Origin of the sequence: Saccharospirillum sp. (assembly GCF_040881935.1) — a bacterium.
Taxonomy (GTDB): domain Bacteria; phylum Pseudomonadota; class Gammaproteobacteria; order Pseudomonadales; family Natronospirillaceae; genus Saccharospirillum.
Map to the genome: position 1 here is coordinate 2288 of NZ_JBBECH010000030.1, position 57151 is coordinate 59438.

Annotated in this window: 56 protein-coding genes and 1 other RNA gene (1 of these 57 only partly in view); 41 read left to right on the top strand and 16 right to left on the bottom strand. The window is 54.0% G+C overall.

Annotated features, from left to right (window positions below; all coding sequences use genetic code 11):
- The 21 genes from rfbA to WEB54_RS04515 form a co-directional block, all read left to right on the top strand.
- Positions 1–792 (top strand): glucose-1-phosphate thymidylyltransferase RfbA (rfbA, locus tag WEB54_RS04415; protein ID WP_368053627.1); only part of this gene is annotated, 792 nt, incomplete at its 5' end.
- 9 nt (positions 793–801) lie between these two features.
- The gene (gene rfbC, locus WEB54_RS04420; protein ID WP_368053629.1) at positions 802–1362 is read left to right on the top strand and encodes a dTDP-4-dehydrorhamnose 3,5-epimerase; all 561 of its coding nucleotides are present in this window, start codon (positions 802–804) and stop codon (positions 1360–1362) included.
- Entirely contained in the window at positions 1363–1590 is a 228-nt protein-coding gene (locus tag WEB54_RS04425; protein WP_368053631.1) for a DegT/DnrJ/EryC1/StrS family aminotransferase, read from the top strand.
- An 11-nt stretch (positions 1591–1601) separates the two neighbouring features.
- Entirely contained in the window at positions 1602–2651 is a 1050-nt protein-coding gene (locus WEB54_RS04430; protein ID WP_368053633.1) for a TDP-N-acetylfucosamine:lipid II N-acetylfucosaminyltransferase, read from the top strand.
- Positions 2652–3215 carry an acyltransferase gene (locus WEB54_RS04435; protein WP_368053635.1) on the top strand — a complete coding sequence of 188 codons (564 nt, stop codon included), beginning with the start codon at positions 2652–2654 and terminating at the stop codon, positions 3213–3215.
- Complete coding sequence (rffA, locus tag WEB54_RS04440; protein ID WP_368053637.1) at positions 3212–4342, top strand: dTDP-4-amino-4,6-dideoxygalactose transaminase; 1131 nt, start codon at positions 3212–3214, stop codon at positions 4340–4342. Before WEB54_RS04435 ends, rffA begins: the two co-directional genes overlap by 4 nt.
- A gap of 54 nt (positions 4343–4396) precedes the next feature.
- Positions 4397–4660, top strand: a complete 264-nt coding sequence (locus WEB54_RS04445) for a hypothetical protein (protein WP_368053639.1) — start codon at positions 4397–4399, stop codon at positions 4658–4660.
- Between the two features lie 520 nt (positions 4661–5180).
- Complete coding sequence (locus WEB54_RS04450) at positions 5181–5639, top strand: hypothetical protein (protein WP_368053641.1); 459 nt, start codon at positions 5181–5183, stop codon at positions 5637–5639.
- A 46-nt stretch (positions 5640–5685) separates the two neighbouring features.
- Positions 5686–6525 (top strand): sulfotransferase, encoded by an 840-nt coding sequence (locus WEB54_RS04455; protein ID WP_368053643.1) that lies wholly within the window; start codon positions 5686–5688, stop codon positions 6523–6525.
- Positions 6526–8007: an MOP flippase family protein gene (locus WEB54_RS04460; protein WP_368053645.1), complete on the top strand. Its 1482-nt coding sequence runs from the start codon at positions 6526–6528 to the stop codon at positions 8005–8007.
- Between the two features lie 81 nt (positions 8008–8088).
- Positions 8089–9024 carry a glycosyltransferase family 2 protein gene (locus WEB54_RS04465; RefSeq protein ID WP_368053647.1) on the top strand — a complete coding sequence of 312 codons (936 nt, stop codon included), beginning with the start codon at positions 8089–8091 and terminating at the stop codon, positions 9022–9024.
- A 31-nt stretch (positions 9025–9055) separates the two neighbouring features.
- Positions 9056–9949, top strand: a complete 894-nt coding sequence (locus tag WEB54_RS04470) for a hypothetical protein (protein ID WP_368053649.1) — start codon at positions 9056–9058, stop codon at positions 9947–9949.
- A complete protein-coding gene (locus WEB54_RS04475; protein ID WP_368053651.1) occupies positions 9897–10346 on the top strand; it encodes a hypothetical protein in 450 nt (149 codons plus the stop codon). Before WEB54_RS04470 ends, WEB54_RS04475 begins: the two co-directional genes overlap by 53 nt.
- Positions 10339–11262, top strand: coding sequence for a glycosyltransferase family 2 protein (locus tag WEB54_RS04480; RefSeq protein WP_368053653.1), 924 nt, complete (start codon positions 10339–10341; stop codon positions 11260–11262). The genes WEB54_RS04475 and WEB54_RS04480 overlap by 8 nt, the downstream gene beginning before the upstream one ends.
- A gap of 15 nt (positions 11263–11277) precedes the next feature.
- On the top strand, positions 11278–12363 hold the full coding sequence (locus WEB54_RS04485; protein WP_368053654.1) for a glycosyltransferase family 4 protein: 1086 nt from the start codon (positions 11278–11280) through the stop codon (positions 12361–12363).
- 183 nt (positions 12364–12546) lie between these two features.
- Positions 12547–13563: an NAD-dependent epimerase/dehydratase family protein gene (locus WEB54_RS04490; protein WP_368053656.1), complete on the top strand. Its 1017-nt coding sequence runs from the start codon at positions 12547–12549 to the stop codon at positions 13561–13563.
- A gap of 69 nt (positions 13564–13632) precedes the next feature.
- Positions 13633–14895: a Vi polysaccharide biosynthesis UDP-N-acetylglucosamine C-6 dehydrogenase TviB gene (tviB, locus tag WEB54_RS04495; RefSeq protein ID WP_368053658.1), complete on the top strand. Its 1263-nt coding sequence runs from the start codon at positions 13633–13635 to the stop codon at positions 14893–14895.
- Between the two features lie 6 nt (positions 14896–14901).
- Positions 14902–16041: a glycosyltransferase family 4 protein gene (locus tag WEB54_RS04500; protein WP_368053660.1), complete on the top strand. Its 1140-nt coding sequence runs from the start codon at positions 14902–14904 to the stop codon at positions 16039–16041.
- 2 nt (positions 16042–16043) lie between these two features.
- Positions 16044–16979 carry a UDP-glucose 4-epimerase family protein gene (locus tag WEB54_RS04505; RefSeq protein ID WP_368053662.1) on the top strand — a complete coding sequence of 312 codons (936 nt, stop codon included), beginning with the start codon at positions 16044–16046 and terminating at the stop codon, positions 16977–16979.
- A 9-nt stretch (positions 16980–16988) separates the two neighbouring features.
- Positions 16989–17546 (top strand): sugar transferase, encoded by a 558-nt coding sequence (locus WEB54_RS04510; RefSeq protein ID WP_368053664.1) that lies wholly within the window; start codon positions 16989–16991, stop codon positions 17544–17546.
- Positions 17547–17873: 327 nt separating this feature from the next.
- Entirely contained in the window at positions 17874–19814 is a 1941-nt protein-coding gene (locus WEB54_RS04515; RefSeq protein ID WP_368053666.1) for a polysaccharide biosynthesis protein, read from the top strand.
- Between the two features lie 150 nt (positions 19815–19964).
- Here WEB54_RS04515 and WEB54_RS04520 read toward each other — a convergent pair whose 3' ends face one another.
- The gene (locus WEB54_RS04520; RefSeq protein WP_368053668.1) at positions 19965–21314 is read right to left on the bottom strand and encodes an O-antigen ligase family protein; all 1350 of its coding nucleotides are present in this window, start codon (positions 21312–21314) and stop codon (positions 19965–19967) included.
- 190 nt (positions 21315–21504) lie between these two features.
- Complete coding sequence (locus WEB54_RS04525; RefSeq protein ID WP_368053670.1) at positions 21505–22371, bottom strand: glycosyltransferase; 867 nt, start codon at positions 22369–22371, stop codon at positions 21505–21507.
- A gap of 263 nt (positions 22372–22634) precedes the next feature.
- Between WEB54_RS04525 and WEB54_RS04530 the strand changes: the two genes are divergently transcribed.
- Together WEB54_RS04530 and WEB54_RS04535 are read left to right on the top strand one after the other, a co-directional pair.
- On the top strand, positions 22635–23126 hold the full coding sequence (locus WEB54_RS04530) for a DUF4351 domain-containing protein (RefSeq protein ID WP_368053672.1): 492 nt from the start codon (positions 22635–22637) through the stop codon (positions 23124–23126).
- Positions 23127–23257: 131 nt separating this feature from the next.
- Complete coding sequence (locus WEB54_RS04535; protein WP_368053674.1) at positions 23258–24079, top strand: glycosyltransferase family 2 protein; 822 nt, start codon at positions 23258–23260, stop codon at positions 24077–24079.
- A 145-nt stretch (positions 24080–24224) separates the two neighbouring features.
- Here the strand turns inward: WEB54_RS04535 and WEB54_RS04540 are convergent, their stop codons facing one another.
- Positions 24225–26411: a lipopolysaccharide kinase InaA family protein gene (locus WEB54_RS04540; RefSeq protein WP_368053676.1), complete on the bottom strand. Its 2187-nt coding sequence runs from the start codon at positions 26409–26411 to the stop codon at positions 24225–24227.
- 142 nt (positions 26412–26553) lie between these two features.
- Between WEB54_RS04540 and WEB54_RS04545 the strand changes: the two genes are divergently transcribed.
- From WEB54_RS04545 to WEB54_RS04570, 6 genes are read left to right on the top strand one after another with little or no spacing between them, the layout of a single operon-like run.
- Positions 26554–27264: a sulfur transferase domain-containing protein gene (locus WEB54_RS04545; RefSeq protein ID WP_368053678.1), complete on the top strand. Its 711-nt coding sequence runs from the start codon at positions 26554–26556 to the stop codon at positions 27262–27264.
- A 20-nt stretch (positions 27265–27284) separates the two neighbouring features.
- Positions 27285–28178 carry an ATP-grasp fold amidoligase family protein gene (locus tag WEB54_RS04550; protein ID WP_368053680.1) on the top strand — a complete coding sequence of 298 codons (894 nt, stop codon included), beginning with the start codon at positions 27285–27287 and terminating at the stop codon, positions 28176–28178.
- Positions 28168–29193 carry a stealth family protein gene (locus WEB54_RS04555; protein WP_368053682.1) on the top strand — a complete coding sequence of 342 codons (1026 nt, stop codon included), beginning with the start codon at positions 28168–28170 and terminating at the stop codon, positions 29191–29193. Before WEB54_RS04550 ends, WEB54_RS04555 begins: the two co-directional genes overlap by 11 nt.
- Positions 29190–29843: a YrbL family protein gene (locus tag WEB54_RS04560; protein ID WP_368053684.1), complete on the top strand. Its 654-nt coding sequence runs from the start codon at positions 29190–29192 to the stop codon at positions 29841–29843. The genes WEB54_RS04555 and WEB54_RS04560 overlap by 4 nt, the downstream gene beginning before the upstream one ends.
- Positions 29836–30543: a tyrosine-protein phosphatase gene (locus tag WEB54_RS04565; RefSeq protein WP_368053686.1), complete on the top strand. Its 708-nt coding sequence runs from the start codon at positions 29836–29838 to the stop codon at positions 30541–30543. The genes WEB54_RS04560 and WEB54_RS04565 overlap by 8 nt, the downstream gene beginning before the upstream one ends.
- A complete protein-coding gene (locus tag WEB54_RS04570; RefSeq protein ID WP_368053688.1) occupies positions 30536–32302 on the top strand; it encodes an ABC transporter ATP-binding protein in 1767 nt (588 codons plus the stop codon). Before WEB54_RS04565 ends, WEB54_RS04570 begins: the two co-directional genes overlap by 8 nt.
- A gap of 162 nt (positions 32303–32464) precedes the next feature.
- Here the strand turns inward: WEB54_RS04570 and lptG are convergent, their stop codons facing one another.
- Positions 32465–33532, bottom strand: coding sequence for an LPS export ABC transporter permease LptG (gene lptG / locus WEB54_RS04575; protein ID WP_368053690.1), 1068 nt, complete (start codon positions 33530–33532; stop codon positions 32465–32467).
- Positions 33532–34578 carry an LPS export ABC transporter permease LptF gene (gene lptF, locus WEB54_RS04580; protein WP_368053692.1) on the bottom strand — a complete coding sequence of 349 codons (1047 nt, stop codon included), beginning with the start codon at positions 34576–34578 and terminating at the stop codon, positions 33532–33534. The genes lptG and lptF overlap by 1 nt, the downstream gene beginning before the upstream one ends.
- A gap of 341 nt (positions 34579–34919) precedes the next feature.
- Here lptF and WEB54_RS04585 point away from each other — a divergent pair, with 341 nt between their 5' ends.
- The 3 genes from WEB54_RS04585 (at position 34920) to WEB54_RS04595 (ending at position 38269) form a co-directional block, all read left to right on the top strand.
- Complete coding sequence (locus WEB54_RS04585) at positions 34920–36287, top strand: phosphomannomutase CpsG (protein ID WP_368053694.1); 1368 nt, start codon at positions 34920–34922, stop codon at positions 36285–36287.
- Between the two features lie 201 nt (positions 36288–36488).
- Positions 36489–37502, top strand: coding sequence for a UDP-glucose 4-epimerase GalE (galE, locus tag WEB54_RS04590; protein ID WP_368053696.1), 1014 nt, complete (start codon positions 36489–36491; stop codon positions 37500–37502).
- Positions 37502–38269 (top strand): methyltransferase domain-containing protein, encoded by a 768-nt coding sequence (locus WEB54_RS04595; RefSeq protein ID WP_368053698.1) that lies wholly within the window; start codon positions 37502–37504, stop codon positions 38267–38269. The genes galE and WEB54_RS04595 overlap by 1 nt, the downstream gene beginning before the upstream one ends.
- 50 nt (positions 38270–38319) lie before the next feature.
- Here the strand turns inward: WEB54_RS04595 and queE are convergent, their stop codons facing one another.
- The 11 genes from queE to WEB54_RS04650 all read right to left on the bottom strand — a co-directional run bounded on the left by queE (position 38320) and on the right by WEB54_RS04650 (position 49440).
- Positions 38320–38991, bottom strand: a complete 672-nt coding sequence (queE, locus tag WEB54_RS04600) for a 7-carboxy-7-deazaguanine synthase (protein WP_368053700.1) — start codon at positions 38989–38991, stop codon at positions 38320–38322.
- 51 nt (positions 38992–39042) lie between these two features.
- Entirely contained in the window at positions 39043–41514 is a 2472-nt protein-coding gene (locus WEB54_RS04605) for a putative bifunctional diguanylate cyclase/phosphodiesterase (RefSeq protein ID WP_368053570.1), read from the bottom strand.
- Between the two features lie 59 nt (positions 41515–41573).
- The gene (locus WEB54_RS04610) at positions 41574–41921 is read right to left on the bottom strand and encodes a hypothetical protein (protein ID WP_368053568.1); all 348 of its coding nucleotides are present in this window, start codon (positions 41919–41921) and stop codon (positions 41574–41576) included.
- 2 nt (positions 41922–41923) lie between these two features.
- The gene (locus WEB54_RS04615) at positions 41924–42661 is read right to left on the bottom strand and encodes a hypothetical protein (RefSeq protein WP_368053703.1); all 738 of its coding nucleotides are present in this window, start codon (positions 42659–42661) and stop codon (positions 41924–41926) included.
- Positions 42658–43176: a DUF2878 domain-containing protein gene (locus WEB54_RS04620; protein ID WP_368053705.1), complete on the bottom strand. Its 519-nt coding sequence runs from the start codon at positions 43174–43176 to the stop codon at positions 42658–42660. The genes WEB54_RS04615 and WEB54_RS04620 overlap by 4 nt, the downstream gene beginning before the upstream one ends.
- Complete coding sequence (locus WEB54_RS04625; protein ID WP_368053562.1) at positions 43173–44423, bottom strand: class I SAM-dependent methyltransferase; 1251 nt, start codon at positions 44421–44423, stop codon at positions 43173–43175. Before WEB54_RS04625 ends, WEB54_RS04620 begins: the two co-directional genes overlap by 4 nt.
- Positions 44420–45241: a DUF1365 domain-containing protein gene (locus tag WEB54_RS04630; RefSeq protein ID WP_368053707.1), complete on the bottom strand. Its 822-nt coding sequence runs from the start codon at positions 45239–45241 to the stop codon at positions 44420–44422. Before WEB54_RS04630 ends, WEB54_RS04625 begins: the two co-directional genes overlap by 4 nt.
- Positions 45232–46497 (bottom strand): NAD(P)/FAD-dependent oxidoreductase, encoded by a 1266-nt coding sequence (locus WEB54_RS04635; protein WP_368053709.1) that lies wholly within the window; start codon positions 46495–46497, stop codon positions 45232–45234. Before WEB54_RS04635 ends, WEB54_RS04630 begins: the two co-directional genes overlap by 10 nt.
- Before the next feature lie 49 nt (positions 46498–46546).
- On the bottom strand, positions 46547–46963 hold the full coding sequence (locus WEB54_RS04640; RefSeq protein WP_368053557.1) for a nuclear transport factor 2 family protein: 417 nt from the start codon (positions 46961–46963) through the stop codon (positions 46547–46549).
- A 70-nt stretch (positions 46964–47033) separates the two neighbouring features.
- On the bottom strand, positions 47034–48416 hold the full coding sequence (locus WEB54_RS04645; protein WP_368053711.1) for a deoxyribodipyrimidine photo-lyase: 1383 nt from the start codon (positions 48414–48416) through the stop codon (positions 47034–47036).
- A gap of 73 nt (positions 48417–48489) precedes the next feature.
- The gene (locus tag WEB54_RS04650; RefSeq protein ID WP_368053553.1) at positions 48490–49440 is read right to left on the bottom strand and encodes a YbgA family protein; all 951 of its coding nucleotides are present in this window, start codon (positions 49438–49440) and stop codon (positions 48490–48492) included.
- Between the two features lie 234 nt (positions 49441–49674).
- Between WEB54_RS04650 and ffs the strand changes: the two genes are divergently transcribed.
- The 9 genes from ffs to WEB54_RS04695 all read left to right on the top strand — a co-directional run.
- Positions 49675–49771, top strand: an RNA gene (gene ffs, locus WEB54_RS04655) — signal recognition particle sRNA small type.
- Between the two features lie 181 nt (positions 49772–49952).
- Positions 49953–52073, top strand: a complete 2121-nt coding sequence (gene dnaX, locus WEB54_RS04660) for a DNA polymerase III subunit gamma/tau (RefSeq protein WP_368053713.1) — start codon at positions 49953–49955, stop codon at positions 52071–52073.
- A 137-nt stretch (positions 52074–52210) separates the two neighbouring features.
- Entirely contained in the window at positions 52211–52537 is a 327-nt protein-coding gene (locus WEB54_RS04665) for a YbaB/EbfC family nucleoid-associated protein (protein WP_368053547.1), read from the top strand.
- Between the two features lie 16 nt (positions 52538–52553).
- Complete coding sequence (recR, locus tag WEB54_RS04670; RefSeq protein WP_368053545.1) at positions 52554–53165, top strand: recombination mediator RecR; 612 nt, start codon at positions 52554–52556, stop codon at positions 53163–53165.
- Entirely contained in the window at positions 53158–54297 is a 1140-nt protein-coding gene (gene rnd / locus WEB54_RS04675; RefSeq protein WP_368053543.1) for a ribonuclease D, read from the top strand. Before recR ends, rnd begins: the two co-directional genes overlap by 8 nt.
- A complete protein-coding gene (locus WEB54_RS04680; protein ID WP_368053541.1) occupies positions 54281–54589 on the top strand; it encodes a YcgL domain-containing protein in 309 nt (102 codons plus the stop codon). Before rnd ends, WEB54_RS04680 begins: the two co-directional genes overlap by 17 nt.
- Positions 54589–55029, top strand: a complete 441-nt coding sequence (locus tag WEB54_RS04685) for a YcgN family cysteine cluster protein (RefSeq protein WP_368053539.1) — start codon at positions 54589–54591, stop codon at positions 55027–55029. The genes WEB54_RS04680 and WEB54_RS04685 overlap by 1 nt, the downstream gene beginning before the upstream one ends.
- 54 nt (positions 55030–55083) lie before the next feature.
- Positions 55084–55452, top strand: a complete 369-nt coding sequence (locus WEB54_RS04690; RefSeq protein ID WP_368053716.1) for a hypothetical protein — start codon at positions 55084–55086, stop codon at positions 55450–55452.
- Positions 55453–55803: 351 nt separating this feature from the next.
- A protein-coding gene (locus WEB54_RS04695; protein WP_368053718.1) for an AMP-binding protein crosses the window boundary here: on the top strand, positions 55804–57151 show its 5' portion. It continues 314 nt past the right edge of the window; only the first 1348 of its 1662 coding nucleotides appear in the window; the start codon lies at positions 55804–55806; its stop codon lies off the right edge, out of view.

Sequence of the window (57151 nt, forward strand, 5' to 3'; positions counted from 1 at the left end):
GTGTACGACAAACCCATGATCTACTACCCGCTCTCCGTCCTCATGCTGGCCGGAATACGGGACGTGCTGGTCATCACCACCCCGGAAGACCAGGACAGCTTCAAACGCCTCCTGAACGACGGCAGCCAATGGGGCATCAACCTCACCTACGCCGTACAGCCAAGCCCGGACGGCCTCGCCCAGGCCTTCATCATCGGCGAAGACTTCATCGGGCAAGACAGCGTATGCCTGGTACTGGGCGACAACATCTATTACGGTCAGGGCTTCAGCAACAGGTTGCAAAGCGCCGCCGAGCGCACCAAAGGAGCCACCGTGTTCGGCTACCAGGTATCCGACCCGGAACGCTTCGGGGTAGTAGAGTTTGACGACAACTACCGCGCTATTTCCATAGAAGAAAAACCGGCTGACCCAAAATCCGATTACGCAGTCACTGGCCTCTACTTCTACGATAACGACGTGGTAGACATTGCCAAACAGGTAAAACCCAGCCACCGGGGCGAACTGGAGATCACCAGCGTCAACCAGGCCTATCTGGAGCGGGGCGACCTGAGCGTAGAACTGCTGGGCCGGGGCTTCGCCTGGCTCGATACCGGCACCTTCGATTCCCTGCACGAAGCCAGCGGCTTCATCGAAACCCTGGAGAAACGCCAGGGCCTGAAAATAGCTTGCCTGGAAGAAATCGCCTACCGCATGGGCTTTATCGGTGAAGAACAGCTACTGGCCGAAGCTGAAAACCTGAAAAAGAACAGCTACGGCGACTACCTGAAGAAACTGGCCAAAGCAGGCAAATAAGTGAGCTTTATGAAAATCACAGAAACCAGAATCCCGGACGTAAAACTCATCGAGCCCAAAGTGTTCGGCGACGAACGCGGCTTCTTCATGGAAACCTGGAACGAAAATGCCTTCCGTGAAGCAGGAATCGACGCTACCTTCGTGCAAGACAACCACAGCCGCTCCGTCAAAAACACCCTGCGCGGGTTGCATTACCAAATCAAACAACCCCAAGGCAAACTGGTGCGCGTTACCCGGGGCGAAGTGTTCGATGTGGCGGTAGACCTGCGTACCAGTTCACCCACCTTTGGCCAATGGGTAGGGGAAATCCTCTCGGAAGACAACAATCGCATGTTGTGGGTACCGCCAGGGTTTGCACATGGGTTTCTGGTGACCAGTGAGACGGCGGACTTTCAGTACAAATGCACGGATATCTACGCTCCAGAACACGAGCGATCCATCCTTTGGGAAGATGCCTCACTCAATATAAACTGGGGCGTAGTAAGCCCGGAAGAGCTACTAATGTCTGAAAAAGATCGCGAGGCCCAAAGCCTCGAACAAGCCATGGCTGAACTCAAAGAGCACTATTAGATGATACCCGTCACTAAACCCTACCTGCCCAGCAGGGAAAAGTTAGACAAATACATTGACGGCATCTACGAACGCCAGTGGCTTACCAACAACGGCCAGCTGGTGCAAGAGCTCACCCAACGTCTGGAAAATTACCTGGGTGTAGAAAACCTGCTGCTCGTCTCCAACGGCACCCTGGCTCTGCAAATCGCCTATCGCGACCTGGGCATGGCCCGTGGCGAACTATAAAAGGTAGTTTCGTGATTTTACATGTAGGAACGCTCGATAAATTTATCCCTCCGTTCGTCAAGCTTGTTAACGAACAGTTCAAGGAAGAAGAGCACCGGTTCTGGTTTACCGGTTCAATCAAACAATACACGGTGGAGCAAAGCAACACGGTTTATGTGTGCACAAACGGCGTATGGAGCAAGCTTCTAGGCCACGCAAGGCTTGTAAGGCAGTTTCACGCCGCCGATAAAATCATACTCCATGGTTTGTTCAATATAGACGTTGTGCTACTGCTTGCGCTCTGCCCATGGGTACTCCCAAAATGCCACTGGCTCATCTGGGGTGGTGATCTCTATCAATACACAAAAACATCAGGCACGGTCCGCTCTCGCATTAAAGAAGTCCTACGCCGATTTGTTATTCACCGGATAGGTCATCTGGTTACCTATATAGAGGGCGACGTTGAACTGGCTCGGCAGTGGTATGGAGCCAAGGGCTCTCACCACGAATGCATCATGTACCTGAGCAACGTGGTAAACCCAGGAATGGTGCCTGAAGCTAGCCCGCAACCTGATAAAGCCGGGTTAAACATACTTCTCGGCAACTCCGCAGACCCAAGTAACAATCACGTTGAGACACTCGAACGCCTGCGGCCCTACAAAGACCAAGACATCTTGATATACGCACCGTTGTCGTATGGTGATCAGGACTACGCGAAGCAAGTAATCGATCAGGGGAAAGAGTGGTTCGGTGACAAGTTTGTGCCGATGACGGATTTCATGCCGTTTGACCAATACCTGGAGTTCCTGAAAAGCCTGGACATCGCCGTTTTTAATCATCAGCGTCAGCAAGCAATGGGCAATACCATCTTACTACTGGGAATGGGTAAGACGGTCTTCATGCGTAGTGATGTAACCCACTGGCGATTCTTGAGTGGTCTTGGCGTTAAACTTTTTGATGTTTCCCAGGTGACACTTCAGTTACTGAGCAGTGACGAGATGCAAAAGAACGCTCACATTGTTCATTCGTACTTTTCAAGAGCCACGCTCATTAAACAACTTTCAGATATTTTCGAGGCATAGATGACTTACCTCACCAAAGAAGCACTACAAGCCATGGGGTTCAAGGCTATAGGTGAAAATGTAAAAATCAGCGATAAAGCGAGTATCTACAACCCTGAAATCATTGAGATTGGTGATCACTCTCGAATTGACGACTTTTGTGTCGTCTCAGGAAGGGTTTCGATCGGGAAGTATTGTCATATCACTCCTATGTGTTTGGTCGCCGGTGGCTCCCCTGGTATTGTGTTTGCTGACTTTTGCACTTTGGCATACGGAGTGAAGGTCTTTGCGCAATCTGATGATTACAGTGGCAGTACCATGGTGAACTCACTGGTGCCCAAGAAGTTCAAAAATGAGTATTTGGCTGAAGTGTCATTAGAACGGCAGGTCATTATTGGTGCGGGCTCAATCATTTTTCCCGGTGTAACTATTCGAGAAGGTTGTTCTGTGGGCGCCATGACGCTATTAAACAAAAGCACCCAACCCTGGGGCATTTATGCTGGCAACCCCGCTCGAAGAATCAAAGACCGAAAACTGGATTTGCTGGAACTCGAAGCGCAATTTCTCAAAGAGCATCAAGAATGATCCCGTTTAATATGCCACCTTCCACGGGTGCCGAAGAGCAGTACATCAAGCAGGCACTGAAAAACAACAAGCTGTCCGGCGACGGCCCCTTTGGCAAAAAGTGTCAGGCCTGGTTCGAAGCCAGCCTGCCAGCGTATAAAACGCTGCTAACCCCTTCCTGCACTGCGGCTCTTGAGCTGGCTGCAGTGTTGATCGATATTCAGCCAGGCGATGAAGTGATTATGCCAAGCTACACCTTTGTGAGCACAGCAAATGCGTTTGTGCTCCGAGGTGCCAAGATTGTTTTCGTGGATATCCGCCCGGATACAATGAATATCGACGAGGCTCTTATCGAAGCTGCGATCACTCCAAAAACCCGAGCCATCGTGCCCGTGCACTATGCCGGAGTGGCATGCGAAATGGACACCATCATGGCCATTGCCGAGCATCACAACCTCTACGTGGTTGAAGATGCAGCACAAGGCATGATGAGCAGCTACAAAGGGCGCGCTCTGGGAACAATTGGCCACCTCGGGACATTCAGCTTCCACGAGACTAAGAACTACACCAGTGGCGGCGAAGGCGGCCTGCTGATCATCAATGATGATCGCTTTGCAGAGCGTGCCGAGGTCATTCGAGAGAAAGGAACCAACCGGAGCCAGTTTTTCCGTGGCATGGTAGACAAATACCAATGGGTGGATATCGGCAGCAGCTACCTGCCAAGTGAATTGCAAGCGGCATATCTGTGGGCTCAACTGGAGCAGACGATCCAGATCAACGAAGCACGACTGAGCGCCTGGCAGTACTACTGGCAACAGCTTCAGCCATTGGCCAAGGAAGGGTACATTGCCCTGGCAGCGATTCCTGAAGGCTGTGAGCATAATGCCCATATGTTTTACCTGAAAACATCCGGGCTTGACGAGCGTACGGCGTTTCTGTCGCACCTCAAGAGTTGGGACATTCTGGCGGTATTTCACTATGTGCCGCTGCACACGGCCAAAGCAGGGGCGTTTTTTGGACGTTTTCATGGAAAGGATGCCTTCACCACCAGTGAAAGCGAGCGGCTGATCAGGTTGCCTATGTGGTATGGGATTGATCAGGCGACTCAGCAACAGGTTGTAGAAGCTGTCATTCGATTTTATCAATAACACTGCATAGTAAGCTTGGTATTGCTCGAACCGCCTGTTAAAGAGGAGTGTTAAATGTTCAAAGGATTCAGGCTAAACTCAGATTTCCGTATCAGAACCTATATTCACTTCCATAGTGAACGGAAAAATCAGGTCGACCTCCAGCCAATCGAAGAAATGATCATGTCTGGTGGTCCGATTGATGCGCAGGAGGTGGCCGATAAACTCTTTCCAGTCGGTAACCCGAACATCTTCCTTTCGCACTCGTTCAAAGATAAAGACCAAGCGCTGAAATTAGCCGGGATATTGGAAGACAAAAAACCTGAGTGTCTTTATTGATTCCGAGGTCTGGGGCTCAGTTTATGACCTGCTGCGTGAGATAGGTGATGAATATTGCTGGCAGGCTCAAACCAACACTTACGCTTATGAAAAGCGTAACCAATCAACAGCCCATGTTTATATGATCCTGAATACAGCGCTGCACAATATGATCGACCGGGCAGAGACCTTTCTTTTCATTGGGTCTGAAAATTCACTGGTTGCCAGTGCCCGGGATATGATGGACTTGAAAGATGATCAAAAAACTATTCCCCGTGGATACATTCTGAGTTGATGATCAGTTCGATGATCAGAACAAAGATACCCGCGCGCTATCGAGGCCGTACCTTCACGCCTAAAGCAGAGGATTCACTTGAACATTTTGGCGAGGCGCGCACCTTGACAGTGGTGCATCCGGCACCCGTTAAACACCTCAAGCTGATTTAGCAGGAAACGCTGCATGAATGGTTGAAAGCTGTTTACACCGGCCACAGGGCTTTGGATCGGCTCTATAATCTGACCGGCGAAGGAGTGTTGGCGGATGCCTGATTCCAGTGAATATGACCTAAATAGTACCGCTGTACAGACGCATTTACAGATCTACCAGAACATCCTAGCCCGTATGGCAAACAACAGCAGTTCAGTGAAAACCTGGTGCGTGACGGTGGTTTCCGCCATTCTTGTATTGCTTATCGAGAGAGAAGAACCAAGCGCATTACCGCTTGCAGCCGTACCTGTGGTGCTTTTCTTTGTGCTGGATGTTTATTATCTGAGTTTGGAAAAGCGCTTTCGGTGTTCGTATAATCAGTTTGTTAAAGAACTTCACGGGGGAAATGAAGGTGCCGGCGTTAGAATGTTCGAGGTTTTGCCGGACTCTAGAGTGGTAAGTTCTATTTTTGGAAGTGTTTTTTCTATTTCAGTTCTGCCTTTTTATGCATTGATTTTTATTATATTTTGTTTAGTTGGAGGTTGGTTTGAATTTGAGAATCCAACTGTATGAATAATTCAGATTGATCCCTGTTTTGATCTTTCGATTAAGGTAGTAAATGAATTCAAAAATTTTACGGAAAATTAGTAGCAAAAAAAGATCTTGGTCAGATAAATGGCACATTCAGAAGATTGACAGCTTTTCTGGTGCTTTAGCCAAGGCTGAGCCTATAGTGATCCTGGGTAATCAAAAAACAGGGTCAACTGCGATAGCTGCACTTTTGGCTGAAGCAACCGAGCAGTCCGTGACGCTAGATCTTCAAAGAGCTATAGCGGATGTTGGTTGGCAACTATGTGTGAAGTACGGTGTTGCGAAGTTTGAGGAGGTTGCATATAAATATAAGGAAGACTTTTGTCGAAAAATAATAAAGGAACCAAGTCTAACCTATTTTTATGATGAGATGGTTGAGTTAACTCCCAATGCCAAATTTGTATTTATTCAACGTAACCCCTTTCAGAATATTCGAAGCATCCTGAATCGCTTAAAAATCCCGGGTTATCTTAGTGAAATTCAATTCGATGATTGGCAAGAGCTACGAAAGACGCCTGTGTGGAGGTTGGCTTTGGACAGTTCTTGGTTGGGGCGGCCTAAAGGAAGCTATATAGAGGGATTGGCCCACAGGTGGGATGTTGCAGCACGTACCTATTTAGACTCAAAAGATAATTTTATCTCAATAAGATATGAAGATTTTTTGATTAATAAACAAGTGTCTATTGAAAGCTTGGCACACCAGTTGGGTCTAAAGGCTCATAAAAATATTGGGGAGATTGTTGATGTTCAGCGCCAGCCAAAGGGAAATCGTAGCATATCCGTCGAAGAATTTTTTGGTGAATCAAATCAAGAAATTATTAGAAATATATGTTGCGATAGCGCTAGAAAGCTAGGGTACGATCTGTAGATGAGTAATCTCGTCTCTGGAACTAAGTGGGTTGCACTCGAGACTGTGATTACTCGTATATTACAGCTTATATCCGCACTATACGTAGCCAGAGTGCTCGGCCCAGAAACAATGGGCACAGTTGCGTTGATTCTGGTTGCACTCGAAATCTTCACGCTGTTTTCGCAGATGGGCATAACTCAAGCCCTTATTCATCATAACAATCCAACAAACGATCAGTTGGCTACGCTCTACACCGTCAACTGGGTGCTGGCCGGGCTTGCATACATTGCCATTTTTCTGAGTGCGCCGGCCATAGCGATTTTTTTTGATAATGAGCCCCTATCTGAATTGTTACGGGTAGCGGGACTCTCTGTGTTGATCGCAGCGTTGGGGCAGCAAACGCTGGCACTTCTTCAAAAAGAGCTGCTGTTCAAAGCCATGGCCATTATTTCAATCATTGCAGGCACGGTGAATGTGGTGACGGCAATCTCGATGGTGTCGCTGGGTTGGGGCATTTGGTCGATTGTTGCTGGGCAGTTGGCAGGCCTTCTAACCCGCAGTGGCCTAGCATTTGTCTATGGTATTCGTAAAGCCCTGTTTAGTGGGTTTGGTGCGTCGTTTAGGGCTATAAAGCCGATGTTGTCGTTTGGTTTTTACCAAACCGGTGCCATGACGATGAACATGATCAATTCCCGGGCTGACCAGTTGATCATAGGTAAGACAATCGGTGTATCGGCGCTTGGCATCTACAGTATTGGCAGCCAGATTACGTTGCAGGCCATGCAGCAGATCAACAGCATTGCCACCAAAGTCGCTTTCCCCGCAGTTTCTAAGCAACAGGACGATTTGGAGCAGGTTAAGCGGATATATCTGGCGATGATCGCTAACGTATTGCTGGTGTCGGCACCGCTGTTTATCGGGCTGGCAGTCCTCTCACCTTTGTTTGTGGATGTGGTTTTAGGCGAGAAATGGACAGGGCTTAGCCCTGTATTGAGTATTCTGTGCGGATACGTATTGGTTCGGTCTCTGGGAAACATGAACGGCCCGCTAGTGATGGGCTTAGGAAAGGCCAACTGGGCATTTTACTGGAACGTCGGGTTATTGTTCGTAATACCTGGTGTTATCTACCTGAGTAGTCTTGACGGCCGTATTGAAATGGTGGCGCTGGCACTGTTGATAACACAGTTGGTTTTGGTGACGATCGCTTATTTTTACTGGATACGGCGGTTAATTGGCCCCTGTGCACGAGAGTATGTCTTCACACTTGGCCGCCCAGTATTATCCGCTTTGGGCATGGGGGGCATTGTTTGGCTGCTGTATCGTGGCGTTACCTGGGAGAACGACCTGATCACGCTGGGTGTTATGGTTCTGGTTGGAGTGGCGGGCTATCTGTTGTTCTCTATAGCGATTAATCGTCGAAACCTGGTCGGGTTTCTTAATGGTGTTTTTAGTAAATCCGGTGTAGCTATTCCGGGAGTGGTGTCTGACCGGCACCATTAATCGTTCATGACTCGAGAACCGGGACAGATTTATTTATGCAAAAAAACAGAAAAATAGTGCGGATGGCGAGAATATAATTTCATGATTGAACAAAATGACAACAAAGTTATCGGGGTTAGCCAGCAACCCAAAGTCAGCGTAGTAATGCCTACCCATAACAGGGCAAAAGAACTTCCACGAAGCATTCGGTCAGTCTTGTCTCAGTCATTTTCTGATTTTGAGTTAATTATTATTGACGACGCTTCAACTGATAATACTGAGGAGGTTGTCGTTAGTTTCAAAGATTCTCGAATTATTTTTAAAAAATTAGAAGCTAATGTCGGTGGTGCCGAGGCACGAAATGTTGGCATCAGATTGGCGAAGGCAGATATTGTCGCGTTTCAGGATAGTGATGATGAGTGGACATGCTCAAAGCTGGAAAATTCATTGGCACAGCTCGAAAGTAACCAAAATCTTGGAGCTGTTTTTAGTAAATTCATCCAGATTTGGGATAACGGCTGCAGGTTAATGCCGGTTGGAAAGTACAGCTTTAACAGAAATGATGTGTATAAATCTCTACTCTGGCAAAACCATGTTGGTACACCAACATTGGTAGTAAAGAAGAAGTATCTGGACGAGGTAGGTGGATTTAAACCAACCATGCCTCGATATCAAGACTGGGATCTTGCATTAAAGCTCGCGAAGGTAACAGAATTGAAATTTTTAGACGATTATATGCTGCTTTCTTACGTGACAAAAGGGAGTATAACTCAAAATAAAGAAGCGCATCTAATTGCGCTTGAATTGCTCTATAAATCCCATAAAAGTTTTATAAACAAAGATAGAGCTTTGAAAGCCGCGTGGCTCCATCGAATCGGTGATGCAATGATGAATATAGGAGAAAAAAATGGAAGGAGATTGTTAATGGAAGCTTTGAAATGCGAGCCAGTTAATATTCGGTATCTCACCAAATTTTTGTTTTCTATTCCAGGTAGCGGAAAAATGTATCAAAATCTAAATAAGCCATTCAAGTCTTAGTCTATTAGTCTAGATAATCAGGGATTTAGAATTGGATTATAAACTAAGCGATATCAAGAGACGTAGCTACTGGTTGAAACCATGGGTTTTTCTCCTGCAAATCTTTTTTATCCTGATGCTGGTTCTACCAACCACGTTTCAAACGCCGCGTGGCGGATTTCTGGTGTTACTCACAGGTATCGCGGGAGTTGTGGCGCTGAAAACATGGCGCGTTCATCGGGATATACTCTTGCTATGGCTTGCAATAATCGCGGTGGGATTGTTCGGTGTTGTTTGGGGCGTCATTAATTCAGCCCCTGGTGCTCTAAGAATAGCATCGGTTTTTCTGATATGGCCTGCGCTATATCTATTATTTATAGGCTTGGCTCATGATCCGAAAGTGATTAGAGCGATAGAGTCCGCGTTGCTGGCGGGCATTACTTTGGCTACGGCTATGTCGCTCACCGTGATGATGGTAGGTCTGCTTGGCTACGGCGGACTTATTTACCCGTTTCTCGAATTCCAAGGAGCCGGTTTCGGCAACTACGGCGGCTTCATCGAGTTTCGAACTTACAGTCTCACCACTGTAATGTATGGTTTTCCGTTTGTGCTGTCGTTTATTCTGGTCCGTAGAGGTGAGCTTCGTGGCCTGAAAAAAATCGGTGTTTACTTGCTATTACTTGCTATTACTTGCTATTGTTCTGGCGGCGTTGGGCTCTGGACGGCGAGCATTCTGGTTGGTGATGTTGCTAACTCCTTTTATTTTATTGTCTTTTTTGCAGCTGTCGTCATGTCGATTAAGAGCAATTCCTCTCTTCTCTCTGATATTCAAGGCTTCGGTGTTAGCCTCTCTTGTCATTGGTGGTGTAATCGTGGTGATTGGGCTAGATCCGGTGGCTTTGATAGAAAGCTTCATTGCGGCGTTTCAAGGGCAAGAGGCGTCTAGCGGTGCTCGTTTTTTGCAAGCGGCATCTCTGTGGGAAAAGTTCACTGAATCACCGTTAATTGGCCACGGTTTGGGAAGCACCGTAAATGTGGTGCGTTCTCATGACACGCCCTGGGCATATGAGCTATCTTATCTGGCATTGCTCATGAACGTAGGCTTGGTTGGCTTCCTCATTTATTCGGTTGCTGTGATCTGGATAGCATTAAAAGGCATTGAACTCTCTCGTAAAAATGCGGAGTTTGCGAAGCTATTCGTTCCTCTGATTGTCTCACTTTGCGCGTTCCTGATCATGAACGCCACCAACCCTTACCTAGCCAAGTTCGACTACCTCTGGGTAATATTTCTCCCCGTAGCTCTTCTAAACGCCTATTTAACCCAAAGGCCTAAACATGATTGATATCGTCACAGTCAACTGGAATGCAGGTCCACAACTTAAAAACTGTGTCGATTCGATCACCAAGTATGGCGGTGGCCTGGTAGATAAAATAATAGTAGTCGATAACGGTTCTACAGATGGCTCCGAAGTTTTAGTTGAAACAACGCCAAACGTCACTCTGATACGAACAGGCGAAAACCTCGGCTTCGGTAAAGCCTGCAACCTCGGAGCGAAGCACGCGGATAGTAACTATCTCCTGTTCCTCAATCCCGATGCGGCGCTCTTCGAGGGGACTCTTGGCAAGGCCGTCAATTTCATGCAGGAATCGACTAATCAAACGGTGGGTATCTGCGGTGTGCAGTTAATTGAAGAGAGTGGTAAGGTTTCTCGGAGTTGTGTGCGGTTTCCTACTGTTACCGGGTTTCTGGCGCATGCAGTTGGCCTGGATCGCGTTGTTCCAAGTTTGGGGCATTTTATGGCCGAATGGGACCATTTGGCTGATCGTGAGGTCGACCACGTTATTGGGGCTTTCTACTTAGTTCGGCGGGGATTTTTTGAGGAACTGCAGGGATTTGATGAACGGTTTTTTGTGTATTTAGAGGATTTGGATTTTTCCTACCGTGCGCATCAGGCAGGCTGGCGCAGTTTCTATCTGGCCGATGCTCAGGCTTTCCATGCCGGTGGAGGTACCTCTAATCAGGTGAAGGCGCGGCGGCTGTTTTATTCGCTGCGCAGCCGGTTGCTGTACGCCTTTAAGCATTTTTCTGCCCCCGCTGCGTTAACGGTATTGGCCACGACACTATTGCTCGAACCTTTGGCTCGCTCAGTGTTGGCTCTAGCCCGGTGCTCTTTATCAGCGTTTAAAGAAACTTGGTCGGGCTATCGGATGCTGTGGGCATGGTTGCCAAAATGGCTTCTTAAAAACGAGACGCGATAATTGCTGTAATAATTTATGAAAATCCTCCTCCTTTCAAAATATTCAAGAAAAGGCGCCAGTACCCGCCTGCGCTCACTGCAGTATCTGCCTTTTTTGGAATCCGAAGGGTTTCAGGTCACCGTCAGTAGCCTTTTTGACAATCAATACCTTGATCAGCTTTATCAGCACGGTAAACGGGCGCCATTGCGCATGATGATGCTCTATTTTCGCCGGCTGGTCGTGTTGATCAGTGTATTCAGGTACGACCTGATTTGGATCGAAAAAGAGATATTTCCTTATATGCCCGCGTTTGCTGAACGGATGTTGCTTTTTTTGGGTAAGCGCTATGTGGTTGACTTCGATGACGCTGTCTTTCATAACTACGACCTGTCAGGAAACCCAGTGCTGCGCCGGATTTTGGGGCGGAAAATTGACGTGGTAATGCACTGTGCAAGTTGCGTCGTGGCCGGTAATGAGTATCTGGCAAGTCACGCGAGGGCCGCGGGTGCTACTCGCGTCGAATTGGTGCCTACGGTGGTCGACCCGAGGCGCTACAGCCCGGTTGGCTCCTCAATGGCATCCCGCCCTGTGATTGGTTGGATTGGTTCACCCTCTACGCAGGGTTATGTTGTGGACATTGCGCGGGCATTGACATCGCAGTGTCAGAAACATAACGCACGACTGCGGCTGGTGGGAGCTTCAGCTAATATTGCTAATGAATTCCCGGGCGTTGATGTCGAAGTTGTGCCCTGGAGCGAAGCGTCCGAAGCCGAGCTTATCGCTGGGATGGATATTGGCATCATGCCATTACCCGATGGCCCCTGGGAAAAAGGTAAGTGCGGCTATAAATTAATTCAGTACATGGCGTGTGCCATTCCTGTTATCGCCTCGCCGGTGGGGGTGAATGTCGATATTGTTGGCGCGAACCAGTGTGGGCTGTTAGCGGCGAATGCAGCGGAATGGGAAGTTGCACTAGACAAATTGCTTGAATCAACGGTGCAGAGGCAGGAACTGGGGAGGGCAGGTCGACAAGCGGTTGAGAGTTGGTATTCATTGTCGGTTCAGGCACCGATTCTTGCCAATATCTTTATGCAATCTGTGATCGAACCGGAGTCTGCTTAATGTGCAGCATTGACTATTTATAAACGATTATTCGGTGGCTTTTTAGTCAATTATCAGTCGTAAGTGGGACCGGCTTGATTACACTGTTTATTACGTATTTCATGCAGAGCAGTACCATCTCTGGAATGTTCTGATGTTTCAGGCATGGCTTGAGCAAACAACAATGGGTTAATTTGGTACTTTATGACTGTTTATAGCGCTCTTTGTAATTCGCTTTTTGATAGACCTAAAACTTGGCTCGTTACCGGCACCGCCGGCTTTATCGGCTCCAACCTCCTCGAACACCTCCTAAAACTAAATCAGCGGGTAGTGGGCCTGGACAACTTCGCCACCGGCCACCAACGCAATCTGGATAAAGTTCAGTCTTTGGTCACGCCCGGGCAATGGGCGCAGTTTACCTTTATCGAAGGCGATATCCGCAACCTGGAAGATTGTCAGAAAGCCTGCGCTGGTGTGGACTATGTGTTGCACCAGGCAGCGCTGGGTTCGGTGCCTCGCTCACTGAATGACCCCATCACCACCAATGCGGTCAATATTTCAGGCTTTCTGAATATGCTGGTTGCCGCTCGGGATGCGGGGGTTAAAAGCTTTACGTATGCGGCGTCTAGCTCTACTTATGGTGATCACCCGGCTTTGCCGAAGGTGGAGGAAAGCATCGGCAAGCCGTTGTCGCCTTATGCGGTCACCAAGTATGTGAATGAGCTGTACGCGGAGGTGTTCGCTCGCAGTTATGGCTTCAAAGCGATTGGTTTGCGCTATTTCAACGTATTCGGCAAGCGGCAAGACCCGGAAGGCGCCTATGCGGCGGTAGTCCCGAAGTGGACGGCTGCGATGGTGCGCGGGGACGATGTGTTCATCAATGGCGATGGCGACACCAGCCGGGATTTTTGTTTTATCGAGAATGCTGTGCAGGCGAATTTACTGGCGGCTACGGCGGACGATTCTGCTCAAAACGAGGTTTATAACGTCGCAGTGGGTGACCGCACTACGTTGAATGATCTCTTTTCGGCGCTTAAGAATGCGTTGGCCGAAAATGGTGTGGTGTATGAAAAGGCGCCGGTATACCGGGATTTCAGGGCGGGTGATGTGCGGCATTCCCAGGCGGATATTGGTAAGGCGGCGGGTAAGTTGGGGTATGCGCCGGAGTTTCGGATTCCAGAAGGGATTGCTAAGGCCATGCCTTGGTATTTAGAGAATTAGGCTGCAAGCCCTATATTTTCGGCCATGGGTTATCAAAGAATCTTTTTTAATACTTAATGAGCTAATTTCATGAAAAAAATTGCGGTTATCGGCCTCGGTTATGTAGGCCTGCCCCTTGCTGTGGCCTTTGGGGAGAAGCGCCCGGTGGTGGGTTTTGATATCAGCGCCAAGCGCATTGCGGATCTCAAACAAGGCGAGGATTTCACTCGGGAGGTGTCTGCGGAAGAACTGGCGGCGGCGCCAGGGTTGTCGTTTACCGGTTGCCTGGATGACCTGGCCGAGTGCTCGGTATTTATCGTGACTGTGCCTACGCCTATCGATGCCTTCAAAACCCCGGACCTCACCCCCCTGGTGAAGGCCAGTGAGAGTGTCGGCAAGGTGCTCAAGGCGGGGGATATTGTGATCTACGAGTCCACCGTTTACCCGGGCGCCACCGAGGAAGTGTGTGTGCCAGTGCTGGAGCGGGTTTCCGGGTTGGTCTTCAATAAGGATTTTTACGCCGGCTACAGCCCGGAACGTATTAACCCGGGGGATAAGGAGCATCGGGTAGCCACCATCATGAAGGTGACTTCCGGTTCTACGTCTGCTATCGCCGAAGAGGTCGATGCGTTGTACGCGGAGATCATCACAGCAGGTACTCACAAGGCCAGTTCCATCAAGGTGGCTGAAGCGGCCAAGGTCATCGAGAACACCCAACGGGATCTGAATATTGCTTTGGTTAATGAACTGGCAATGATTTTTGCCCGGCTGGGTATCGATACCCACGAGGTGCTGGCGGCGGCTGGCACCAAATGGAATTTTCTGCCGTTCAAGCCGGGCCTGGTAGGTGGCCACTGCATTGGGGTAGACCCTTACTACCTGACTCACAAGGCCCAGGCGATTGGCTATCACCCGGAAGTCATTCTTGCCGGCCGGCGGGTAAATGATGGCATGGGGTCTTATGTGGCGTCTGAAATGGTTAAGGGCATGATCAAGGCAGGCCACACCATTGCCAATGCCCGGCTGCTGGTGATGGGCTTAACGTTCAAGGAAAACTGCCCGGATTTGCGCAATACGCGGGTGATTGATGTTGTGAAAGAACTGCAAGATTTTGGTTGCCAGGTGGATGTGACGGACTGCTGGGCCGACAACGCCGAGGCAGAGCATGAATACGGTATTAGCTTGGTGAAGGAGCCGGCGCGGGGCGATTACGCTGGCGTTATCGTGGCGGTGCCTCATAAAGAGTATGCTGCGATGAGTGCTATGGATCTGCGGAGTTTCCTGAAAGAGAACGGGGTGCTTTATGATCTTAAAGGGGTATTGCCTCTGGGTGATGCAGATTTACGGCTGTAGGCACCGATGAAAACACTTCTGTTTGTGGTTAACTCCCCGGAATTCTTTGTTTCCCACCGCATGGTGATCGCCAGAGAGGCGGTGAAGCAGGGGTACAGCGTCCATGTTGCCTCCGCCAATGGTAATGCGGTGGCAGACATCAAGGCACTGGGTTGTGAGCACCATCCCGTTGATTTTGCGCGCAGTGGGCAGAACCCGTTGACGGAGCTGAAAGCGTTACGGCAGTTGATCAGGCTGTTTCGTACATTGACACCGGATCTGGTCCACCTGATTACCATCAAGCCGGTACTGTATGGCGGCTTTGCTGCACGCATGTCACGGGTGCCTGCTGTGGTTGCGGCGGTGTCAGGTTTGGGCACGGTGTTTCTTGCAGAATCAGGTATTGCCAGACTACGTAGGGTGTTGGTTCAGGGCCTGTACCGGCTGGCGTTTTCACACAGCCGATTAGCGGTTATTTTTCAGAATCCGGACGATCGTGACATGTTGCTTCACGCCGGAGCTTTGTCCAGAGGCCAGGTCAGGATGATTCGTGGGTCAGGCGTTGAACTGGAGGCGTACCCCGTGAGACCGGAACCCAAAAAGGGTAAAGCCGTGGTAGTGATGGCCTCGAGGCTGCTTAGGGATAAGGGCGTTCTGGAATTCGTGGAAGCCGCTCGAATTCTCAATGCGAGAGGGGTTCCTGTTGTGATGCGTCTTGTCGGCGATCCGGACCCGGGGAACCCATCGAGTGTGACAAGCGAGCAACTGGAAAGTTGGCGCGAGGAAGGGATTATCCAGTTACCGGGGTTCAGTAGCGATATTGCGGAGGAATACGGTAAGTCGAATATCGTGTGTCTGCCTTCCTACCGGGAAGGGTTGCCCAAGGCGTTGGTAGAGGCTGCGGCCTGTGGCAGGGCTGTGGTAACAACCGATGTGCCGGGGTGCCGTGATGCCATAGAGGCCAACAAAACGGGGTTGCTGGTACCCGCGAAGGATGCGGTTGCCCTTGCAGACGCGATTCAGCAACTGGTTGAAAACCCGGAAATGAGAGCGGGTTTTGGCCTGGAAGCGCGAAAACTGGCAGAGCGGGTGTTTGCGTCTGATATTATTGTTGCCCGCCATATGGAAATTTATCGAGAATTGTTAACTGACAGCAGGTTAGGTTGATTGTGAATGTTTTGTTGACGGGCGCAACCGGTTTTTTGGGGTCTCGTATTATTGGCCAGATTGCGAAGCATGATGGCTTGGTGCTGACGAGTGTATCGCGGAGACCGGTTAATAATCATGATAATTACGTGGTTGTAGCGGAGCTTGGCCCCGGCACGGATTGGAAGGGAGCACTGGCAGATCAACAGGTTGTTATTCACACCGCCGCCCGCGCCCATATTATGAAAGACGAAGTGGCTGACCCGTTGGCGAAATACCGTAAAGTGAATGTAGAGGGTACTCTCAATCTTGCCCGCCAAGCCGCCGCAGCCGGCACCAGTAGATTTATTTTTATCAGTTCAATCAAGGTCAATGGTGAACGAACTATTCAAGGCCGCCCATTCACCGCCGAGGATTCTCCAGCACCTGAAGATGCTTATGGTATTTCCAAGCTGGAAGCGGAACAGGGCCTGAGGGAATTGGCTTCAGAAACCGGTATGGAAGTGGTCATCATCCGCCCGCCACTGGTTTACGGGCCGGGGGTAAAAGGCAACTTTGCCAGCATGATCCGGCTGGTTGAAAAGGGCCTCCCGCTTCCACTTGGCGCTATCCACAACAAACGCTCTCTGGTCGCGCTGGACAACCTCGTTGATCTGATTATCACTTGCCTTGACCACCCGGCCGCCGCCAATCAGGTATTTCTCGCTGGCGATGATGAAGATCTCTCCACTACCGAACTGCTGCGTGCCGTTGCCGGAGCGATGGGCAAGCCCGCGCGTCTGGTTCCGGTACATGCAGGGCTGCTGATGTCGGGGGCAACCCTGTTGGGTAAAAAGGCAGTGGCCCAGCGTTTGCTGGGGTCGTTGCAGGTGGATATTTCCAAAGCCCGGAATCTGCTTGGCTGGACGCCGCCGCTGAGTGTTGCAGAAGGGCTGAAACGGTGTTTTCCCGACCATTGAGGGTTATGTGTGATTCGTTTGTTTGATGTTGTGTTTGCATTGCTGGGCCTGGTAGTCGGTTTGCCGGTGCTGTTACTGCTGGTTGTGATCGGCCTGTTCGACACGGGGTCCCCCGTTTTCCGGCAGGAGCGGGTGGGGCGGTATAAGAAACCCTTCACGCTGGTGAAATTCCGCACCATGAAAAAAAACACCGCCTCGGTTGCCAGCCACCTGGCCAGTACAGCGTCTATCACAGGGTTTGGTCACTTTCTTCGCCGTACCAAGCTGGATGAGCTTCCCCAGTTGTGGAACGTACTGAAAGGCGAGATGAGCCTGGTGGGCCCGCGCCCGTGTCTGTTTAATCAGGAAAAACTGATCGAGGAGCGGGAGTCTCGGGGCGTGTTGTCTGCAAGGCCGGGCATTACAGGTTTGGCGCAGGTTAACGATATTGATATGTCGACGCCGAAGCTGTTGGCGGAGACGGATCAGAAGATGCTGCAGAACCTGACCGTTGGGGCTTATTTTAAGTATATTTTCATGACGGTTGCCGGGGCGGGGGCTGGGGATCGGGTGCCCGGGAAGGACTAAAGGTATATTGGCCACGGAAACCACAGAAGAACACGGAAAAAAGATAAAGAAAAGGACGCTTTATAACCAAAAATCTTTCCGTTTTTCCTTCCGTGTTTTTCCGAGCTGGATGTACCGTTGATAGTGGAGTGGCCCAACGGACAGCGTGAAGCACTGCTGTTCGTGTTGGAAGAAGAAACCGACCCTCATCGGGTATCTGGACTTCATCGACATCTATTCCGCCCTAGACGATAATGAACAGGCGCAGGCTAAATTAATCAATGCTGTACTCCGGGGCTATTCAGGGCACAGAAAGATAGGGTGCGGATCGGGTAAAGGGATACATGGATGAGACGAAAACTTCAAAGGCGCATGGTAAGCCTGCGCCGCTCGCACAAGAAGTGGATCATGGTTGCTGCAGATGTAGTGATGATCCCGGTTGCCCTTTGGGCAGCCTGGGCACTGCGGCTTGGCCAGTGGTGGCCTCAGTTCTACATTGAACGGTTCTGGTGGTTGTTCCCTCTAATAGTACTCATCGGTATCTTTGTGTTCGCTCGCCTGGGTCTCTATAGAGCCATTGTCCGCTTTATGGGTGGGCAAGCCTTCTTGGCTATTGTGAAAGGTTCGGTGGTTCTGGCACTTATTTTGTGGTCACTGGCTTTTGTTGCCCGGTATACGGGCTTTCCACGCTCCATCCCTATTATTTTTGGCCTGGTATTGTTTACGCTGGTCGGCGGCAGCCGCATTCTGGTTCGGTCGTTTTACCAGTGGCTGTCCCGGCATTACACCAACAAAGAACCCGTCGTTATTTTTGGGGCAGGCAGTGCCGGGGCCCAACTGGGGTCGGCTTTGCAAAATGGGAGAGAGTTCATTCCCGTTGCCTTTCTGGATAGTAACCCGGCCCTGTGGAGGCTCAGTGTTCAGGGCATGGTCGTCTATAATCCGAACGAGCTTGAAACCCTGATCAGTCAGTTTGGCATCAAGCGGGTTCTGCTGGCTGTGCCCAACGCCACCAAAAAGCAGCGCAAGGCCATTCTGGACCAGTTGGAGCCCTTCTCGATTCACGTGCAAACAACGCCCTCCATGCCGGATATCGTATCGGGCAAGGCAAGCGTGGACCAGCTGCAGGAAGTCGAGCTGGAGGATCTGCTGGGGCGGGACCCGGTGCCTGCGAATGCCGCGCTGTTTAATGCCTGTATTCACGAAAAAGTTGTGTTGGTAACTGGTGCCGGTGGCTCTATTGGCTCGGAGTTGTGTCGGCAGGTGGTAAAAGCCGGGCCTACTACTCTTGTGCTGTTTGAACAAAGCGAGTTTGGTTTGTACCAAATCGAGAGTGAGCTGAAACGCAATGAACACGTGCTCTTCCATGGCGTTCAGCTAGTGCCCCTGCTTGGCTCGGTCTGCAATGCGCACCGCATTAAAGAGGTGTTTGAGCGTTATAAGGTAAACACTGTCTACCATGCGGCGGCCTATAAGCATGTGCCCCTGGTGGAGCACAATGTGTTTGAAGGAATTCGTAATAACGTTATAGGCACCAAGGTAGTGGCCGAGGCCGCTAAAGAGGCCGGTGCCGGGCACTTTGTGCTTATTTCTACCGATAAAGCCGTTCGGCCCACCAATGTGATGGGCGCTACCAAGCGCTTGGCAGAGATGGTGGTGCAACACCTGGCGGTAGAGTCCGATACCCTGTTTTCGATGGTTCGGTTTGGTAATGTGCTTGGCTCGTCTGGTTCTGTGGTGCCGTTGTTTCGGGAACAGATACGCCGTGGCGGCCCAGTCACAGTCACCCACCCGGATATCACCCGCTTCTTTATGACCATTCCCGAAGCTGCCTCTCTGGTGGTGCAGGCCGGTGCCATGGGGCAGGGCGGGGATGTGTTTGTGTTGGATATGGGCAAACCGGTCAAAATTGTCGACCTGGCCAGAAGAATGATCGAGCTCAGCGGCTTTGAAGTTAAGACGGAAGAACAGCCAGAAGGGGACATCGAAATAGAATTCTCAGGCCTGCGTCCCGGCGAAAAGCTTTACGAAGAATTACTGATCGGCGAAGCCGTATCGGGCACCGACCACCCGAAAATCATGCGGGCCAATGAAGAGCTGTTGCCCAAAGCCGAGTTGCACGCCTTCCTGGAGGCGTTATCAGCCGCAGAAGGCCAGCAAGATGCCCTGAGCGCCCGGGACATACTGGAAAAAGCCGTTAAGGGGTTTAAACCCAACTCACCACTGGTGGATTTGTTGAGTGGGGTGGGGGAGAAAGCGCCGGTTGAAGGGAAAACCTCTTTTCATTGAATGACGTAGAACGTGAACGGACGTGGGACATGGAAAGACGTGAAACATGAACTGACGCGAGACATTAAGTGACGTAAAACATTGACTGCCGGTTTGGGCGTCTTTTCGTGTTTTGCGTCTTTTTTGTGTCGCGTCTGTTAGTGTTCTACGTCACTTCTTGTGTTGCGTCAGTCGCTTTGCCAGCATTATCGAATAGATGGGTGCGAAGGCGACTGAGTTGGCAAATACGCCGCTGTAGAAGAATAGAAAGGACTCGAACTGGTTGATTATGGCCATGAACACCAGTGTATATAGGGTGAACAGCCCTATAGGTGCGGTAGCCGTGTTGGTTCTGGTCATCTCATAAGCGTTTTTGGCCAGGGTAATATAGAGTGCTAACAGCAGGGCTAGTCCCAGTAAACCGTATGCCAGGGTGAACTCAATGGCTGTGTTATGAAAATGGCCAAAGTTGTTCTTTATTGAATCAGTTAACCGGTCTGACGTTTCTATGACAGGGCCGTTTACGTCCCCCCCCCAGCCTATTAAGGGCCGTTCCACTATCCAGTCAAATGCCGCAAGGGCGGTATTGACTCTCACCCCCAGGTTAGAGGCCGGAATATTCGCCCAGTCGCCTTCCATAATGGCGTTGATGGTGGGTTGTTCCGCCTGCAACCGCTTAGTTATTACGGTAGAGAAGGGCAGTGCTATTACCAGTGCCAGCACTATCATAGCTGCGAAACCGGCTTTGTAGTGCCAATGTCTGCGTTCCCGAACTAGCCGAACACCAACCGTTATGGCTGCAATGGCAGTGCACACAAGCAACGCTAAAACTGCCGCGCGTGTTTGTGTGGTTAACACAATGAACGCCGCCAATAGCGCCCCTATGGCCGTTAGGCTGAACAGAATAACTTTCCGGTTCTTTTTCTCTATGTGCCAGCTATAGGCACCCAGGGCCAGAAAACCAATCAGGGCAATACCGAAAAACTGAGCGACATGCTGCGCGTTCATTATGCCGTAGTCGACTCTGATGCTTCGTTGTATACGGCTCCATTGCTCCTGAAGGTCGCTGTTAACGGGAAGGGCTACCAGCAGGCCCATAAAGGCTATGGCCAGGAATATAAGCAGTGTTCTGCGGTTCCCGCCCAGCCACCAGGCAATGGGAACGAAGAAGAACAGTTTTACCAGCTTATCGAGGCTCTCGTATTCGGCGGCCAGAATAGGGTCGCGCAGGTAGTTGATGCCGTAAAAAACGATAGGTAACACTATCGCCAGCCCAAATAGCTGGATGATGCGGTCTCGCTTCAACCAGGCAAAGTTAACGGCCAGGGCGTAAAAGAAAGGCAGGGTGTATAGCGCCTCGGGAATACGGTTAATGCTGGTCGGAGTCCAGAGTTTGATGAATACCGCCGTGAAGCTGGCCAGCAGCCCTATCCAGATCAGCCAGTTGGGGCCCCGGTTGAATTCGGATGGAAACCAGCGGTTAATGTCGAACGGGGATAATTGTTGGTTGGCCGCGGGCATAGGTAATCACTAAGTAGTTGATTTAATTGGTGGATACTAGCACGGGATTGTGACTTTTTTCACCTTGACCTGCCATGCCTGAGCGCTCGCTTGGGAAGACGCAATACACGGTCTAACACAGGACATGAAGGGGCGCGAAACATGAACAGACGTTTTGGCGGGTTGTGCGTCTTTTGGTGTTTTGCGTCCTTTATTGTTCCACGTCACTTCCTGTTCCACGTCCCTCCTTGTTCCGCGTCTCTTCAAACAACCCGTAATGGTTTCGAATGGCGTTCCACTGAGTCCGGTTCTGATCTCGCTTGATGTTAGTGTGCCCCAGGGCTTCTGCCTGGGAGCGGATGATCGGGATCGGCCGTTTGGGGGCGTTGACTGTTCGCCGAACCTGAGTGCCATTTAAGAAGCTCATGGCTTTGAACCATAGGTCATCGGCGCGGGGGGCCAGGTACAGGTAGAGCTCTGTCTGGGTGGTATTGCGATGCAGTACCCCCGGTGGGTATAGGGTGCCGCCAAAGCCTATGGCCAGAGTATCCGGGTGGCTGGTACCCGGTTGCTCTGCCCGCCATTGGGAATAGGGTAGGGTGTTGCCTGCTTCGTCGTACTGAATGCGCCGGCATTCGTGGGCGATGATATCGCCTGGGTGGTTCTGGTGTTCTTGGTACAGGTTACTTAGCCAGTCGGGCTGGTAGAGCAGGTCATCGTCGCAGGTGATGATGGTTTTACCGGGGAAGGCCGCCAGGGCGTGCACCAGCTTGCGGTGCGCGCAGGTCTGGTCGGCGTAACGTATTTCGAACAGGTCGCTTTGCAGGCTGCTTAGGCGTTTTGGCACCTTGGGCTTCAGGTCGTGGTGTAGCCAGAGCACGATTTTTTCCGGGCGAACCGTTTGCCGCAGCAGGCTGCGTACTGTCAGGTGCAATATGGGCAGGCGTGAAGGGATTGAGGTAAAAGAGACAATGACAGGAACTTCTCTCCCTTCGCTTTTCGCTTCCAGGCTGGCGGGTGGGGTTAGCCAGAGCTTTAGGGAGTGCCAGGCAGAAACAGGGTATTCTTTGAGCTTCATGGTTACGTCGGGTTCATTCGGTGAGTGCTTCTCAGTGTATCCAAGTGTGGCGTTGGGGTGAAGGGCATCCGAAAGACGCGGAGCACTAACTGGCGCAATACATTGACTGACGCAGTACATAGAAAGACGTGAAACATAGAAAGACGTGAAACATAGAAAGACGTAGAGCCGGTTAGGGCGCGGAGCCCAATGGGCGGGGGAGAAGACCATATATGGCCTCCTACGGGTGAGGTGGTTGTTTGACTCGGTTCTGCGGGCTCGCTATGGTGCTGTATGAATATACAGTAAAAGGCGAATGTGCCCGGTTATGTCTCAGTTTGATGCACTGGTCAGCAGGCCAAAAGCTGAAAATGTATGCCAAAGCGGTGCAGGGTCTGGTTACACTGGAACCTGATCCTGAAAAACAACTGAAGTATCTGGACTTCATCGACATCTATTCTGCCCTGGACGATAATGAACAGGCGCAATACAAAGCGGAGTATCCGCAGGAGGACCAAACCATGGCAAGCCTGACAGAACGGCTAAAGGCCGAAGGTATGGAGCAGGGCAGGGCTCAAGGCATGGAGCAGGGTATGGCTCAAGGCATGGCTCAGGGTGAAAGAGCTGTCCTTCACCGTCAATTACAACGTAGATTTGGTCCATTGAGCTCACAGGTTCTAAATCGGCTTGAAGCCGCCAATCAGCAGCAATTGGAGCTCTGGGCTGAACGTATTCTGGACGCAGACTCGTTGGCTGATGTCTTTCAAGAGCATTGATTTAAAAAACGCGGGACATGGAAGGACCTATGTTCCGTCAGTCAGTGTTCCACGTCATTTTGCATCACATATGCTTTTATAGAGCATGCCGTTAAGATACCGCCTGTTTACACGAATTTTGGAGTTTCAGTATGAAAATGGGCGTTGTGGTAACGACCTATAACTCGCCCCGCTGGCTTGAAAAGGTGATGTGGGGCTATGAGGCGCAGTCAGACCCGGATTTCGAGCTGATTATCGCGGACGATGGCTCTGGCCAGGAAACCGCCGGTGTGATCGAGCGTTTTAAAGACCGGGGGCGGCTGAACATTCGCCATGTGTGGCATGAAGACGACGGTTTTCGTAAAACCGTGATTCTGAATAAGGCCATCGTTGAAACCCCGTGCGACTACCTAGCCTTTACCGATGGGGATTGCATCCCCCGCGGTGATTACATTGCCAACCACAAAGCCGCTGCAAGACCAGGCCACTTTGTGTCGGGTGGGCTATACCGGTTAACGATGCCGGTAAGTGATGCCATCACCGAGGTTATGGTGGCCAATGGTACCGCCTTCCAGTTTGAAACCCTGGCTCGGCTTGGCCAAACTCGCGATCACAAACGCATGAAACTGACCGCAGGGCCCAGGCTTGCCAACTGGCTTAACCGGCTGACACCCACTGGTGCCACCTGGAACGGCGGCAACAGCTCGGGATGGAAAGCCGACATGGTGGCGGTAAACGGGTTCGACGAGCGCATGCAATACGGTGGGTTGGACCGTGAAATGGGCGAGCGGATGATGAACTGCGGCATAAAGGGCATTCAGGCCCGTTATTCGGTGATTACGCTGCACCTGGACCACAAACGCGGTTACGAAAACCCGGAAACCTGGGCGAAAAACAATGCCATTCGCAAGAACGTGCGGGATAACAAGCTGGTTTGGACGGAGTTTGGGATTTTGAAAGACGTAGGACAGTGAAAGACGTGAGACATTAACTGACGTAGGACAGGAACTGACGTTTTGGGCGTCTTTTCGTGTTTTGCGTCACTGACTGTTTTGCGTTAGTCAGTGTTCCGCGTCTTTTGCTGTGTTGCGTCCGTTGATGTTCCGCGTCTCTTCTAATTCAGGCTGAAGGTTTATGCAGATAAACCGGGCTACCGGTCAGGGTTATTCTGTCGCCGGTATTTACGGCCAGGGGTTGGCCGGTCAGGTCGGTGGCTCGTTCGGTGTTTGAATCCAGTGTTAACTGGCTACCACTGAGTGAATACGCCAGGCTCACCTCATCGAAATGCCAATAGGTAATGCCGTCTTTCTCTTCCCTGCCGCGGAAGGTCTCGCCCGCCATTAAGCTGTGAAAATGCACCAGGGCAGGCCAGCCCGGGCGTTCGCGCCAGCCGTTCAGGTCATCAATTAAGCCAAAGCCAGGGTGGGCCAGACGCCACCACCAAATGCGTTCTGTGGCGCCGGAACACAGGGCAATGAGCGCGTAGCGAATCATGTAAGCGGCGCTGTCTTGCTCGCTGATGTGCAGTTTGCTTTCTGGTTGGCCTTTGGGCTGGTAGGCACCGGCCAGTGGGGAATATTCGCCGGTATTTTGCAGTGGCCAGTTGATTTCGGTGATGTAGAAGCCCTGTTTTCCGTATTGGTCGGCCATGGCTTTGGCCAGCAGACACTTTTCGAGGGTTGCAAAGCCGGACTGGGCGTTCTCTGGCGCTCCGCGACGGTCTACGTAGAGGTGGTTGGATAGCGCATCGACCGATTTACCCACGGCATCGAGCAGGGGCGGGTAGTACTGGAATTCGAAGTCGTTGACCGCCGGGCCCAGGAAAGTCAGGTCTGGGTATTGAGCTTTCAAGTCGGCAACACCCTGCCAGATCGAATTCATTTCCTCCAGGTTCCAGAACCCCCATTTCACGCGGTTTACGGCATGGCCAACTTCCACACAATAAATGTGTGGGTGCACAGCGGCCAGTGCATCGCTCATGAAGGCCTGCCACCGCTCGGGTTGAAGGACAGCCTGGCGGGACTGGACAAGCCCGATCGAGACTTCATGGCCGGCTTCGGCCAGCCGGCGAATCGCATCGCTGCAGCGGGCCAGGTGGTCTGCCCCCAGATGAAAATACATCCTTACAAACACCGGTAAAGCGGGTGTTTGTTCCAATTGTGTCAGTTGTTGTTCGAAGCTGTCGTCTACCTCTAGGCATACGCCCAGTCGGTTGGCCATGGCAACCGGAGACTGAAACGCACTGGCTTTAAGCACTTTGTACCGACGGTAAACGGGTAGCGCCAGGCGCAGGTTGCTGGCCAGGGTGCGCCACAGGTCGGCTTTATTGCGCTGCTGTTTGCGGTCTTTTACCTGCAACATAACGGAAGGTTGGGCCGATTTGCCATCCCATAGCCAGGCGTCGCGTGGTGAGGGCTGTCCGGTAGACACCGCCTTGCGTTGTTCCGCCGGGGTGGTGCTTAGCCAGCGTTTCACTGTGCGCACCGGGTGGCGCCATTTGCGGCTGCGTTGGTGCAGCAGAAAACGGTTGTGGTAGCGCTCGGCCCAGCGTTGGAACTCGGCCGGTATACCGTTATCTTCAAAGTAAAGATGAAAAAAGATGCGCCGGAAGTGGGAGGGAATCTTCATGCGCTCCATGTCCCGGGCGCGTTGGCGCAGTGTGGGGTTGGGCTGCATCTTCCCCCGGTTCAGGTCAATAAAGGCGGGCTGGGCCCAGTCGGCCGGGCCGGTACGGCGCATCAGGATGTTTTGCGGGCCCAGGTCGCCGTGTATAAAGCCGCTGTCGTGCATGGTGCGAATCGCTTCGGCACTGAAGCGCAGCAGGCGGATGAAGTCTTCCGCATTGGGGCGCTCGCGCAGCAGGTAGGTCATCTCGGAATAAAGATCGGTCGAGTCGGCAATGTAACGGGTGATCAGATAGCTTTCGACCAATTGCTTGTCTTGCCACTTTTCAATATAGCCAATCGGCTCGGCCACGTCGGCGCCCTGCGCATAGAGGTGGCGGCTGTAGGCATGGGCCCGGGCTGCCTTGGTACCGATTCGCCGGTAAATGGCACCGCGCAGCGCATCAGGCTGTTTGAAGGCTTTGATGCACAGGGCCTCGGTAGCCGGGTTTAACGGGTCGTCGAGCCGGTAAACGCGGTTGCGCTGAAGGTAAAGCAGGTCGGCCTCGCTGCTTTGTAGCTGGTGTTGCAGCCTAGCTAGCCAGCGTTGCCCGGCATCGGTCGAATACTGTTCCAGCACCTCGCCTTCGTAACCGGGCAGGGCAAGGGTGGCAACATCGGTGTAGTGAGGTGTCTGAATCATTCGGAATGGACTGGGCAGCGGGTCTGAAAAGGCCGCGTAGCATAACCGAGAAGGCCGGTTCAGGCAAAAATCAAAGGTGGGAATGGCGAGCCGGTTTGAGTACCATACGCCCGTTTGAATTTAACCGGATACCCAGAACTTAATGCCAGCCAAGAAAACCGGCAAGACTTCCCTGATAGCGCGCTGGCGCGGGCTATGGCCGGGCCGGATGCACCTGCGCACGGCGCGCCTAGCCGCCTGGCTCGATTTGCTGGTTTTAGACCTTGGCATGCTGCGGGCGCCGGTCAACCGCCCCTATGAAGTGGCCCCGGGCTTTTGGCGATCGAACCAGCCTACGCCCTGGCGTTTGAAGGCGCTGGCGCGGCGCGGCTTTGGTTCTGTGATCAATCTGCGTGGTGAAGGTCGCAGCGGTGGTTTTCACCTGGCGCAATATCATACCGGTATATTCGGCCTGCAGTTCTTCAGCCTGAAACTCAGTTCGCGACGGCCACCTACGGTGGAACAGGTGGAAACTTTACTGCGTTTGTTCGAAGAAGTGCCGAAATCCGTGTTGATTCATTGTAAATCAGGTGCAGATCGAGCGGGCCTGGTCTCGGCGCTCTATCTCCTTCACCTGGGGTACCCGGTTGCTGAGGCTAAAGCTCAGCTGTCGCTGCGCTTTCTTCATATTAAAAGCGCTTCCACCGGTATGATGGATTATTTTATTGAAGCCTATGAAGCCGCTTTTCAGGCAACAGGTGTGTCGTTTCTGGACTGGCTGCATACGGATTATGATCGGGCCGCAATGATTAAACAGTTCAAATCCAGGCCGGGCAGTAACTGGCTGGTCGATCGAATACTGCGGCGTGAATAGCCCGGGCGAGGAATGAAACTATGAAGTGGACGTTACGAACCTGGGAAGAACAGCTTGTCGCCGGCCTTGACCGGCTGTTGGGGTTTCCGCGTGAGCGAAAGCGTTTTTATAAGGCACATGGCTACCCCTTGAACCTGAAAGAACCGACTTCGTTCAATGAAAAAATTTGTTGGAAGAAGATTTACGATCGCGATCCTCTGGTACCCGTTATTGCAGACAAGTATCGGGTTCGTGATTATGTCCGTGAGGTATTGGGCGAGGCCGAAGCCAACTCCATACTCATTCCCCTTCTAGCGGTCGCTGATAAACCGGAAGATCTGGACATTTCTGTTTTACCAGATCAGTTCGTAGTGAAATCAAATCATGGATCCGGGAATAATTTGCTTGTTTTTGATAAGAGCAAGTTTGATTTTCAGGCATTCATCAAAGAAGCGAATACTTGGCTAAAGGCGCCCTATGGAATTAGAAATCACGAATGGGCCTATTCCCACATCGATAGAAAAATAATGGTTGAGCAATTATTGTTAGAGCAATCGGGAAGTATTCCATCAGATTATAAATTCTGCATGATTCACGGCGAATGCGCTTTCATCAAGGTGGATAAAAGCCGGTTCAACAATTTCACCTCAACTTTGTACGATTCAAGTTGGAATAAACTGAAAGTTGACTGGCGCAGACCACAAGATGATTATTCACCAGCCCCCCAACAACTGGAGAAAATGCTGGAGATAGCACGGGCACTTTCGAAGAAACTTGATTTCATCAGAGTCGACTATTACGTGCTTGGCGATCATTTCTACTTGGGTGAGTTAACCAACTACCCGGTGAGAGGCCGAGGGAAATTTAACCCAACGGAGTTCGATTTCGAGATGGGTCGCCGCTGGGTGTTGCCTGGAGCAAACGGTGGAGAATAAGCAGCAAATAGCTGATGGTGGATCTATCGATGCCGTCGTGACCTGGGTAAACGGAGAAGACCCTGCTCACCGTGCCAAGCTCAATGCCTATCTTGAATCCATTGGGCACCGGCCGAAAATAGCCAGTGCCAATCGCTATCGTGAAACCGGCGAGTTTGCTTACTGTATCGCTTCTCTGCTGAAATTCGCGCCCTGGTTGCGCCGAATACACATTATTTCGGATGATCAGGCGCCCACATTCATGCCGCAGTTACTGCAAAATGGCTGGGCTGAAAAGGTTAGCAGCGTAGATCACACTGAGCTGTTTAAAGGGTATGAGAACAATCTGCCTACTTTTAACATTCGGTCTATAAAATCGCTGTTTTGGAATATACCCGGGCTTGCCGAGCATTTTGTCTTTCTGAATGACGATTTCATGCTGGTAAGGCCCGTGGAACCCCGCTGTTTTTTCCAGAAAGGCCAAGCGGTTCTGACCGGCCAATGGATGCCCCAGCGCCCGGGTGTTGTGTTGCGCGGTTTAACAGGCCTGACTTCCAACGCACCGGATAAACGGCCCGGCAACCATCTTGCTCAAGCCTATTCGGCCAGGCTGGCAGGTTTTCGGTACCGGTATTTCAAGGTGCCGCATAAGCCGCACCCGTTGCTGAAGTCGGTAATGGCGAATTACATGCGTGAGCACCCGCAGCAACTGGCGCACAATATCGGCTTTCCGCTGCGGGATGAATCCCAGTTTCTGGCTGACGCCCTGGTGAATCATCTGGCGCTTAAGAACGGGCAGGCCAGGGTGGACAACCGCTTTAAAACGCTGCGCTTCAAACCGGCCGATTATCAGCAACCCCGCTTTAAAGAGCTTCTATCGACCATCGAATCAGACCCGTCCATTCTTTACGCGTGTTTTCAAAGCCTGGAGACCATGGATGATGCCTTACGCACAGACTTCTTCACCTGGCTCGACCAGCGAATTGGTAAGCCGGACGATATTTTTCGTCGCGGCCCGGCGGGAACCAGTCTATGACGCTTGAACGAGTCACTCTGGCCAGTCGCGAGCCCTTGCTGAACAGCAAGACCCGCTGGGTGTACGAACACCCGGATACACCTGATGTGCTGATAAAAGTGCACATGCGGCGGTTCGATTCCTCACCGCAGACGGGCCTGAAAGGCTGGCTTGTACGCCGCAAAGATCACTTTTTATACACCACGGGCATACTGCGCGAATTGAAGCAGTTTGTGGAATCCCGATATCTTGGGCCCAACGGGCCTTGTTACCCTGAGATTCAGCCGTATATCGAGCCGGTGTATGGTGTGGTCGAGACCGATATTGGCCTGGGCTTGCTGGTCTCGGCCGCACGGGATGCAGAAGGTAACCTGGCGCCTTCGTTGCTTCGGTTACGGCGCCAAGGCGCCATGACGTCCGAGCGCCATGCCAAGCTCGACAAGATGCTGCAAGCGCTGCTCGATACCCGCCTGATGATAGGTGACCTGAATCAGGAGAACATAGTGCTTAAAAATTCCGGCCAGCCGGATGAGCGCTTTGTGCTGATCGACGGGCTCGGCGAGCGCACCTGGATACCAACCCAAAGTCTGGTTGGCTGGGTAAACCGGCGTCGCAAACACGCCTTTGTGGCGACGATGCGTCAGCGCCTACAGGGTGACCGTAATGGCTGAATCTCGGGTGCAAAACCAGCTTAAACAGTGGCGGCGCTATTGGGCGGCGCATTTCGACCGGCCTCTGGTTCGGTGCCTGGCCTGGCTGGATGCGATGGTGATCGATCACGGCTTGCTAAGGCCATTGTGGAATCGGCCGGAGCCCTTTGCACCCGACGCCTGGCGGGGCAATCAACCCACGGCCAGGCAGGTTCACCGGTTGGCGCAGCGCGGCATTCAGACGATCATCAGTCTGCGCGGGTTGGGGAATATTGGGGCGTCGCTGTTTGAGGTCGAAGCGGCTGAAAAAGCGGGTGTCGAGCTCATTTCTTTTCGTATGTCGTCCCGGGGGGCTCCTCGTCCCAAGCGTGTGAACGAGCTTATAGAGCTGATGCAAAGCATTAAGACGCCGGTGTTGTTTCACTGTAAATCGGGCGCGGATCGGTCGGGGTTTGCCGCCGGGGTGTATTTGCTGGTGACCGGGCAGGGCACAATTGAGGATGCCAAAGCCCAGCTTTCCTGGCGCTACTTACACTTTAAAGGTGCAAAAACCGGCCTGTTGCATGAGTTCTTTTGTGACTATGAGCGCTATTGTGAGCAAACCCCCATTGTCTTTCACCAGTGGGTTAACGAGGTGTACGATCCGGTGCAGCTGGAACAACAGTTTAAACCGACCGGTTTTTCCAGTTGGGTGGTCGACAAGGTGCTAAGACGTGAATGAATTTGATTTGGAAAAACACCAGGATACCCCTCGCCTGGAGTTGGTAAAACGCTTGTGGCGCGATTATTTGCGCAGTCACATCGGCGTGTTACTGGTCGCCGCCGTACTGGTGGTGATTGAGGGGAGTGCGCTCGGGTTGCTTAGCTATCTGGTGCAGCCAATGTTCGACCAGGTATTCGTGCAGGGCAATGCGGACCAGGTGGTCTGGATCGCCCTGGCGATTTTCATCGTGTTCACCGCACGGGCACTCGGTGGTTTTGGCCAAAGGGTGATTACCGTTACCGTGGGGTTGCGCGTGGTAACCGGCTTGCAGAAAGACATGCTCAGCCACTTGGTCCGGTTGGATTCAGGTTTCTTTGGTGCGCATTCACCCGGCGGGCTGATAGAACGCGTTCGGGGTGACACCCAGGCGTTGAAGAGCTTTGCCAGCACAGCGTTAATTAACCTGGGGCGGGATTCAATTTCACTCATTGCCCTGTTAACCGTGGCCATGCTGGTCGACTGGCGCTGGACACTGTTTGCGCTGTTTGGCCTGCCGTTGTTGTCATTTCCCATCGCCTTGCTGCGTCGGTTAATTCTGAAAACCACGCGCAGCTCGCGGGAAGTATCGTCGCTGCTGTCGATGCGGTTGGATGAGATTTTTCACGGCATTAATGCGATTAAGCAGAACAATTTGGAGGCCCACGAAGACGGACGTTTTCAGAAAGAAACCGAGCGATTTTTCAAGTTTCAGCGGCGCTCGGAAATCGGTAAGGCCGCGATGCCGGCGATGATTGATCTGGTCGCTGGTTTTGGCTTTGTGGCGGTGGTGATTTACGGTGGGCATCAGATCATCGAGGGCGAAAAGACCATCGGCCAGTTCATGAGTTTTTTTACCGCCATGGCACTGATTTTTGACCCATTGCGCCGGCTGAGCAATATCAGCGGCGCGTTTCAGGCGGCCAGCGCCAGCCTGGAACGGATTTTCAGCGTACTGGATCTGGAACCGAAAATAGTGACGCCGCTCAACCCTTTACCGGTGCCCGCGAACGTTGGGCAACTGGATATCGTGATGGATCACCTCAATTTCGGCTATGCGGATAAATCCGTATTGCACGATTTAAGCCTGAAGGCTCCGGCCGGGAAAATGACGGCCTTGGTGGGGGCTTCAGGGGCCGGTAAAACCACACTGTTCAACCTGTTAACCCGGCTGGTAGACCCGCAATCGGGCGCGATCCGGCTTGGCGATGTGCCGATTAACCAGTTGGACCTGATCGAGCTGCGGCAATTGTTTGCAGTGGTCAGTCAGGATTCAGCGTTGTTCGATGAAAGCATAAAACAGAATATTCTACTGGGCCGGCTGGATGCCGACATGGCCAGTGTTGATAAAGCTGCCAAAGAAGCGCTGGTCGATGAATACACCCGTCAGTTGGAGGCCGGGCTGGATACGCTGGCCGGGCCACGCGGCACGAACTTATCGGGCGGCCAGCGCCAGCGCGTTGCCATTGCCCGGGCGCTGCTGCGGGATGCACCGATTCTGCTGCTCGATGAAGCCACCTCGGCGCTGGACACCCGCACCGAAAAACTGATTCAGGAAACCCTCGAAGACCTCGCCAAGCGCAAAACCACCCTGGTGATTGCCCACCGGTTAAGCACCGTGATGAATGCGGATCTGATTCACGTGCTGGAAGAAGGGCGCGTGATTGAGAGCGGTACGCATGATGAGTTGCTGGCCAGGCGCGGGGCGTATTTTAATTTGCATTCTACGTTTGAAGCATAAAAAACGTGGGACATGGACTGACGTAGGACATGAAGAGACGCGAAACACTAAATGACGTCGGTTTATGTTGTGCGTCTCCAAGTGTTTCACGTCACTTAATGTTTTACGTCAGTTATTGTTTTGCGTCTTTTACTGTTTTACGTCTTTTATTGTTCCGCGTCTTTACAACCGGGTTTTGACCAGCCAAACAGTAACCCCCAAAAATAACAACGATGGCGCCAGTGCAGCCAGCACTGGGGTTAGCCCCATCACCATCAACAAACTGCCCAGGGTATCCGTTACCAATTGCACCGCAATCGCCAGGGCCACGCCCTTGAACGCGGCATCGCCCAGCGTTTTTTGCCGAAAACTCCCGAACGAGAACACCAGTGCCAGAAACAGCATGGCGATGTACTGCACCGGGAACCAGAGGCGGCTCCAGAAGGTGAGCTCCAGGCGCGGGTCGGGCAGGGCTTGTTCCAGTGAGAAACGCACTTGCACCCACAACTGCTGTAGCGTCAGTTCGCGTTCGCGCTGGCTGAGAATGCTGAGCAGGTTGGCGTTGAAGTTGGCCGGTTGCCAGTTAAGGGTGTCGAAGGCGCTGTGCAGTACGGAGTTTTCGTTGAACTCAACCTGCTTGACGTTGTTGAGCATCCAGCCCTGGTCGATGGGGCTGGCGGTTGGCGCGTAAGTGACCATGGCCAAATTATTATCGGCATCCAATTCGAAGATGGTGAGGCCGGTTATGTCCCGGTCTGGGGAGACCAGATCGACGTTGATGACCCACTGGTTGTCTCTGTACCACTGGCCACTCAGGGTTGGCAAGTTGCGGTCGAGTTTCTGGGCCCGGGTTATCTCGGCCTGCAATCGCAATTGTGGCGCGGCCCATTCGCCGAGGACATAAACAATCGGAAGCAGCATTAGCCCTGGCAATATCAGCCGCACGACCAAGCCGTAAGCACTGCGCGACGCCAGTTGAATAATCACCAGCTCGCTGTTTTTGGCCATGCCGGCCACCGAGAGCAAGGTGCCAAGCAACACCATGGGGCCAATGAACTGATAGACCTCCAGTGGCAGGCTGTAGAGCCGGTATAAAAACGCATCGACGGGGGTGTAGGTATCGCTGCCGCGCCGGCTGATTTCATCGGCCACGCCCATCACCAGCAGTAAACCACCAATCGCCAAAACGACAATGGCAATAAACACGGCGGTGCGTTTAAGGATGTAACGGTTAAGGATCGAAAGCCCCATCAGCCGGGCCTCCGTATCAGTACCAGGCCCAGTAGGGCGAGGGCGACCAGAAACCACCAGGGGCTGGCGATCAGCGGTAGCTGGCCCTTCTCAACCGCGGTTTGCAGGGTTTGCTGGCTGAAGGTGAACACGATGTAAAGAATAATGCCCATGGCAATGGCGCCCACCTTGGCTTTGCGGGGTTTGACCCGGGTGAGGCCAACGGCCCAGAGTGCCAGTACCAGAATCAACACCGCCGTTAGCGTGCGTTCTATGACTTCGCTGCGGTTGGCCTGGCTGCCGTTTTGCCACAACACATCTGAACCATGGGCTTCGCGCGGGTTGTTCTGGGACCCAGAGTCGTCAGTGGGGATGTACAGGGCGTAACTCTGGTAATTAATGCGTTCAGTCTCATCCGGGTTAAGGCTGAAGACCGTTTGGCGGCCTGAAAACAGGGTTAAATACTGGCGTTGCTGCTCAACTTGAATGCGGGCCGAAGGCGCGGTATTCACTGAAATCCGGTCGCCGTCGACCTGGGCGACGAATAGGCTCAGCAGGGATTCCTGGGCCGGGTTGGCCGAGCGGGCGTACAAAGTGGCATCGCGCTGGTTCAGCGAGAAAAATTCACCGGGGGAGACAATATCGGTGAGGGGCCGGTTCTGTTGGCTGAACAGGTAGTCGGATAAGCCACGTTCGGCCATGGGGGTGATGATATGGGTGAACGCCAGCATGATCACCATCGCCGGTAACGCGGTATAGACCAGTACTTTCACCAGAATACCGGTATCGGAAACGCCGATGGCATGCAGCACGGTGCGTTCGGAATCTTCACTAAGCCGGTTCAGGGTGGTCAGAGCGGCTAGAAAGTAGGCCGCGGGCAGCAGCTCAGGTAACAGTATGGGTAGCTGGAAGCCGATGATGGCGATAATGGCCCAGTCGGAATATTGCCCGGATACCACCCGGCCGAGGGTTTCGCTCATTTCCCCGGCGATCAGCAACGCCATCAGAATGGCGGTAATCAGCGCAAAGGGCTTGATGATTTCTCGGCAGATGTACCAGGTAAACAATGTCGGATCCGAATATGACGAGCTGGCCGGCAGTATAGCGGGTTAGGAGGCGTCACCCAATATGCAACGCAACCCCTGGTGGTTGGTCTTTTGTAGGAAGCTAGTCCTCTGGGTGACGGTGAGGATAGGTAACCGGTGAAGCTGACCTTTTGGGCGGTGGTTTTATTCACCGGCCCCGGAGCTTCTTGTCGCCCAGCTGACGCTGGCTTCCTACGACTGAACCTTTACTCGTCTTAACCGACAGCCTCTATTGCCCAGTCTTCGCCGGTCGGTTTTAAAAAAGACTGCAAGGAGGGCCTTTTGCAACCTATAATCGGGGCACATCTAAAACGGAGCACCTCATGACTGAACTGACCTGTTTTGGCGCTTACGACATACGCGGTGAGCTGGGTGTGGAGCTGAATACGGACATTGCCTACAGGATTGGACGGGCGTTTGCGGCCTACCTGAATCCTAAAACCGTGGTCGTTGGTGGCGACGTTCGGGAAACCTCGCCAGAGTTGAAGCAGGCCTTCGCCGATGGCGTGTTGGATTCCGGCGCCAATGTGATCGACATTGGCTTGTGCGGCACAGAAGAGGTGTATTTTGCCACCAAGTACCTCAAGGCCGAGGGCGGGTGCATGGTGACCGCGAGCCATAACCCCATTAATTACAACGGCATGAAGATGGTGCGCGAGGATTCCAAGCCAATCTCGCGCGATACCGGCCTCGATGACATTCGTAAAATGGCCGAGACCGGTGAATACGGTGAAAAAGCCGCCAAACGCGGCACACTGAAAGAGCAAGGCAACAGCCAGGCCTACACCGAACACCTGATCGGCTACCTCGATCTTTCCGACCTGCGCCCGACGCGGCTGGTCACCAATGCTGGCAATGGCGCCGCCGGCCCGTCGCTCGATCGACTGGAAGCCGCCCTGAAAGCCAAGGGCGCACCGATCGAACTGATCAAGATTCACAATGAACCCGACGGTACCTTTCCCAACGGCATTCCCAACCCCCTGTTGCACGAGCAGCAGCCGGTGACCAGCAAGGCCGTTAAGGAACACGGCGCCGATATGGGCATCGCCTGGGACGGTGATTTCGACCGCTGCTTCCTGTGGGACAACGAAGGCCAGTTTATCGAGGGCTACTATATTGTCGGCTTGCTGGCCGAAGCCTTTCTGGTCAAACAACCGGGCTCCAAGGTCGTATACGACCCGCGTTTAACCTGGAACACGGTCGAGATCGTCGAGGCCAATGGTGGCGAAGCGATCATGTGTAAATCGGGCCACGCCTTTATTAAAGAGAAAATGCGCAAGGAAGATGCCGTCTACGGCGGCGAGATGAGCGCCCACCACTACTTTCGCGACTTCGCCTATGCCGACTCGGGCATGATTCCCTGGCTTCTGGTAGTCGACTTGCTGAGTAAGAAAAAAACCTCGCTCAAGGCACTGGTTAGCGAGCGCATGGCCAAATTCCCATCCCCCGGCGAGATCAACAGCAAAGTCGCCGACGCGGATGAAGCCATGGCCCGCGTATACGACGCCTACAAAGCTGAGGCCATTGCCGAAGACCACATCGACGGTCTCTCGCTGGAATTCGCCGAGTGGCGCTTCAACCTGCGCAAATCGAACACCGAACCGGTCATTCGCCTGAACGTCGAAACCCGGGGCGATAAAGCACTGATGGAAGAAAAAACCCAGGAACTCCTGGCGCTGATTAGACAATAGAAAAAAACGCAGGACATGAAGGGACGCAACACATGAAAAGACGCGAAACATGAAAAGACGTAAAACATGAAGGGAAGCAGGACAGGAATTGACGTCTTTCCGTGTTTAGCGTCTTTTAGTGTCTTGCGTCAGTTAGTGTTTCGCGTCATTTAGTGTACTGCGTCTTTTAATGTTCCGCGTGGGTTAAACAAAGGAGTTTTTATGACCGTTTTGGTGACCGGCGGAGCCGGGTATATTGGCAGCCACACCTGTATTGAATTGATTCAGGCCGGGCATACCGTGCTGGTGCTGGATAACCTGGTGAACAGTTCGGCTGAATCGCTGCGCCGGGTTGAGGCGATTGTGCGTCAGCCGGTTGATTTTGTGGAAGGTGATATACGCGATACCGGGTTGCTCGACCGGGTGTTCAGCGAGCACGATATTGATTCGGTTGTGCACTTTTCTGGTTTGAAAGCGGTGGGGGAGAGCACTGAAAAACCGCTCGATTACTACGACAGCAATGTCTACGGCACTATTTGTCTGCTGCAGATGATGAAGCGCCACGGTTGCAAGAACCTGGTGTTCAGTTCATCGGCCACTGTCTACGGCGACCCGCATACCGTGCCAATTCAGGAACATTTTCCGCTCAGCGCCACCAACCCCTATGGCCGCTCGAAGCTGATGATCGAAGACATACTGCGTGATCTGAACGCATCGGATGCTGAATGGCAGGTGGCTCTGTTACGCTACTTTAATCCGGTGGGGGCGCACCAAAGCGGCACCATCGGCGAAGACCCGAACGGTATTCCCAACAATCTGATGCCCTTCATTACCCAGGTGGCCATCGGCAAGCGCGAGGCGCTCTCGGTGTTCGGTAGCGACTACGACACACCCGATGGCACCGGCGTGCGCGACTACATTCACGTGGTCGACCTGGCCAAAGGCCATGTCAAGGCCATCGAAAAACTGAACAGCAAACCAGGCTGTGTGGCCTATAATCTCGGCACCGGGGTTGGTTACAGCGTGTTGGATATGGTGAAGGCGCTGGAAAACGCATCGGGCAACAAAGTGCCCTACAAGCTGGTAGATCGGCGCCCCGGCGACATCGCCTGCTGCTACGCCGACCCGGCCTACGCAGAACAGGAACTCGGCTGGCACGCCGAACTGGGCCTGGAAGACATGATGGCCGACTCCTGGCGCTGGCAAAGCCAGAATCCCGACGGATATCGGCGGTAGTGAAGGAATACGTTAATTTTGATCCGCTGGCGGAGCGGTTTTCGAAGAATATTTACGGCAGTTTGAAGGGCCGTATTCGCCAGACTCTGCTGGAAACTCTGTATCCGAAATACGTGCCAGAGTTAGCCCAGCCGGGTCTAAGTGTTCTGGATGCTGGCGGTGGCCTGGGGCAAATGACGCAATGGCTGCTGGGTATGGGTCACCGGGTGGAGTATTTCGATGTGGCCGGTGATCTGGTGGCCCGGGTTAAGCAGGATGCCGCGGAATCGATTGCCAGTGGTCAGTGCCTGGTAAGCCAGGCTTCGGTGTTCGAATTCGATTCCGGGCCAGACCGGAACCTGGTGATTGTGCATGCCGTGCTGGAATGGCTGGAAGGCCCCCAAGCCGCGCTGGACAGAGCAATGAGCTGGGTAGCGCCGGGCGGTGTGATCGGGGTGATGGTGTATAACCGCCACATGCTCGAACTGCGTAATTTGATGCGAGGCACCCTGGAGAAAGTCAAAACCGGCCAGCTACAAGGCCTGGCCGGTGGTCTTACCCCAATTACACCCCTGAGTCCCGAACCCATTTGTCAGCAATTGGAGACGGCTGGTTTCGAAATATTGACTCAGGCCGGTATCCGCACCTTTTCAGATTTAACGGAACCGACGGTGCTGTCATGGTACAGCGATGAAGACATCATTGAGATGGAACAACGCCTGTGCGAACAGGCACCCTATCGGGATTTGGGACGATATGTGCTGTTGTTGGCCAGGAAGCCACAGTAAGCTGACGCAAGGGTGTGTTCTTTTGTAGGAGGACAGGCCTCTGGTTTTACTCAGGCGATGTTAACCACTTTGTGCGACTGCAGCGTCAGCCTCCACTCCGGGTGTTCGCGGCAATAGGCTATGGCGGTCTGGGTGCTGGTTTCGCGGGCCGGGTGCAGGGTCTCGGCGTCGAACGGGTTTAACGGGCTCAGATAACGAACGCTGGCGTTAATGTGCGCGAAGCGCTCGGGCGGGGCTTCTGGCTGGGGGTATACCAGCTTGAGTTCGTCGCACTGGTCTATGATCACGTCACTGCGGCCCTTGGGGCTGATGCAGACCCAATCGAGATTGGCCGGTAACGGGCGGGTGCCGTTGGATTCCACCGCGCATTCGAAGCCGCGCTGGTGCAGGGCGTCGATCAGGGTTTCGGTCAGTTGCAGGGCTGGTTCGCCGCCGGTGAACACGACGTAGGGTTTTACACGAGTGTCGTTGGTTGGGGTAGGCGTTGGCCATAGCGCCGCTATGGCATCTGCCAGTTCGGTGGCGCTGCCAAACTTGCCACCGCCTTCGCCGTCGGTACCGATAAAGTCGGTATCGCAGAAGGTGCAGATGCTGGTGGCACGGTCTGCTTCGCGGCCGCTCCAGAGGTTGCACCCGGTAAAGCGGCAAAACACGGAGGCACGGCCGGTGTGGGCACCTTCGCCCTGGAGGGTGTAGAACATTTCTTTGACGGAATAGGTCACAACAATCGGGCCTCGGGGTTCAGAGTCTGGAATGGCCGGGCCACCAGCGGGTTACAGGGCGGCCGTTTTTGCCTGGGTATTGTCTTGCAGCAGGGTGACAAAATCTGCAGCGCACAGTGGGGCGGAGAATAAGTAACCCTGGTAGCGCAAACAACCAATAGATTCAAGAAAGGCCAGTTGCTCTTTGGTTTCAACGCCTTCGGCGATGGTTTTCAGGTTAAGGTGCTGGGCCATGGCGAGAATGGTTTCGACAATGGCGGCATCGTTGTTGTCGGTGGTCAGGTCGCGCACGAACGACTGGTCGACTTTAAGGACATCGAGCGGCAGACGTTTCAGATAGCTCAGGCTTGAATAACCGGTGCCGAAATCGTCGATGGAGAAAGAGACACCGTATTGGCGAATCTCGTTCATGCGCACGATGGTTTCTTCCACCTCGTTGATCACCATGCCCTCTGTAATTTCCAGGTCGATGCACCGGGCTGGTATGTTGCATTGCTTTATCGCCTGTTTCACCTGGGCGAAAAACTCCGGCTGCGAAAACTGCTGCGGGCTTATGTTGATGCCCAACACCTGGTCTTCGTGCCAGAGGCCTGCGTCCATCCAACGGCGCACGGTGGCACAGGCTTCTTCCAATGCCCACTCGCCGACCTTGAAGATCAGGCCCATGTTTTCCAGCACCGGTATGAATTCTACCGGAGATACCGTGCCCCGCGTCGGATGTTGCCAGCGCATCAGCGCTTCGGCGCCGAGAATGCTGTTGTCGCGCACATCGACCTGGGGCTGGAATGTCAGATAAAACTCACGGCGTTCCACGGCCAGGCGCAAATCTTTTTCCATGGTCAGTCGGAAGGCGGTGGCTTCGGCCATGGCCTGTTCAAATTGAATGGCGTTGTCTTTGCCGTGGGCTTTGGCCTGGTACATGGCGGTATCGGCGTTACGCAGCAAGTCGGAGGCGCTGGTGCTGCCCTCGGGGTAGAGGGCGATGCCGAGGCTGGCGGTTACCGACAATGGCTGGTCGCCGATAAAGAAGGGTTCCCCGAGCGATTTGCGCAGCCGCTCGGCCCGCTGATAGGCCAGTATGCTGACTTCGCTTTTATCGTGCCCGAGGTCGGCCATGCAGATGACGAATTCGTCGCCGCCCAGGCGTGACACGGTGTCCTCATTGCGCACGGCGTCCATTAACCGGGAAGCCGCTTCGCGCAGCAGGGCGTCACCGGCACTGTGGCCCATGGAATCGTTGATGTTCTTAAAGTTATCTAGGTCGATGAACACCAGAGCGCCAAATTGCCCGGAGCGTTCCGCGCGCCGCAGCGATTGCCCCAGCCGGTCGAGAAACAGATGGCGGTTGGGCAGGTCGGTCAGCGGGTCGTGATAGGCCATGTGTTGCATGCGCGATTGGTTGCGCTTGCGCTCGGTGATGTCGACGCCGACCGACAAGACGGCCGGTTCACCGCGAAACTCGATGGGTAGAATGCGCAGTTCCAGCGCCGTCAGAGTGCCGTGGACGTTCATCCAATCGAGCTCTGGAATGAACAGGCTGTGCTGGTCTACCATCACCTGGTCGTCGGCTTCGACGATCAGGTGCCGCGACTTGTCGTCGTATTCATCGAGAATCTGGCTATGGTGCTGGCCGGTCAGTTCAGCCACCGAGGTTTGGAAGGCGCGGGCAAAGGCTTCGTTGACCAGCACCAGTTCGCCCGACCGGTTTTTCACGTAAATCAAATGAGGCAGGTTATCGATCAGGCGCCGCATATTGGTGTAGGACTCTTCAACTTCGTATTTGGCCAGGGTTTTGTCGGTGATCAGCCGTTCTGCGTTGCTCAGGTAGTGGTTGATATGGGCCGTCAGCTGCCCGAGTTCATCACGTTCGTGCCCGCTGGGCGGTGTTAGGCGCTGGCCGTTGGGGTTTTCGGCATCAATGGCATCCAATGAATTGGACATCATATTAACGGGCTTGGTGATCAGGCGGTAGAAGACGAACAGGAACAGCAGAATCAGTATGAAGTTCTTAAATACACCCAGCAAAAAGGTTGAAATCGCCCGGTCGGCGAAACTCTGGAAGGCCAGTACGGTGTCGATCTCCATGCGCAACAGCCCATAGACATTGCTGCCGAGGGCGTTGGTTTCGAGCCGGGCTTCCAGTGTTTGTACCGGGTTGGTGACGAAGCGTTCGTACCAGTGTTGCTGGCGCTGGTCCTGTTCGGCGGAACGTTCGGCGAGCGGTGAGCCCAGTTCATCGATGATGGCGACGTAAGTGACGAAGTTGTAGACGAACATACCATTGGCCACTTCGCTGGCCAGGTTGTAGTCGAGCGTATGCACGGCTCGGGTGGCCGCAAAGCGCGAGGCATCCATCACCCGCTCAATCGATTCGTCGAGCGAGTTTTGCTCTACGCGAAAATCGTTGTAGACCTGATACCCCGAGCTGACCAGGCTGACGAGCAGGGCCAGAATAACGCCGCTACGGGAAAGCCGGAACGACAGGCGATGCAGAAACTTGGGCTTAAAAACCGGTGAAGACATCCGCTACATGCCACCATGGGGCCGGGAAAAGGGCCGCAAACATACTCAATGCTTACAGGTTAGTCAAAATCCCCGGATGCTGCCATGCGTTTTAATTGCTGCCAGCGGGTTACGCACCAGATTGCCAACACAGGATTGCCCAGTGTCGGCAGCGTAATCAGCAACAGAATTCGAACCCAGGGGTTGGGTTCGAACAGCCAGGTCAGCGCCAGGGCGATAAAAAAGCCGCTGTAGAGGTCGAACAGTGAGATCTGACCCCAGACTTGGCTGGTCAGCCATTGGCCCTGTTCAGAAAATAAGGGCCATGGGTTGAGCAACAGCATCCAGGCGATCAGGGTGATTGACAGCGCAACGCCCAGAATGAGCAACATCAAGGGCAGCAGGTTGTTGGCGCGGTTCGGGTTCATGGTTAGTGGCCCTCCGGGTATTGGTATTCGATGTTGGCGGTGTAGTTGCCGCCGCCGGGCTTAGGCAGATTGGTTAGGCCACGGTAGCTGAGCAGACGCTGGGTATCGATGTCGTAAGTCAGTTCAATATCGCTGATGACCCAACTGAGTACCCGGTTCTGAACATTAAGCTCAAGCACGAGCTGACCTTCAATCTGGTCTACGGGGCTCACGCGAAGGCCCAGCCAGCGGACGCGGGTAGGGGCCAGAAACTGAAAATCGACGGTATCGCCCGCCAGCAAGGTATCGAAGTGGTCGACAATAAAGTAATGAAAGCCCCCGTCGATGACCGAAGCGGCGTCTTCAGACCATTCGAGGGTGCCGGATTCTACCGATTCGATGGATACGCCGTCGTCATCGGGTTTTACGAGTTCAGTTCTGGCAGGGTCGGTCACGGTTAACTGGTAGGCCGGGCGTGTCGGTCGCCAGTAGGTCATGTCTTTTTGTGCCAGCCGGTCGCCATTCGAGGTGATATAGCGAACGGTTTCCTGCCGTGGTACGCCGTCTTCCTGCTCCAGACGATGCTCTTCGGTGTAGAGCAATTCGCTGGTTTCTACATCGTAGGCTTTACCGACAAACTCGATGGTTCGGGTCTCAGCGGCTACTTTGGTGATGCCTAACAGGGCCAAAACCAGGCAAAGCAGGGCTGCTTGCCTGGTTTTGGCGGGGTTTTTTGTGATCAGGGCGGTCGGGGTGTTCATGACGCCGTTACCTGAGTCGGGTGACTGTGATTCAGCCGATCGATCCACCAGTAAAACAGGGGTAGCCACAGGCCCCAGGCAAGCGGCACGGCGATCAGACCAAAAGGCGTCAGGGTGGCGGCGCCGAACTGGGCACCGGCCACATAGCTGCCACCGCCCCCGAACACGCCGAGTATCACCTGCAAACTCAGACGGCCTTTCAGCCAGGCGAGAGAATGATTCAGTGTTAGCGGGAACATCAGCCACAGGCCAACCAGCCACAGGGGGACCGGTTGCCCGGTACCGTGAAACTGGACGGCCTGGCTCAGATGCCAGAGCAGGTCGGTCAGTAAACCGAACACCATGATCGGCAGGGTAGCCTGCCATTCGCGTCGGTTGCCTTCCAGAAGAGCGTGCACCACTGCAAAACCCAGTGCCCAGAAGATCGCCCAGGCCGACTGGGTTAGCACCAGCAGGAACCAGCCGATCTGAAAGCCTGCGTAATTAAAAAAGACTTTGGCAGCCTTTGCTTTCATCGCGCCGGGTCGATCCAGGTCTGGCGGTTTTTGTCTTTGGCAAACATGACCTGGTGGGTACTGATGGCGCGTTCGGTAAAGCCGCCTTCACAGTAGGCAAAATAATAGCGCCACAGGCGATAGAAGGTGTCGTCGTAACCCAGTTCCAGAATCTGGTCGCGGGCGGTGACGAAACGCTGGTGCCAGTCTTTCAGGGTGCGGGCGTAGTGCTCGGTCATGTCTTCCAGATGGACCAGTTGCAGGTCGGTATGGCGCTTCATGTTGTCGGTCAGAATCGACAGCGAAGGCAGGTGACCGCCGGGGAAGATGTATTTGCGAATAAAGTCGACCGAGGAGCGGTATTGCTGATAGCGCTGATCCGGCATGGTGATGCACTGGATCAGCGCCGCGCCATCGTCGGTTAAACGCTCAGACAACACCCGGAAGTAGCTGGGCAGATAATCGTGCCCGACCGCTTCGATCATCTCGATGGAGACCAGTTTGTTGTACTGACCGGTCAGGTCGCGGTAATCCTGTTTCAACAGGGTGATCTGCTCCGTGAGGCCAAGTTGTTCGATGCGCTGGCGCGTGTAATCAAACTGTTCGTTGGATATCGTGGTGGTGGTGACCTTGCAGCCATAATGCTGCGCCGCGTGGATGGCCATGCCTCCCCAGCCGGTGCCGATTTCCAGCAAATGGTCGCCGGGTTTCAGATCGAGCTTCTGGCAGATGCGGTCGAGCCGGTGGCGCTGGGCTTCTTCGAGGGTGGCGTTGGCGCTCGGGTAAATGGCGCTGGAGTACATCATGCTGTCGTCGAGAAAGGCTTCGAACAGATCGTTGCCGAGATCGTAGTGGGCGCTGATGTTTTTGCGCGAGCCGGCTTTGTCGTTGCGGTTGAACCAGTGTGCCAGGCGCAAGATCGGTTTGGTGATCAGCCCCAGGGTTTTGTTGAGCGTTGAGGTGGTGTCGAGGTTGACGGCAAATACCCGCACTACCGTGGCCAGATCGGAGGTGTCCCAGAAGCCAGCGACGTAACATTCGGCCGCGGCGAGTGCGCCACCGGTCAGCATTTCCCGGTAGGTGCGAGTGTTGTGAATCTGGACGCTGGCGTGCGGTCCGTCCTGATCCGGATTCCCGAAGACGTAGGTGCCGGAGTCGTCGTGCAGCGTCAGGGACCCGGTGTGAAAACGGCTTAGCGCTTTAAAAAGCAGCCGTTGGGCCAGCGGACCCTGGGTCCCGTCGAAACGCGTCGGAGTGGCCGTTGTCATGCCGTTGTTTCCTTTTTTTCTTTGTTTGGGTGTGGGATGAAGGGAACCTTCTTCAGCCACAATTTGAAGGCTTGCCAGTGGATGCCTGCTACCACTTTTACGGTCATGGCGGGAAAACGGATGAGCGCGCGGCGCATGGCTCTGGCGGTAATGGGTGTGGCGTCCATGACCAGGGTGGCGTCGAACACCTTGTGTTGCTCTCGGTAATTTCCCAGGTGAATGCGCAGGGTCGGTTGCGGCAGGCCGAAGACCCAGCGGTAGTCCATATCCATAGGCAGAAAAGGGGATACATGAAACGCCTTGCTCAGGCGGTATTCGCGGTAGTGGCGATGAACCCGGCTCGGTTCGTAGTAGGCCGGGTTCGGTGTTTTGACGGCTACGGACGGGTCTGCCAGTAGCACATAGGCGTGGCGTTCCTTCCAGGGGGTGTTGGTGATTTCGGGCATGACGGCCAGTAACTGGTCGTTACGGCCAAAAATGTAGTAGACCGAGACCGGGTTGAATACATAGCCGAGGTAACGCACATGGGTCAGAACCCGGACGGAGATGATCTGTTCGGGTTGCAGGTCACTTTGCGCGCAGACCCGGTTGATGACGGCCTGTTTTAAATCGGGAATGGCCGGGTCTATGTAATCGGCCCGGCGAAAACTCGCCCAGTTGAAACGTTCGGCCGACCAAAGGCGTGAGCTCGAAAACACCTCGTCGATCTCATCGAGATCGAGGTAGAGCATAAACAGCGGGTAGGTAAACCGATGTTCCGCGGGGCTGTATCGGCGGTGGCGAACCCAACCCTGGTAAAGGCAACTGTTCAGTGCCATGGATCCACTCCAAAGTCGGCGACGACGCGTAAGGCGCTGTTGACACCGTCTTCATGGAAGCCATTGAACCAGTAGGCGCCGCAGAAGTGCGTGCGGTGCTGGTTGCCAATGTCGTGGTAACGGGTCTGGGCTTCCATGCCAGCTTTGGTAAAGACTGGGTGGGCGTAGCTGAACCGGTCGATGACTTTGGCCGGGTCGATGTCTGCGGCGCGGTTCAGTGTCACGCAGAAAGTTACCGGTGCGTCGCTGAAGTTCTGCAAAAGGTTCATGTTGTAGGTTAAACCGACCGCCTCGGAAGGGTTGCGCGGTATGTGGTAGTTCCAGGCGGCCCAGGCCTTTTTGTTTTTGGGCAACAGGGTGTCGTCGGTGTGCAAGACCACCTCGTTGTTACTGTAGGGCAGGGCGCCCAGAATCTGTTGCTCGTTTTCAGTGGGTGAGGCCAACATCGTCAGTGCCTGATCGCTGTGGCAGGCGAAAACGACCTGATCGAACCGCTCGGTTTGGCCATCGTTAAAGGTGAGGGTGACACCTTCGGCATCGCGCTCGACCCGGGTAACACCCCGGTTCAGGTGAACCTTGTCTTTGAAGGGTTCTATCAGTGGTGCGACGTAGCTGCGCGAGCCGCCTCGAATGACATACCACTGCGGTCGGTGCTTTACGGAAAGCAGGCCGTGGTTTTTAAAAAACCGGACAAAGAACAAGGCGGGAAAGGCTTCCATCTCAGTTTCACCGGAGGACCAGATCGCCGCGCCCATGGGCACGATGTATTTGCGAATAAAGGTATTGCCAAAGCCTTTATGGCGGAAGTAGTCGCCCAGAGTCAGCTCCGGTGTCAGGTTGCCCGCTTCGAGATCTTCCAGGCTTTCTTTGTTGAAGCGCAGAATGTCGCGAACCATGCCCAGGAAACGCGGGTTCACCAGGTTGCGACGTTGCGCGAACAGGGTGTCGAGATTGTGACCGTTGTACTCAAGGCCAGTGGCGTCATCGCGCACGCTGAAACTCATTTCAGTGGGCTCGCGTTCGACCGCCAGCGGTGCCATCAGCTTGTTGAAGTTGTGGTACACCCAGTCGTTGTAAACGATAAAGCCGGTGTTGACGCCCCAGGTACGACCATCGATGGTGACATCCCGGGTGTGGGTATGCCCGCCAATGTAGTCGTTCTGCTCGAACACCTGAATGTCGTGATGCGGGTGCAGCATGCGCGCCGTGGTCAGGCCTGCGATGCCGGTACCAATGATGGCAATGCGTTGAATCATTGAGTGTCCTTTATTCGGTAACTTGATAAGTATTTGTGGTGAATACGATTCAATTCAGGCGTCCCTTTAACCAGCCAAGCAACGAACCCAGTGCGGGTACGTGATCGAAGATCAACTGGTTACTGTCGAAATAATCCTGATGGCGGGTGATTTTTTCATCGAAGGTTAAATAGGTAACGCCCGGCACAAGAATGGGTGCACCGCCTTTGAGTTTCGGGTGGCGAAACGTCATGTCCCAGCGCAGCATGGCTTCGTTGTTCTGCTCCCATTGGGTCAGATATTTGAACGAAACTTCATCGACGTTCTGGTACAAGCCTTCAAAATAGCGCTGCAGATTATCGAGCCCTTCGATGTGGTGCATCGGGTCGATGAACACAATGTCTCGGTCATACAGCTCACCCAGCAGGCCGTCTTTAACGGTGTCCCGGTTCAACCGGTTGTACACCTCTTGCATATGCTCAAGCATAAAGATCTCCCTGGAGATAGTTGTGAGCTGATAGCTTCGAGCTGTTAGCTAAAAACTCACAGCTCACAGCTCACAGCTTCTTGAAAAACGCCAACGTTTCGGCGCGTGCCCGTTTGTAATCGACGAGCGGTTGCGAATACCCCATATGTTGTGCTAGTTGTTGCGTTGGTTTATGGATGGCTGCTGCGGGTACGCTGGCCAGTTCCGGCACCCATCGACGAATGTAGCTGCCTTGCGGGTCAAACCGTTCCGATTGGGTATAGGGGTTGAAAATGCGGAAATAGGGCGCCGCGTCGACCCCGGTTGAGGCGCACCATTGCCAGCCACCGTTGTTGCTGGCTAAGTCGATGTCGAGCAATTGTTGTGCGAACCAGCGTTCGCCCTGGCGCCAGTCGATTTTCAGTAGTTTGACCAGATACATGGCGACGATCATACGGACCCGGTTGTGCATCCAGCCGGTTTGCACAAGCTGGCGCATGCCGGCGTCGACAATGGGTACGCCGGTCTGGCCTTGTTGCCAGCGGTGCAGGGCGGTTTCGTCCTGCTGCCAGGGGAAGGCATCCCAGCGTGGGTAGAAAGGCTTGTGACGGGCGATTTCCGGGCGCCAGTAAAGCAAATAATGATAAAACTCGCGCCAGATCAGTTCTGATAACCAGGTTTGCACACCGGCACTGTCAACATTGGGGTGCGAGAAGGCGCTGTGCATGCATTGGCGCAGACTGATGGCGCCGCTGGCCAGGGCTGCCGACAATCGCGAGGTACCTTCTGTCGCGGGCAGATCCCGCAATGTCTTGTAGTCTGGCATGGTTTTACTGAATTCGCTGAGGTGATCGTGTGCCTCATGCTCGTTCAACGGCAATTCAGCCGAGCCGGGCCAGTTCACCTCGGGTATGTCGGGCAACTCACTAACTTCCGGTCCTGTTGGTGATGGTACAGGCAGCGGTGCAGCCAATGGCGTTTCGGCATGCTGGCTTAACCAGCGCTTCTTGAACGGGGTGAACACCCGGTACATCTCGCCCTGCCTGGTTAACAGAGTGGCCGGGTCGAAGCCGACTCTGTCTTCACCGATCCAGGTTTCCATTCCGGCTTCACGGGTCTGGTTAATGGCGTACTGGTCGCGCTGCACTTCATCCCAGCCAAATTCACGGTGAAACGCGAGTTGGCTGACCTTGTGGGTGCGGGCGAACCCGATCAACTGATCCACGCCCGACATCCAGGTTTTTGCGTGCAAAATAGTCAGAGGGATGCCCAGTTGGGCCAGATCCCGGGCAAGGGTAACCAGGGCCGATCGAATGCTGTATTGGCGGGCCAGACCGTAATCGTGTTGCTGCCATTGCTCCGGTGTCCACAGGAAAATGGCTTTTACCTCAGAGTCGTGCCCCTGGCAGGTCTCGGTTAGGGCGCTGTGGTCGCTGACACGTAAATCGTTTCGGAACCAGACAAGTTGGGTCATTTAAAACTCTGGACATAAGTTAGACGTGACTTTGATACGCTGGCCGGGTTCTGTTGGTTCAAAAAGATAGTTCTTAAATCGGATTCCTCAATCCCAGCTCCTCCGGGTAGGGGTTCAGGAAGGTTTGATTCATCAGATAGGGGAACTGGTCGCCGTGCAGAAAGATGTAGTGCTTGAGCAGGGCAACCGGAACAATGAAAGGCACTTCGCTGGCCTGGTACTGCTCGATCGAGTGAATCAGCGACGCTTTTTCCTTTTCCGACAGCTGGTTCTTGAAATAGCCCATGACATGCTGCAGTACATTGACCCGGTGACCCCGCTTCGGAATGTTCGACAGCGCAGCCATCAGCTCGACCAGATAGGCCTGGCCAAAGGCTCCCCGGTTGTCGATGTCTTTAAGGTTCGACAGTTTCTGCCCAAGCCGTTTGTAAGTCGGGTAGTCGTGCATCATGAGCAGGTATTTCTGCCGGGCGTGAAAATCGATTAGCTCCTTGGCGGTGCGCCATGGTTGCCGGGTGCGCCAGTCGTGGTAGACGTACACACGCTGAACGAAGTTCTCTACCAGGTTAGGGTCGCTCAGGCGGCCGCTTTCCTCGAATGGTATTGCCGGGGCGTGACGTTGCAGCACCCCGGTGTACAGGCCCGCAGCAATTTTTTCGGGAATCATGTTCTTGTTGTACAGCTTTACGCGTTCCATACCGCAGCTGGGCGAGCCTTGCATAACGACGTAGCCATCGAGTGCATCGAGCTGTGGCACGATGGATTCAGCGTAGTGTTGTAGCCGTTCCGTGTAGTCGTCGGTCAGGTTCATCGAGTCGACGGCGCGGGTGCCTGTGTCGGTACTGATCAGCCGGATCGGGTTGCGCGGAATCCCCATACCGATGGCGACTTCGGGGCAGTAGGGTACAAAGTCGGCGTATTGGCCAAAGGTGTGCGTCAGCCAGCGATGGTGCTTGTGTCCGCCGTTAAAGCGGACTTCATCGCCCAGTAGGCAGCTGCTGACGCCCAGTGTAAGTTTTGTCATAGAGTAAGGTGTTCCTGTCGACCGGGACGTAGGTACTTGCTCGGTTGTATGTTCCGGCGATACGCACACCAAGTCCAGCCCGGATCACTGTGTGCCGCCATCCGTCGCGGATTAAGGGCGAAGTCAAAGTGAACTCCGAAATGTGAGATAAGATAAGACACCACTGTTTTCGGCCACCCCCTTGAGTTTTTAAATATCACAGGCATAATGCCGCGCTCTGCGTTAGGGTGGCTCTGCTGGTCCCCCCGCAACGAACGGTCGTAAACCCCGCCAGGCCCGGAAGGGAGCAACGGTAGCGACTTTCTCGTGTGCCGGGGTGTGGCTGGTGGAGCCGCCACCCACTCTTTGTTATAAATTGTTACAAACGACTGCCCAAACCACCTGGGTTTCATTGGGTCGCTAATTTCTGCTAGCTTACTAACCTCTTGTTTTATCAACCCTTTTTTTGTTCTGGCAGCATTACCTGTTCCAAGTTAGGATACAGTTTCGTTTCTCCGGTTTCATGAGCCTTCATGTCTTATCAGGTATTGGCCCGTAAATGGCGACCCGCCACCTTTGAGCAAATGGTGGGTCAGGCCCACGTCTTAAAAGCGCTGGTCAACTCGCTCGACCAACAGCGATTGCACCATGCCTATCTGTTCACCGGTACTCGCGGGGTGGGCAAAACCACCATTGCCCGTTTATTGGCGAAAAGCCTTAACTGCGAAGTGGGCGTCAGTTCAAAACCCTGTGGCCAGTGTTCAGCCTGTACAGAAATTGCCGAAGGCCGGTTTGTCGACCTGATAGAAGTGGATGCCGCCTCGCGCACCCGGGTCGAAGACACCCGTGAATTGCTCGAGAACGTCCAGTACGCGCCTACACGAGGCCGCTACAAGGTCTATCTGATCGACGAAGTGCACATGCTCTCGGTCAGCAGCTTTAATGCTTTGCTGAAAACGCTGGAAGAACCGCCACCGCACGTTAAATTCCTGCTGGCCACGACCGACCCGCAAAAATTGCCGGTCACGGTGCTGTCGCGCTGTTTGCAATTTAACCTGAAGAACATGACGCGTGAGAGCATCGTCAGTTACCTGAACTCCATTCTGGGGCAGGAACAGGTGCCTTTCGATGAGCCCGCGCTGTGGCTGCTCGCCGAAGCCGCCAACGGCAGCATGCGCGATGCCCTCAGTTTAACCGATCAGGCGATTGCCTATGGCGAGGGCGAGCTGCGCGAGACCGACGTGGCCACCATGCTTGGCACGGTGGATCTGAAACGGGTGTTGCACCTGGTTAAGGGGTTGATCGAAAAAAATGCCGACAGCCTGATGCAACAGGTTGCCGGCATCGCCGAACACGCACCGGACTACCGAACCCTGCTGAATGAGCTGCTGTCGACGCTGCACCGCGTTGCCATCGCTCAGGCGGCACCGACGGCGCTCGACAACAGCAAGGGCGACCGTGAAGCCATAGCAGCGCTGGCCGCTCAGGCGCAGGCGGAAGATGTGCATTTGTTTTACCAGATCGGCACCCTGGCCGCGAAAGACCTGGCGCTGGCCCCCAGCGAGCGGGCAGGCTTTGAAATGGCCCTGTTGCGCATGCTGGCGTTTAGCCCGAGCCCGGCGCGCCATGTGGATTCATTGCCAGCGTTGGAAAGCCGTGTCAGTAGTGAACCGGTTGACGCGCCCCCAAAGCCTGCGCCTGCTCCGACGAATAGTTCCGACGAGCCGGCGACCCCGACCCTGCAAGCCGCTCCGGTTGAGACGGCGACTGAAACAGCAGTGCCGGATCCGGCGCCTGCCCCGGAGGCCTCGCCCGACACCGGTGATCGCGATGACGACCCGGCGCCCTGGGAGGATGTCCATGAGAACATCGCCGATCGGGAGCCCGCCCCGCGCCCGGTCGCCGATGTGCTCGCAGACCAGGCGGTGGTAACGCCTCCGGCGCCCGTCAACGACCCGGTACCGGCGGCCGCACCGCAGACCCCTGCACCCAGCCAGCCCGAACCTGTCGAGGCGCCGGTTCAGGCTGATACGGTGGTTCAGACAGACTCTGCAGTAGAAGGCTCTGTCGCAAAAGCACCTGCCGAACCGTCGCCGCACAGCGAGCCGGTTACCCCGGAACCATCTAAAAGTCCGGTTCAGCCAGAAAGCCCGGCTGAACCCGAGCCCCGGGCGGACGTTGCTCACAATCCGAATCAGCTGATTCACCCCGACACCAACCCGGCGCGCTGGCCGGATATCGACCGGGCCGCCGATCCGGTATTCTGGTGGCAGGTGACGCTGCACAAGCTGGGGCTTTCGGGCATGACCAAAACACTGTTCGCTCATTCCATCTGGGCCGGCTTTGAAGACGGTCGCTTGCAACTGGTTATTTCGGATAACTATCGAAAATTGATGAATGAGACCCATATAGAACGATTAATGGCGGTGCTGGGCAACTTTTTACCAGGCGTCACCGGGCTCGACTACCAGTTTGGTGTGGCTGAGCAAACGCCCCAGGCCTGGTTCGACCGTATGCACAACGCGGCTTATGACATGGCGGTAACCGCGCTGCATCAGGATCCCTTCGTGCAGTCGCTGGTGTCTCGTTACGATGGGAATCTGCAGACCGATACGGTAAAACCTGCGTATAGTCCGTTGCCGTCGGTTTCTTGAAGCAATGTTGAGTCTGAGGCTGTGTATCCAGGTTGGCGGTACCAATAACAACTGAAATCCATGGTCAGCGTTAATTTACTATTTGATGGTCAGTCGCACCTGATGGTCAAAAACACTTACAACAGGAGCCTTGAACGATGACAAAAGGTGGCATGGGAAACCTGATGAAACAGGCCCAGAAGATGCAGGAAGACATGAAGCGCATGCAGGAAGAAGTGGCGCGCGCTGAAGTGACTGGTGAATCCGGTGCCGGGCTGGTGAAAGTCACCATGAACGGCCGTCACGATGTTAAAAAGGTCGCGCTCGACGAGTCGGTCATGCAGGAAGACAAAGAGCTTCTGGAAGACTTGCTGGCCGCAGCGGTCAACGATGCTGTGCGCAAGGTAGAAGCCCTGAGCCAGGAAAAAATGTCGTCCACGACTGCCGGCATGCAGTTACCTCCCGGCTTCAAGATGCCGTTCTAACGGAGCGAGGTCTGGCATGGCGTACAGCCCGCTTACCGAACAATTGATGGAAGCTCTGCAGGTGTTGCCCGGTGTCGGCTCGCGCTCGGCCGAGCGAATGACGCTGCACCTGCTGGAGCGAGACCGGGAGGGGGCTTTGATGTTGTCGCAAGCGCTGCAGCGCGCCCTCGACGGCGTTGTGCACTGTGGCCAGTGCCGGGTACTGACCGAGCAACCGGTATGCGACCTGTGCCAGGATGCCGACCGTGATCACAGCCGTCTGTGCGTGGTGGAAACCCCGCAGGACCGCGAGGCGATTGAGTTATCCGGTGGCTACCAGGGCGACTATTTCGTGTTGCAGGGGCATCTTTCACCCATCGATGGCATTGGCCCCGAGGAACTGGGGGTGCCCTTGTTGCTGGAGCGGGTAAAGAGCGGGGCCATCCAAGAGGTGATACTGGCCACCAATGCCTCAATGGAAGGGGAAGCCACGGCGCATTACCTGACCGAACAGATTCAGCCATTAAATGTCGATGTATCCCGAATCGCCCGCGGCATTCCCGTCGGGTCGGAATTTGGCCGGATAGACAGCCATAGTCTGTCTCAGGCGCTGCAGGATCGCAAAACACTGGGTTTTGAACATGATTGAACACTACCATTGGGTAGGCGACAACGACGCACTCCGCCTGGCTTGCCAGCGCTGGCAGGACGCCCCTGTTCTGGCGATGGACACCGAGTTTGTCCGTACCGACACCTTTTTCGCCAAGCTCGGGCTGATTCAGGTCGGGCTGGAGGGCGATATCTGGCTGATCGACCCGCTGGCGATCGACGACTGGCAAGCCTTTGCGGCTGTGCTCGAAAACCCGGCCATCATCAAGGTGTTTCATTCGCTGTCGGAAGACGCTGAAGTGCTGTTCAACGGCACCGGCGCTCAGGTTACACCGGTATTTGATACCCAGATTGCCGCCGCGCTGCTGGGCAATGATTTGCAAATGGGCTTTGCCCGGGCGGTTGAAGCCGAACTGGGCGAGAACCTGCCTAAAGACGCCACCCGGTCGAACTGGCTACTGCGTCCGCTCGGTGAAGAGCAGTGCCAGTATGCCGCGGCCGATGTGTTCTGGCTGGAGCAGCTGTATCAGCGTTACGCGCCCCGGTTGCAGGAGCAGAACCGGTTTGAGTGGGTGTTGGAAGACAGCCAGCGAGCCGCGCTCGACAGTTTCCCGCCGACACCGGCACAGTATTACCTGAAATTGCGCGGCGCCTGGAAACTCAAGGGAACCCGGTTGTACTGCCTGCAGCAACTGGCGCAATGGCGTGAGCAGCAGGCCCGGGACCAGGACGTAAACCGATCGCGTATTCTGTCGGACGCCGAAATTATTCAGATCGCACAGGCCATGCCCACTCAGCGCAGTGTATTTGCCAGCCTAAAAGGCCTGCACCCACGCAAGGTGAGGCTCTATGCCGATGCTGTGGTCGAGATCGTACGCCGCTGTAATGAGGCGAGCCGTGAACACTGGCCAGAACGCCTGGCCGGGCCGTTACCGGCTGATCAGGCGGCGCTTTATAAATCGGTCAAAGACCTGATTGCCGACCTGGCCCAGGAGGCTTCTGTTCCGGCGGAAGTGCTTGCCCGGCGCAAACCGCTGGAGCAACTGGTGCGCAGCGGCTGCTACACCGGTGATTACCAATGGCCGGAGTTGATGACTGGCTGGCGCAAGCCGCTGATTGTCGACCCACTGACCCGCCTGCTCGAGGAGCACCACCGTGAAACCAACGACTGAACGGGTGCTGGCCAGCATTTACCGGTCGTCAGCTCGCCAGGACATGTACCTTTACGTGTCGAGACATGAAGGTCTGGCAAGAGTGCCTGAGGCCTTGCGTGACCGTTTCGGCACTCCCTTGCCGGTGATGGATTTACTGCTGACGCCCACTCGTTTACTGGCACGGGTGGATGTAAACAAGGTGATGAGTAAGATCGTTGAGCAGGGCTATTACCTGCAAATGCCGCCACCCCGTGAAGAAGGCATGCTCGACCTTTACCGGGAGCCGACAACGCCGGTGCACCCACGCTGATGGCTGCCAAACCTTTCTGGAAACATAAAACCCTGAGCGAGATGTCGACCGAAGAGTGGGAATCACTCTGCGACGGCTGCGCTAAATGCTGCCTGCAAAAACTGGAAGACGAAGACAGCGGTGAGGTGTTCTATACCCGCGTGGTGTGCCAGTATTTGTCGGACAGCTGCCGCTGTACTGTCTATCAGGAGCGGCAAAAAAAGGTACCCAACTGCGTCTGGCTGAAGCCAGAAGATGTCGACCAGTTTTTCTGGCTGCCCAGCACCTGCGCCTACCGGCTGATTGCCGAGGGCGAGGACCTGCCGGAATGGCATCCGTTGCGGGCGCATGACAGCCAGCGCATCCACGCGGTCGATGCATCGGTGCTGCATCTGGATTTGGTGCGGGACAATAAAGTGCCGGAAGAAGACTGGGAAGACTTCATCATTGATAATGTTTAGCCGTGAATTGTTCAGAGCCTCCTTAACATCGATTTTATGGAATTCAACTGACTCATGATTTATCAAGACGTTTACTGGACCGCAGCGGCCGCCTATGGCCTGGGTGTGATTGGCTTTTGGCTGGTGCTATGGCGTATTGGCCGATTTCTGCCGTGGCGGCCGCTGCGCTGGTGGATCACCTGGATCTACCTGTGCATCGTGCTGACACCCTGGCAGGGTACCGAGCCTGAACCCTATTACGCGCCAGCGATTATTGTAGCCGCCTTTGATTTTATGGATGTGGGATTGCAGGCGAGCCTGAACGTTCTGATGCCCATGCTGCAGGCCATGGTGGTGGGCACTCTGGTGATCGTTGTTGTCGGCATCGTGTTGCGGTTTCGCAGTATGAAACAGGCCGATGAAGCACCCCGGGAAGCCGGTTAAAGTGTAAAAATCACGTCAGGTCTGTTATTTCTATACGCCGTTTGAATGGCTTCCAGTTCTATTGGGGGTCGCTCACAGATTCATGATACCGCTGCCTGGGCCGATATAAGTGGCCAGGTTGGGGAATCCCCCAAAGCCCGGGGCATAGAAGGCCATTGCCGTGATTAGTTAGGATGCTCCCGTCCCAGATGGGCGATTAACTGTGCGCTTTATTCATTAAAGAGTTGAATTCCGGTTGGTAAAAAAGGGACAATCGGGTCAGGAAATAAAACAAACGTTTGAATGAGAAGTGGCACCCGCTTCGCCAGCGTTTTTTTAACGATTTTTACAATAAGAACGAGAGGAGTGTCCATGAGCGACGTCTACACCCATACGCAATACCCCGGTGGTATGAAAGCCACGGTTGACCCGGAAGCCTTTGACACAGTGCTCGATCTGTTCGACCAGAAAACCAAAGAGTTTGCCGACAAACCGGCCTACACCTGCATGGGCCAGACGCTCACTTACGCGGATATCGACCGGCTGTCTGGCAACTTTGCCGCCTATTTGCAGAACGAGACAGACTTGCAGCCCGGCGACCGCATCGCGGTGCAGTTGCCCAATATTCTGCAATACCCCATTGCTGTTTTTGGCGCGTTGCGTGCCGGTCTGGTCGTGGTCAATACCAACCCGTTGTACACCGACCGTGAGCTCGAACACCAGATGAACGATTCCGGTGCCAAGGCCCTGGTGGTGTATGCCGGCATGGCCGCTCAGGCGACTCGAGTTCAGCCGAAGACACCGGTCAAGCGCATTATCGTCACCGAAATTGCCGATCTGCACCCGGGTTTGAAGCGGGTTCTGGTCAATACCGTGGTCAAGAAGGTCAAGAAAATGGTACCGGCCTACGACACCAGTAAAGTCGGCAGCTTCCGCGATGCGTTGAAACAGGGCAGCACCAAAACCTACAAACGCACGCCAAGCAAGCACGATGAAACCATCATTCTGCAGTACACCGGCGGCACAACGGGCGTGGCCAAGGGTGCGATGCTGACCAACCGCAACCTGATCGCCAACATGCTGCAGTGTTACGAGTTCTTCAAGCTGACGCTGAAAGACGGCCAGGAAACCTTCGTCGCGCCGTTGCCGCTGTATCACATCTATGCGTTTACCGTGAACTGCATGACCATCATGTTCACCGGTAACCACAACCTGCTGATTCCCAACCCGCGCGACATCCCGGGCTTTGTCAAAGAGCTGGGCAAACATCGGTTCACCGGCTTTGCTGGTCTGAATACGTTGTTTGTGGCGCTGATGAATAACGAAGACTTCAAAAAAGTCGATTTCAGTGCCCTGAAACTGACCATTTCCGGCGGCATGGCGCTGACGCGTGCGGCGGCTGAGCGCTGGGAAGAAGTGACCGGTTGCCCGGTCTCCGAAGGTTATGGCATGACCGAATCGTCACCGGTGATCTCCTTTAACCCAGCGGGTTTCCAGCAACTGGGTACCATCGGTATTCCGGCGCCAAACACCGAAGTGCGCATCGCGGATGACGATGGCAAACTCCTCGGCTTTGATGAGCCAGGCGAACTGCAGGTGCGCGGCCCTCAGGTGATGAAAGGCTACTGGAATCGCCCGGATGACACCGCCAAAACCATCGATGAAGCAGGCTTCCTGAAAACCGGCGACATTGCCGTGTTGCTGAAAGACGGCTACCTGA

What these genes read in the sequence shown, in the direction of transcription:
- rfbC (WP_368053629.1), top strand. Translation starts at nt 802, where the DNA reads ATGAAAATCACAGAAACCAGAATCCCGGACGTAAAACTCATCGAGCCC.
- WEB54_RS04425 (WP_368053631.1), top strand. Translation starts at nt 1,363, where the DNA reads ATGATACCCGTCACTAAACCCTACCTGCCCAGCAGGGAAAAGTTAGAC.
- WEB54_RS04435 (WP_368053635.1), top strand. Translation starts at nt 2,652, where the DNA reads ATGACTTACCTCACCAAAGAAGCACTACAAGCCATGGGGTTCAAGGCT.
- rffA (WP_368053637.1), top strand. Translation starts at nt 3,212, where the DNA reads ATGATCCCGTTTAATATGCCACCTTCCACGGGTGCCGAAGAGCAGTAC.
- WEB54_RS04445 (WP_368053639.1), top strand. Translation starts at nt 4,397, where the DNA reads ATGTTCAAAGGATTCAGGCTAAACTCAGATTTCCGTATCAGAACCTAT.
- WEB54_RS04450 (WP_368053641.1), top strand. Translation starts at nt 5,181, where the DNA reads ATGCCTGATTCCAGTGAATATGACCTAAATAGTACCGCTGTACAGACG.
- WEB54_RS04455 (WP_368053643.1), top strand. Translation starts at nt 5,686, where the DNA reads ATGAATTCAAAAATTTTACGGAAAATTAGTAGCAAAAAAAGATCTTGG.
- WEB54_RS04460 (WP_368053645.1), top strand. Translation starts at nt 6,526, where the DNA reads ATGAGTAATCTCGTCTCTGGAACTAAGTGGGTTGCACTCGAGACTGTG.
- WEB54_RS04465 (WP_368053647.1), top strand. Translation starts at nt 8,089, where the DNA reads ATGATTGAACAAAATGACAACAAAGTTATCGGGGTTAGCCAGCAACCC.
- WEB54_RS04480 (WP_368053653.1), top strand. Translation starts at nt 10,339, where the DNA reads ATGATTGATATCGTCACAGTCAACTGGAATGCAGGTCCACAACTTAAA.
- WEB54_RS04485 (WP_368053654.1), top strand. Translation starts at nt 11,278, where the DNA reads ATGAAAATCCTCCTCCTTTCAAAATATTCAAGAAAAGGCGCCAGTACC.
- WEB54_RS04490 (WP_368053656.1), top strand. Translation starts at nt 12,547, where the DNA reads ATGACTGTTTATAGCGCTCTTTGTAATTCGCTTTTTGATAGACCTAAA.
- tviB (WP_368053658.1), top strand. Translation starts at nt 13,633, where the DNA reads ATGAAAAAAATTGCGGTTATCGGCCTCGGTTATGTAGGCCTGCCCCTT.
- WEB54_RS04500 (WP_368053660.1), top strand. Translation starts at nt 14,902, where the DNA reads ATGAAAACACTTCTGTTTGTGGTTAACTCCCCGGAATTCTTTGTTTCC.
- WEB54_RS04515 (WP_368053666.1), top strand. Translation starts at nt 17,874, where the DNA reads ATGAGACGAAAACTTCAAAGGCGCATGGTAAGCCTGCGCCGCTCGCAC.
- WEB54_RS04520 (WP_368053668.1), bottom strand. Translation starts at nt 21,314, where the DNA reads ATGCCCGCGGCCAACCAACAATTATCCCCGTTCGACATTAACCGCTGG.
- WEB54_RS04525 (WP_368053670.1), bottom strand. Translation starts at nt 22,371, where the DNA reads ATGAAGCTCAAAGAATACCCTGTTTCTGCCTGGCACTCCCTAAAGCTC.
- WEB54_RS04530 (WP_368053672.1), top strand. Translation starts at nt 22,635, where the DNA reads ATGGTGCTGTATGAATATACAGTAAAAGGCGAATGTGCCCGGTTATGT.
- WEB54_RS04535 (WP_368053674.1), top strand. Translation starts at nt 23,258, where the DNA reads ATGAAAATGGGCGTTGTGGTAACGACCTATAACTCGCCCCGCTGGCTT.
- WEB54_RS04540 (WP_368053676.1), bottom strand. Translation starts at nt 26,411, where the DNA reads ATGATTCAGACACCTCACTACACCGATGTTGCCACCCTTGCCCTGCCC.
- WEB54_RS04545 (WP_368053678.1), top strand. Translation starts at nt 26,554, where the DNA reads ATGCCAGCCAAGAAAACCGGCAAGACTTCCCTGATAGCGCGCTGGCGC.
- WEB54_RS04550 (WP_368053680.1), top strand. Translation starts at nt 27,285, where the DNA reads ATGAAGTGGACGTTACGAACCTGGGAAGAACAGCTTGTCGCCGGCCTT.
- WEB54_RS04560 (WP_368053684.1), top strand. Translation starts at nt 29,190, where the DNA reads ATGACGCTTGAACGAGTCACTCTGGCCAGTCGCGAGCCCTTGCTGAAC.
- WEB54_RS04565 (WP_368053686.1), top strand. Translation starts at nt 29,836, where the DNA reads ATGGCTGAATCTCGGGTGCAAAACCAGCTTAAACAGTGGCGGCGCTAT.
- lptG (WP_368053690.1), bottom strand. Translation starts at nt 33,532, where the DNA reads ATGGGGCTTTCGATCCTTAACCGTTACATCCTTAAACGCACCGCCGTG.
- WEB54_RS04585 (WP_368053694.1), top strand. Translation starts at nt 34,920, where the DNA reads ATGACTGAACTGACCTGTTTTGGCGCTTACGACATACGCGGTGAGCTG.
- galE (WP_368053696.1), top strand. Translation starts at nt 36,489, where the DNA reads ATGACCGTTTTGGTGACCGGCGGAGCCGGGTATATTGGCAGCCACACC.
- WEB54_RS04605 (WP_368053570.1), bottom strand. Translation starts at nt 41,514, where the DNA reads ATGTCTTCACCGGTTTTTAAGCCCAAGTTTCTGCATCGCCTGTCGTTC.
- WEB54_RS04610 (WP_368053568.1), bottom strand. Translation starts at nt 41,921, where the DNA reads ATGAACCCGAACCGCGCCAACAACCTGCTGCCCTTGATGTTGCTCATT.
- WEB54_RS04615 (WP_368053703.1), bottom strand. Translation starts at nt 42,661, where the DNA reads ATGAACACCCCGACCGCCCTGATCACAAAAAACCCCGCCAAAACCAGG.
- WEB54_RS04620 (WP_368053705.1), bottom strand. Translation starts at nt 43,176, where the DNA reads ATGAAAGCAAAGGCTGCCAAAGTCTTTTTTAATTACGCAGGCTTTCAG.
- WEB54_RS04625 (WP_368053562.1), bottom strand. Translation starts at nt 44,423, where the DNA reads ATGACAACGGCCACTCCGACGCGTTTCGACGGGACCCAGGGTCCGCTG.
- WEB54_RS04630 (WP_368053707.1), bottom strand. Translation starts at nt 45,241, where the DNA reads ATGGCACTGAACAGTTGCCTTTACCAGGGTTGGGTTCGCCACCGCCGA.
- WEB54_RS04635 (WP_368053709.1), bottom strand. Translation starts at nt 46,497, where the DNA reads ATGATTCAACGCATTGCCATCATTGGTACCGGCATCGCAGGCCTGACC.
- WEB54_RS04640 (WP_368053557.1), bottom strand. Translation starts at nt 46,963, where the DNA reads ATGCTTGAGCATATGCAAGAGGTGTACAACCGGTTGAACCGGGACACC.
- WEB54_RS04645 (WP_368053711.1), bottom strand. Translation starts at nt 48,416, where the DNA reads ATGACCCAACTTGTCTGGTTCCGAAACGATTTACGTGTCAGCGACCAC.
- WEB54_RS04650 (WP_368053553.1), bottom strand. Translation starts at nt 49,440, where the DNA reads ATGACAAAACTTACACTGGGCGTCAGCAGCTGCCTACTGGGCGATGAA.
- dnaX (WP_368053713.1), top strand. Translation starts at nt 49,953, where the DNA reads ATGTCTTATCAGGTATTGGCCCGTAAATGGCGACCCGCCACCTTTGAG.
- WEB54_RS04665 (WP_368053547.1), top strand. Translation starts at nt 52,211, where the DNA reads ATGACAAAAGGTGGCATGGGAAACCTGATGAAACAGGCCCAGAAGATG.
- recR (WP_368053545.1), top strand. Translation starts at nt 52,554, where the DNA reads ATGGCGTACAGCCCGCTTACCGAACAATTGATGGAAGCTCTGCAGGTG.
- rnd (WP_368053543.1), top strand. Translation starts at nt 53,158, where the DNA reads ATGATTGAACACTACCATTGGGTAGGCGACAACGACGCACTCCGCCTG.
- WEB54_RS04685 (WP_368053539.1), top strand. Translation starts at nt 54,589, where the DNA reads ATGGCTGCCAAACCTTTCTGGAAACATAAAACCCTGAGCGAGATGTCG.
- WEB54_RS04690 (WP_368053716.1), top strand. Translation starts at nt 55,084, where the DNA reads ATGATTTATCAAGACGTTTACTGGACCGCAGCGGCCGCCTATGGCCTG.